This is a genomic window from Streptomyces sp. NPDC006365, from assembly GCF_042870755.1.
In the GTDB taxonomy this organism is placed as follows: domain Bacteria; phylum Actinomycetota; class Actinomycetes; order Streptomycetales; family Streptomycetaceae; genus Streptomyces; species Streptomyces xiangluensis.
This window is the reverse complement of the sequence record NZ_JBIAHS010000017.1, coordinates 114420-169909: the sequence shown is the minus strand read 5'-3', so window position 1 is coordinate 169909 and position 55490 is coordinate 114420. Positions and strand designations below refer to the sequence as shown.

General features: G+C 70.4%; 55 protein-coding genes (2 of these 55 cut by a window edge). 19 read left to right on the top strand and 36 right to left on the bottom strand.

Going from position 1 to position 55490, the window contains the following annotated elements; genetic code table 11:
- The 4 genes in view from ACFYO0_RS35085 to fabG are tightly spaced (at most 31 nt apart) and all read right to left on the bottom strand, a layout consistent with a single transcriptional unit that may run on beyond the window.
- A protein-coding gene (locus ACFYO0_RS35085; RefSeq protein ID WP_388684354.1) for an acetyl-CoA acetyltransferase crosses the window boundary here: on the bottom strand, positions 1-937 show its 5' portion. It extends 272 nt beyond the left edge of the window; the window shows 937 of its 1209 coding nt (coding positions 1-937); the start codon lies at positions 935-937; the stop codon falls past the left edge of the window.
- Positions 934-2388: an OB-fold domain-containing protein gene (locus ACFYO0_RS35080; protein ID WP_388684353.1), complete on the bottom strand. Its 1455-nt coding sequence runs from the start codon at positions 2386-2388 to the stop codon at positions 934-936. The genes ACFYO0_RS35085 and ACFYO0_RS35080 overlap by 4 nt, the downstream gene beginning before the upstream one ends.
- Positions 2388-3671: an acetyl-CoA C-acetyltransferase gene (locus tag ACFYO0_RS35075; protein WP_388684352.1), complete on the bottom strand. Its 1284-nt coding sequence runs from the start codon at positions 3669-3671 to the stop codon at positions 2388-2390. The genes ACFYO0_RS35080 and ACFYO0_RS35075 overlap by 1 nt, the downstream gene beginning before the upstream one ends.
- Positions 3672-3702: 31 nt before the next feature.
- Entirely contained in the window at positions 3703-4449 is a 747-nt protein-coding gene (gene fabG, locus ACFYO0_RS35070) for a 3-oxoacyl-ACP reductase FabG (protein ID WP_388684349.1), read from the bottom strand.
- Positions 4450-4563: 114 nt separating this feature from the next.
- On the opposite strand from fabG, the gene ACFYO0_RS35065 reads away from it, so the two are divergent.
- Complete coding sequence (locus tag ACFYO0_RS35065) at positions 4564-5781, top strand: acyl-CoA dehydrogenase family protein (protein WP_388684347.1); 1218 nt, start codon at positions 4564-4566, stop codon at positions 5779-5781.
- Here the strand turns inward: ACFYO0_RS35065 and ACFYO0_RS35060 are convergent.
- Both ACFYO0_RS35060 and ACFYO0_RS35055 read right to left on the bottom strand, forming a co-directional pair.
- Positions 5778-6356: a DUF2889 domain-containing protein gene (locus ACFYO0_RS35060; protein ID WP_388684345.1), complete on the bottom strand. Its 579-nt coding sequence runs from the start codon at positions 6354-6356 to the stop codon at positions 5778-5780. The genes ACFYO0_RS35065 and ACFYO0_RS35060 overlap by 4 nt on opposite strands.
- Entirely contained in the window at positions 6353-7180 is an 828-nt protein-coding gene (locus tag ACFYO0_RS35055; protein WP_388684342.1) for an enoyl-CoA hydratase-related protein, read from the bottom strand. Before ACFYO0_RS35055 ends, ACFYO0_RS35060 begins: the two co-directional genes overlap by 4 nt.
- A gap of 230 nt (positions 7181-7410) precedes the next feature.
- Between ACFYO0_RS35055 and ACFYO0_RS35050 the strand changes: the two genes are divergently transcribed.
- Both ACFYO0_RS35050 and ACFYO0_RS35045 read left to right on the top strand, forming a co-directional pair.
- The gene (locus ACFYO0_RS35050) at positions 7411-8214 is read left to right on the top strand and encodes a FadR/GntR family transcriptional regulator (RefSeq protein ID WP_388684339.1); all 804 of its coding nucleotides are present in this window, start codon (positions 7411-7413) and stop codon (positions 8212-8214) included.
- A gap of 116 nt (positions 8215-8330) precedes the next feature.
- A complete protein-coding gene (locus tag ACFYO0_RS35045; protein WP_388684336.1) occupies positions 8331-9512 on the top strand; it encodes an amidohydrolase family protein in 1182 nt (393 codons plus the stop codon).
- A 55-nt stretch (positions 9513-9567) separates the two neighbouring features.
- Here the strand turns inward: ACFYO0_RS35045 and ACFYO0_RS35040 are convergent, their stop codons facing one another.
- From ACFYO0_RS35040 to ACFYO0_RS35015, 6 genes are read right to left on the bottom strand one after another with little or no spacing between them, the layout of a single operon-like run.
- Complete coding sequence (locus ACFYO0_RS35040; protein ID WP_388684333.1) at positions 9568-10695, bottom strand: serine hydrolase domain-containing protein; 1128 nt, start codon at positions 10693-10695, stop codon at positions 9568-9570.
- Positions 10685-12130: a class I adenylate-forming enzyme family protein gene (locus ACFYO0_RS35035; RefSeq protein ID WP_388684331.1), complete on the bottom strand. Its 1446-nt coding sequence runs from the start codon at positions 12128-12130 to the stop codon at positions 10685-10687. Before ACFYO0_RS35035 ends, ACFYO0_RS35040 begins: the two co-directional genes overlap by 11 nt.
- A gap of 55 nt (positions 12131-12185) precedes the next feature.
- A complete protein-coding gene (locus tag ACFYO0_RS35030) occupies positions 12186-12611 on the bottom strand; it encodes a MaoC/PaaZ C-terminal domain-containing protein (RefSeq protein ID WP_388684328.1) in 426 nt (141 codons plus the stop codon).
- Positions 12608-13063 (bottom strand): MaoC family dehydratase N-terminal domain-containing protein, encoded by a 456-nt coding sequence (locus ACFYO0_RS35025; protein WP_388684325.1) that lies wholly within the window; start codon positions 13061-13063, stop codon positions 12608-12610. The genes ACFYO0_RS35030 and ACFYO0_RS35025 overlap by 4 nt, the downstream gene beginning before the upstream one ends.
- A 29-nt stretch (positions 13064-13092) precedes the next feature.
- Positions 13093-13947 carry an enoyl-CoA hydratase-related protein gene (locus tag ACFYO0_RS35020; protein WP_388684322.1) on the bottom strand — a complete coding sequence of 285 codons (855 nt, stop codon included), beginning with the start codon at positions 13945-13947 and terminating at the stop codon, positions 13093-13095.
- Positions 13948-13951: 4 nt separating this feature from the next.
- Complete coding sequence (locus tag ACFYO0_RS35015; RefSeq protein ID WP_388684320.1) at positions 13952-14470, bottom strand: PaaI family thioesterase; 519 nt, start codon at positions 14468-14470, stop codon at positions 13952-13954.
- A gap of 148 nt (positions 14471-14618) precedes the next feature.
- Between ACFYO0_RS35015 and ACFYO0_RS35010 the strand changes: the two genes are divergently transcribed.
- Positions 14619-15830 (top strand): CaiB/BaiF CoA transferase family protein, encoded by a 1212-nt coding sequence (locus ACFYO0_RS35010; RefSeq protein WP_388684316.1) that lies wholly within the window; start codon positions 14619-14621, stop codon positions 15828-15830.
- Between the two features lie 48 nt (positions 15831-15878).
- Here the strand turns inward: ACFYO0_RS35010 and ACFYO0_RS35005 are convergent, their stop codons facing one another.
- The 4 genes from ACFYO0_RS35005 to ACFYO0_RS34990 are packed head-to-tail and all read right to left on the bottom strand — an operon-like array spanning position 15879 to position 19528.
- On the bottom strand, positions 15879-16643 hold the full coding sequence (locus ACFYO0_RS35005; protein ID WP_388684313.1) for an SDR family NAD(P)-dependent oxidoreductase: 765 nt from the start codon (positions 16641-16643) through the stop codon (positions 15879-15881).
- Positions 16643-17182, bottom strand: a complete 540-nt coding sequence (locus ACFYO0_RS35000) for a nuclear transport factor 2 family protein (protein ID WP_388684310.1) — start codon at positions 17180-17182, stop codon at positions 16643-16645. The genes ACFYO0_RS35005 and ACFYO0_RS35000 overlap by 1 nt, the downstream gene beginning before the upstream one ends.
- Complete coding sequence (locus ACFYO0_RS34995; protein ID WP_388684308.1) at positions 17179-18357, bottom strand: acyl-CoA dehydrogenase family protein; 1179 nt, start codon at positions 18355-18357, stop codon at positions 17179-17181. The genes ACFYO0_RS35000 and ACFYO0_RS34995 overlap by 4 nt, the downstream gene beginning before the upstream one ends.
- 34 nt (positions 18358-18391) lie before the next feature.
- The gene (locus ACFYO0_RS34990) at positions 18392-19528 is read right to left on the bottom strand and encodes an acyl-CoA dehydrogenase family protein (RefSeq protein WP_388684305.1); all 1137 of its coding nucleotides are present in this window, start codon (positions 19526-19528) and stop codon (positions 18392-18394) included.
- Positions 19529-19596: 68 nt separating this feature from the next.
- Between ACFYO0_RS34990 and ACFYO0_RS34985 the strand changes: the two genes are divergently transcribed.
- Both ACFYO0_RS34985 and ACFYO0_RS34980 read left to right on the top strand, forming a co-directional pair.
- The gene (locus ACFYO0_RS34985; protein WP_388684303.1) at positions 19597-20418 is read left to right on the top strand and encodes an enoyl-CoA hydratase/isomerase family protein; all 822 of its coding nucleotides are present in this window, start codon (positions 19597-19599) and stop codon (positions 20416-20418) included.
- Positions 20419-20464: 46 nt separating this feature from the next.
- Positions 20465-20974: a MaoC/PaaZ C-terminal domain-containing protein gene (locus tag ACFYO0_RS34980; RefSeq protein ID WP_388684301.1), complete on the top strand. Its 510-nt coding sequence runs from the start codon at positions 20465-20467 to the stop codon at positions 20972-20974.
- A 32-nt stretch (positions 20975-21006) separates the two neighbouring features.
- Here ACFYO0_RS34980 and ACFYO0_RS34975 read toward each other — a convergent pair whose 3' ends face one another.
- From ACFYO0_RS34975 to ACFYO0_RS34965, 3 genes are all read right to left on the bottom strand, one after another.
- A complete protein-coding gene (locus ACFYO0_RS34975) occupies positions 21007-22416 on the bottom strand; it encodes a family 1 glycosylhydrolase (protein ID WP_388684299.1) in 1410 nt (469 codons plus the stop codon).
- A 161-nt stretch (positions 22417-22577) separates the two neighbouring features.
- Positions 22578-24179, bottom strand: coding sequence for a GMC family oxidoreductase (locus ACFYO0_RS34970; RefSeq protein WP_388684296.1), 1602 nt, complete (start codon positions 24177-24179; stop codon positions 22578-22580).
- A gap of 82 nt (positions 24180-24261) precedes the next feature.
- Positions 24262-25164: a crotonase/enoyl-CoA hydratase family protein gene (locus tag ACFYO0_RS34965; RefSeq protein ID WP_388684294.1), complete on the bottom strand. Its 903-nt coding sequence runs from the start codon at positions 25162-25164 to the stop codon at positions 24262-24264.
- An 81-nt stretch (positions 25165-25245) separates the two neighbouring features.
- Here ACFYO0_RS34965 and ACFYO0_RS34960 point away from each other — a divergent pair, with 81 nt between their 5' ends.
- Genes ACFYO0_RS34960 through ACFYO0_RS34950 form a run of 3 tightly spaced genes read left to right on the top strand, consistent with a single transcriptional unit; the run spans position 25246 to position 28244 of the window.
- The gene (locus ACFYO0_RS34960; protein ID WP_388684291.1) at positions 25246-26043 is read left to right on the top strand and encodes an enoyl-CoA hydratase/isomerase family protein; all 798 of its coding nucleotides are present in this window, start codon (positions 25246-25248) and stop codon (positions 26041-26043) included.
- Positions 26044-26085: 42 nt separating this feature from the next.
- Entirely contained in the window at positions 26086-27225 is a 1140-nt protein-coding gene (locus tag ACFYO0_RS34955) for an acyl-CoA dehydrogenase family protein (protein ID WP_388684288.1), read from the top strand.
- Entirely contained in the window at positions 27222-28244 is a 1023-nt protein-coding gene (locus tag ACFYO0_RS34950) for a TIGR03617 family F420-dependent LLM class oxidoreductase (protein WP_388684285.1), read from the top strand. The genes ACFYO0_RS34955 and ACFYO0_RS34950 overlap by 4 nt, the downstream gene beginning before the upstream one ends.
- Before the next feature lie 32 nt (positions 28245-28276).
- On the opposite strand, the gene ACFYO0_RS34945 is transcribed toward ACFYO0_RS34950, so the two are convergent.
- From ACFYO0_RS34945 to ACFYO0_RS34900, 10 genes are all read right to left on the bottom strand, one after another.
- The gene (locus ACFYO0_RS34945) at positions 28277-29062 is read right to left on the bottom strand and encodes a FadR/GntR family transcriptional regulator (protein WP_388684283.1); all 786 of its coding nucleotides are present in this window, start codon (positions 29060-29062) and stop codon (positions 28277-28279) included.
- An 85-nt stretch (positions 29063-29147) separates the two neighbouring features.
- Entirely contained in the window at positions 29148-29744 is a 597-nt protein-coding gene (locus ACFYO0_RS34940) for an ATP/GTP-binding protein (RefSeq protein WP_388684281.1), read from the bottom strand.
- The gene (locus ACFYO0_RS34935) at positions 29725-30096 is read right to left on the bottom strand and encodes a DUF742 domain-containing protein (protein ID WP_386338428.1); all 372 of its coding nucleotides are present in this window, start codon (positions 30094-30096) and stop codon (positions 29725-29727) included. Before ACFYO0_RS34935 ends, ACFYO0_RS34940 begins: the two co-directional genes overlap by 20 nt.
- 17 nt (positions 30097-30113) lie before the next feature.
- The gene (locus ACFYO0_RS34930) at positions 30114-30548 is read right to left on the bottom strand and encodes a roadblock/LC7 domain-containing protein (protein WP_388684279.1); all 435 of its coding nucleotides are present in this window, start codon (positions 30546-30548) and stop codon (positions 30114-30116) included.
- Between the two features lie 2 nt (positions 30549-30550).
- Positions 30551-33142 carry a nitrate- and nitrite sensing domain-containing protein gene (locus ACFYO0_RS34925; protein ID WP_388684276.1) on the bottom strand — a complete coding sequence of 864 codons (2592 nt, stop codon included), beginning with the start codon at positions 33140-33142 and terminating at the stop codon, positions 30551-30553.
- 127 nt (positions 33143-33269) lie between these two features.
- Positions 33270-33677: a Zn-ribbon domain-containing OB-fold protein gene (locus ACFYO0_RS34920; RefSeq protein WP_388684274.1), complete on the bottom strand. Its 408-nt coding sequence runs from the start codon at positions 33675-33677 to the stop codon at positions 33270-33272.
- Complete coding sequence (locus ACFYO0_RS34915) at positions 33674-34888, bottom strand: thiolase family protein (RefSeq protein WP_388684272.1); 1215 nt, start codon at positions 34886-34888, stop codon at positions 33674-33676. The genes ACFYO0_RS34920 and ACFYO0_RS34915 overlap by 4 nt, the downstream gene beginning before the upstream one ends.
- Positions 34845-36428: an AMP-binding protein gene (locus ACFYO0_RS34910; RefSeq protein WP_388684270.1), complete on the bottom strand. Its 1584-nt coding sequence runs from the start codon at positions 36426-36428 to the stop codon at positions 34845-34847. The genes ACFYO0_RS34915 and ACFYO0_RS34910 overlap by 44 nt, the downstream gene beginning before the upstream one ends.
- 35 nt (positions 36429-36463) lie before the next feature.
- The gene (locus ACFYO0_RS34905) at positions 36464-37954 is read right to left on the bottom strand and encodes an aldehyde dehydrogenase family protein (RefSeq protein ID WP_388684267.1); all 1491 of its coding nucleotides are present in this window, start codon (positions 37952-37954) and stop codon (positions 36464-36466) included.
- 116 nt (positions 37955-38070) lie between these two features.
- Positions 38071-39213 carry an acyl-CoA dehydrogenase family protein gene (locus ACFYO0_RS34900; RefSeq protein WP_388684266.1) on the bottom strand — a complete coding sequence of 381 codons (1143 nt, stop codon included), beginning with the start codon at positions 39211-39213 and terminating at the stop codon, positions 38071-38073.
- 129 nt (positions 39214-39342) lie between these two features.
- Between ACFYO0_RS34900 and ACFYO0_RS34895 the strand changes: the two genes are divergently transcribed.
- From ACFYO0_RS34895 to ACFYO0_RS34870, 6 genes are all read left to right on the top strand, one after another.
- On the top strand, positions 39343-40098 hold the full coding sequence (locus tag ACFYO0_RS34895) for an SDR family NAD(P)-dependent oxidoreductase (RefSeq protein WP_388684263.1): 756 nt from the start codon (positions 39343-39345) through the stop codon (positions 40096-40098).
- A gap of 11 nt (positions 40099-40109) precedes the next feature.
- Positions 40110-40889 (top strand): enoyl-CoA hydratase/isomerase family protein, encoded by a 780-nt coding sequence (locus ACFYO0_RS34890; protein WP_388684261.1) that lies wholly within the window; start codon positions 40110-40112, stop codon positions 40887-40889.
- A 104-nt stretch (positions 40890-40993) separates the two neighbouring features.
- Positions 40994-42148, top strand: coding sequence for a CaiB/BaiF CoA transferase family protein (locus ACFYO0_RS34885; protein ID WP_388684259.1), 1155 nt, complete (start codon positions 40994-40996; stop codon positions 42146-42148).
- Positions 42149-42209: 61 nt separating this feature from the next.
- Positions 42210-43121: an SDR family NAD(P)-dependent oxidoreductase gene (locus ACFYO0_RS34880; RefSeq protein WP_388684256.1), complete on the top strand. Its 912-nt coding sequence runs from the start codon at positions 42210-42212 to the stop codon at positions 43119-43121.
- Positions 43118-43648 (top strand): DoxX family protein, encoded by a 531-nt coding sequence (locus ACFYO0_RS34875; protein WP_388684254.1) that lies wholly within the window; start codon positions 43118-43120, stop codon positions 43646-43648. Before ACFYO0_RS34880 ends, ACFYO0_RS34875 begins: the two co-directional genes overlap by 4 nt.
- A gap of 29 nt (positions 43649-43677) precedes the next feature.
- On the top strand, positions 43678-44835 hold the full coding sequence (locus tag ACFYO0_RS34870) for an acyl-CoA dehydrogenase family protein (RefSeq protein ID WP_388684252.1): 1158 nt from the start codon (positions 43678-43680) through the stop codon (positions 44833-44835).
- Between the two features lie 66 nt (positions 44836-44901).
- On the opposite strand, the gene ACFYO0_RS34865 is transcribed toward ACFYO0_RS34870, so the two are convergent.
- The 7 genes from ACFYO0_RS34865 to ACFYO0_RS34835 are packed head-to-tail and all read right to left on the bottom strand — an operon-like array spanning position 44902 to position 51881.
- Positions 44902-46017, bottom strand: coding sequence for an acyl-CoA dehydrogenase family protein (locus ACFYO0_RS34865; protein WP_388684250.1), 1116 nt, complete (start codon positions 46015-46017; stop codon positions 44902-44904).
- Entirely contained in the window at positions 46014-47261 is a 1248-nt protein-coding gene (locus tag ACFYO0_RS34860; RefSeq protein ID WP_388684247.1) for an acyl-CoA dehydrogenase family protein, read from the bottom strand. The genes ACFYO0_RS34865 and ACFYO0_RS34860 overlap by 4 nt, the downstream gene beginning before the upstream one ends.
- 16 nt (positions 47262-47277) lie before the next feature.
- The gene (locus ACFYO0_RS34855) at positions 47278-48426 is read right to left on the bottom strand and encodes a thiolase family protein (RefSeq protein ID WP_388684245.1); all 1149 of its coding nucleotides are present in this window, start codon (positions 48424-48426) and stop codon (positions 47278-47280) included.
- Positions 48423-48881: a Zn-ribbon domain-containing OB-fold protein gene (locus ACFYO0_RS34850; protein ID WP_388684242.1), complete on the bottom strand. Its 459-nt coding sequence runs from the start codon at positions 48879-48881 to the stop codon at positions 48423-48425. Before ACFYO0_RS34850 ends, ACFYO0_RS34855 begins: the two co-directional genes overlap by 4 nt.
- A gap of 15 nt (positions 48882-48896) precedes the next feature.
- Positions 48897-49811, bottom strand: coding sequence for an SDR family oxidoreductase (locus tag ACFYO0_RS34845; protein ID WP_388684241.1), 915 nt, complete (start codon positions 49809-49811; stop codon positions 48897-48899).
- A gap of 22 nt (positions 49812-49833) precedes the next feature.
- Positions 49834-50544 (bottom strand): hypothetical protein, encoded by a 711-nt coding sequence (locus ACFYO0_RS34840; protein WP_388684238.1) that lies wholly within the window; start codon positions 50542-50544, stop codon positions 49834-49836.
- Positions 50544-51881, bottom strand: coding sequence for a phenylacetate--CoA ligase family protein (locus tag ACFYO0_RS34835; protein ID WP_388684235.1), 1338 nt, complete (start codon positions 51879-51881; stop codon positions 50544-50546). Before ACFYO0_RS34835 ends, ACFYO0_RS34840 begins: the two co-directional genes overlap by 1 nt.
- Before the next feature lie 195 nt (positions 51882-52076).
- Between ACFYO0_RS34835 and ACFYO0_RS34830 the strand changes: the two genes are divergently transcribed.
- The 4 genes from ACFYO0_RS34830 to ACFYO0_RS34815 form a co-directional block, all read left to right on the top strand.
- Entirely contained in the window at positions 52077-52823 is a 747-nt protein-coding gene (locus ACFYO0_RS34830; RefSeq protein ID WP_388684451.1) for an electron transfer flavoprotein subunit beta/FixA family protein, read from the top strand.
- A gap of 126 nt (positions 52824-52949) precedes the next feature.
- Positions 52950-53915: an electron transfer flavoprotein subunit alpha/FixB family protein gene (locus ACFYO0_RS34825; RefSeq protein WP_388684233.1), complete on the top strand. Its 966-nt coding sequence runs from the start codon at positions 52950-52952 to the stop codon at positions 53913-53915.
- Positions 53916-53991: 76 nt separating this feature from the next.
- Positions 53992-55071, top strand: coding sequence for an amidohydrolase family protein (locus ACFYO0_RS34820; RefSeq protein WP_388684231.1), 1080 nt, complete (start codon positions 53992-53994; stop codon positions 55069-55071).
- A 34-nt stretch (positions 55072-55105) separates the two neighbouring features.
- A protein-coding gene (locus ACFYO0_RS34815) for a GNAT family N-acetyltransferase (protein ID WP_388684228.1) crosses the window boundary here: on the top strand, positions 55106-55490 show its 5' end (the start). 2144 nt of this gene lie beyond the right edge of the window; 385 of the gene's 2529 nt are visible here — the first part of the coding sequence; its start codon is at positions 55106-55108; its stop codon lies beyond the right edge, outside the window.

Sequence of the window (55490 nt, the reverse complement as noted above, 5' to 3'; positions counted from 1 at the left end):
ACGCCTGGCCCCGGTCGGAGAAGCCCAGGTCCTCCATGAGGACCAGTTCGGTGGGTGTGAAGCAGTCGTGGACCTCGGCGAGCGCGATCTCGGTGCGCGGGTCGCTGATGCCCGCCTGCCGGTATGCCTCCTGCGCGCACGCCACCACCTCGGGGAACGTGGTGAAGTCGTACTCCGGGTCGAGGAGGCCGTCCGCCGGGCCGGCGACGAAGGACAGGGCCTTCACGAAGATCGGCTTGTCCGTGTACTTGTACGCGTCCTCGGCGCGCACAACGATCGCGGCCGCCGAACCGTCGGAGACGCCCGAGCAGTCGAAGACCCCCAGCATGCCCGCGACGATGGGCGCCGAGCGGATGCGCTCCAGCGGCACCTCCTTGCGGAACTGCGCCCGGGGGTTGCGGGCGCCGTTGACGTGGTTCTTCCAGGCGATCCGGGTGATGACGTCCTTCATCTCCTCGTCCGACAGACCGTACTTGGCGGCGTAGGCCGGGGCGAGCAGGGAGAAGTTCGCGGGGGCGGTGATCTCGCCCCGGCTGTCGTCGCCGGCGCCCGGGACGGCGGTTCCCGAAAGCCCCGACATGCCGGAGTCCTTGAGCTTCTCGACGCCGACCGCCATCGCGACGTCGTACGCGCCGGAGGCGACGGCGTAGCAGGCATTGCGCAGGGCCTCGGAGCCGGTCGCGCACATGTTCTCCACGCGGGTGACCGGCTTGCAGGGCAGGCGGAGGGCCCGGCTCAGGGCCAGCCCGGACACCCCGGACGCCTGCGTGCCGAACCAGAACGCGTCGATGTCGTCGAGCGCGATACCGGCCGAGGTGACCGCCGCGCCCACCGCGTCCACCAGCAGATCGTCCGCCGACTTGGTCCAGTGCTCGCCGAACGGCGTGCAGCCCATGCCGACGATCGCGACCCGGTCCCGAATTCCGTGCGAGCTCATCCGCGTGTCTCCTCAGCCTCGCCCGTGTCAGCCTCGCCCGTGCGCACAGGCCGGGCCTTCCAGAAGTAGTTGTGAATGCCGGACGCGGTGACCGTGCGCCGGAAGGTCATCTCGACGCGGGCGCCGATGACGGCGTCGGCCTCGGTGGCATCGGTGAGCTGGCAGCGGAACCGGCCGCCGCCGTCGTAGTCGACGACCACGACGAGCATCGGCGGGCTGGGGGTGTACGCCAGCCGGTCCACCGTGAAGGTGGCCACCGTGCCGCGCACGTGCTCCATCGGCTCGTCGGTCATGGTGTCGACGCTCCGGCACGACACGCACACCCGGTCCGGCGGCAGATGCCGCGTGCCGCACTTCTCGCAGCGGGAGGCGACGAAGCCGTACTTCCAGCTGGTGCGGCGGTGTGCGGGCGGGGCGTAGGGCGGCTCGGGGTCCGGGCGGCGGGGCGGTTCGCGGTCGAGCAGGCCGCGCCAGGAGAGATAGGTGGCGTACGGCATCGGGGCGCTGCCCGCGGCGATCTGCGCGGCGACCGGGCGGGCGCTGCGGTGTGCCGGCAGCGCGTCGGTCGCACGCAGCAGCACGACGCCGGCGCCGTCGCCGAGTACGACGAGAGCGATGGTCTCACCGGGCCGGGCCCGGTCGAGGACGTCGGCGAGGAGCAGGCCGGGCTGGGCGGTGCCGGCGTTGCCGATCGCCCCGGTGAGGTCCGGGGTCACCGCCTCCGGCCGTACACCGGACGCGCGCCGGACGGTCGCGCAGGCCCGCGCGTGCAGGCCGGAGACCACGAAGTGGTCGATCGCGCCCTTGTCCAGGCCCGCCTGGTCGAGCGCGGCGCTCAGCGCCTTGTCCGCGAGGGACACGTAGATCTCCTCGGCGAAGCGCTCCTCCCAGACCCGGGAGGCGGGAGCGCCCGGCAGCCGCCAGCGGTCGAGGATCTCGTCGCTGACCGTGTCGTGGGCGAGCAGTTCCGCGATGACGGGTGCCCCGTTGCGGTGTCCGCCGAAGACGAACGCCGCCGCGCCGTCGCCGCCCGCGAGCTCGTCGCTGCCGCCGGGCAGACCGGTGCGCAGATCGGAGAGGACGGTGAGGGTCGGCACCGGGGAGCGGGCGGCGGTCACCAGCGCACCGAGGCCGGAGCGCACGGAGCCTGCCATGTCGGCGGCGAGCACGTGACTGTCGAGGCCGAGCGCGGCGTGGACGGCGGCAGCGTTCGTCTTATCCAGGTAGGCGGGTGCGGCGGTGGCGAGGAACAGCTGTGTGACACGGGCGCGGAGTCCGTCGCGGGCCAGTGCGCCGCGGGCCGCCTCGACGGCCATGGACGTGGTGTCCTCGTCGTAGCCCGCGACCGCCCGGGTGCCCTTACCGGCACGGGTGCCCAGTGCGTCAGCGACATCCGTCCGCGCGAGGCGGTGGTACGGCACGTATGCGCCATATGCGATCAGTCCGGCCATCAGCGTTCTCCGTGGGCGTCGGTTGGGGTGGTTGCGTTGGTTGCGTCCGTCGGCCGCTCGCCTTGCGGCCTCTCGAAGACCGCGGCCAGGCCCTGGCCTCCGCCGAGACACATGGTCTCCAGGCCGTAGTGGGCCTGGCGGCGGTCGAGTTCGCGCAGCAGGGTGGCGAGGATGCGGCCGCCAGTTGCGCCGACGGGGTGGCCAAGCGAGATGCCGGAGCCGTTGACGTTGAACCGTTCGAAGTCGGTCTCGGTGAGGGCCCATTCACGGGTGCAGGCAAGGACCTGGGCGGCGAAGGCCTCGTTGAGCTCGATCAGGTCGATGTCGGCGAGCTTCAGTCCGGCTCGCTCCAAGGCCCTGGCCGTCGCGGGCACCGGTCCGATGCCCATCGTCTCCGGCGGCACGCCCACGACGGCCCAGGAGACCAGGCGGCCCAGCGGGCGCAGGCCCAGTTCGGCGGCGCGCGCCGAATGGGTCACGATGCAGAGCGCGGCGCCGTCGTTCTGCCCGCTGGCGTTGCCCGCCGTGACGGTCGCCTCCGGGTCCTGGCGGCCGAGCACGGGGCGCAGCTTGGCGAGTTTCTCCAACGACGAGTCGGGGCGGGGATGTTCGTCGGTGTCGACGACCGTCTCGCCCTTCCGGGTCCGTACGGTCACGGGCACGATCTCGTCGGCGAACCGGCCCTCCCGCTGCGCCGCGACGGCCTTCTCGTGCGAGCGCAGGGCGAGCTGGTCCTGCTCCTCGCGCGGGATGGCGTACTCGCGCCGCAGGTTCTCGGCGGTCTCCATCATGCCGCCGGGGACCGGATGGTTGGCGCCGCCCGAGGTGACCCGGCCGCGGGCCAGTCGGTCGTGCAGCGTGGTGCCCGCTCCGCGTACGCCCCAGCGCACATCGGTGGTGTAGAACTCGGCCTGGCTCATGGACTCCACGCCACCCGCCAGGACGAGGTCACTCGCGCCCGTCTGCACCTGCATCGCCGCGGTGATGATCGCCTGCAGTCCCGAGCCGCAGCGTCGGTCGATCTGCAGTCCCGGCACCTCCACGGGCAGACCGGCGTCCAGGGCGGCCACACGGCCGATGGCCGGGGCCTCGCCGTTGGGGTAGCACTGGCCCAGCAGAACGTCGTCCACGGCGGCGGCCGGTACACCGGTGCGCTCCAGCACGGCGCGTACGACCGTGGCCGCGAGCTCGGCCGCCGTCACGTCGCGGAAGACGCCGCCGTAGCCGCCGACAGGGGTACGCACGGGTTCGCAGATCACCGCGTCACGCAGGAAGGCGGGCATCGAGCAGGCCTTTCATCAAGGGGAAGGTTCGTCACATGTACCGGCCGCCGGTCACCTCGACCACGGCCCCGGTGATGTAGCTCGCCATGTCGCAGGCGAGGAAGAGGACTACCTGGGCGACCTCAGCGGGTTCTCCGGCACGTCCCATGGGGATCTCGGCGAGCTTCGCGTCCCAGGCGGATTGGGGCATCGCCTCGGTCATCGCGGTGCGGATCAGGCCGGGCTGCACGGCGTTGACGCGGATCCCGGCCCGGGCGAGCTCCTTGGCGGAGGCCTTGGTGAGACCGACGAGTCCGGCCTTGGCAGCGCTGTAGTTCGTCTGCCCGAAGTTGCCGACCTTGCCGGAGATGGAGGAGATGTTGACGATGCTGCCGCCCTGACCGTGCGCGCCCATCGCCTCGGCGGCGTGCCGGGTGCCGTTCCAGGCACCTGTGAGGTGGACGTCGACGACGGCGCGGAAGTCGGCGAGGGCCATCTTGCGCAGGCTCGCGTCCCGCGTGATCCCGGCGTTGTTGACCATGACGCCGATCGGCCCGAAGACGTCGGCGCAGTGAGCGACGAGGGCGGCGACCTCGTCCTCGTCGGTGACGTCGCAGCGCAGCGAGGTGGCGGCCACGCCGTTCTTGACCAGACTCTCGGCGGCTTCCGCCGCGGCGTCCTCGTTGATGTCGCCGATGACGACGGATGCGCCTGCGCCGCCGAGGACGCCGGCGATCTCGAAACCGATGCCCTGCGCGCCACCGGTGATCACCGCGTTCCGGCCGTCCAGCAGTCCCATGTCAGCCCGCCTCCGGCTCGACCACTATTCCGCTAAAATAGATAACCTATTACGCTGAAAGAATCAACACGGCGAGGGGTCGGCCGAGCGAGGCCGGGCGAGGAGACGACGCAGGTGGACATCAGCTATCCCCCGGAGACCGAGGCGTTCCGCACCGAGATCAAGGGCTTCCTCGCCGAGGCGCTGCCGACGGACTGGAAGGGCATCGGCGCCCTCGACGAGGAGGCCGCCTGGGCCTTCGCCCGCGACTGGCGCCGACGGCTGGCCGAACGCGGCCACCTCTCCCTGACCTGGCCCGAGCAGTACGGCGGCCGCGGCCTGTCCAAACTCCACCAGCTGGTCCTGATGGAGGAACTGGCCCTGGCCGGCGTGCCGTTCGGGCTACCCCAGGACACGTTCGGCGTGAAGATGCTGGCGAACACGCTGCTGCGCTGGGGCACGGAGGAGCAGAAGAGCCGCTTCCTCCCGCGCATCCTCAGCGGCGAGGACACCTGGTGCCAGGGCTACTCGGAGCCGGACGCGGGCTCGGACCTCGCCTCCCTCACGACGCGCGCCGTACGGGATGGCGACGAGTGGGTGATCGACGGCCAGAAGGTGTGGACCTCCGGCGCCCACCACAGCGACTGGATCTTCGTCCTGGCCCGTACGAACCGCGACGCCTCCAAGCACCGCGGCATCTCCTTCCTCCTCGTCCCGCTCGACCAGCCCGGCATCGAGGTGCGCCCCTTCCGCATGATGAGCGGCCAGCTGCACTTCAACGAGGTCTTCTTCAACGGTGCCCGCACCCGTGCCGATCTCGTCGTCGGCGGCGTCGACAACGGCTGGACGGTCGCCCAGAGCCTGCTCGGGGTGGAGCGCGGGGAAGAGGCGGCCACCAACCCCATCCTGTTCCGGGCCGAGGTGGAGCGCCTGGTCGAACTCGCGCGCCAGTACGGCAAGGACCAGGACCCGGTCATCAGGCAGCGGATCGCCTGGTGCTGGTCCAAGGTCGAGATCATGCGCTACCTCGGCTACCGCATCCTCACCGGCTGGCTCAAGGGCGCCGAGCCGGGCCCCGAGTCGTCGATCGCCAAGCTGTACTGGAGCGAGTACCACACGAAGGTCACCGACCTGGCGATGGACATCATGGGCCTGCACGGGCAGGTGCCGGAGGGACGGCCGCCCCTGCGTACGTACCGCACGGACGACCCCGGTGCCGCCAACTCCTCGGCGTCCTGGTCGACGACGTACCTGATCGCCCGTTCCGGCACGATCTACGCGGGGACGTCACAGGTGCAGCGGAACATCCTCGCGGAGAAGGTGCTGGGGCTGCCGCGGGAGCCCAGACCCTAGGATTCCGAACGGCTCCCGAACGTCCCGAGCTCCGGGACCGGGCGCGGGCCGGTGCCCGGTCGCCAGCCCGCGTCGAGTTTGCGCAGGCCCACTCCGTCCGGCGCCCAGATGTGGCAGCTGTTCAGCACTCCGGCAGTGGAGCGCGGGCCGACGGACGGCCCGCCGGCGTCACGACGGCGCGCGCCCGCCGAGATTGCCGCCTGCACGACTGCGGGGCCGAGCGCGCGGGCCAGCTCGTACAGGTGCGTGCAGCCCGACACACCACGGAACCGCTCCTGGATCGCCCGGTTGTAGCCGGCGGCGACACTGAGCCCGACCAGGCCGTCGAACACCGGGGAGATCAGCGGGCACTCGGCGTGCGGGAAGTCCCGCATGTCCGCGTGGGCGGCCACGATCACCATGTCCGCGAGGCGGATGCGCACCGCGAGCACCATGCGGTGGACGACGCCGGCCGACGGCTCCGCCCAGGCGCGCTCGTCGCACAGCTCCGCCTCGACCGAGATCTCGTCGCCGTCCTCCTCGTGGGCCGTGACGGTGATCGTGCGCTGGTGCAGCGGGAGTTCGGCACGCTTCACGACGTCGCCTCCGCAGACTCCGGTGTGGACTCGCCCAGGCCCGCGAACTCCGCCTGACGGCGTTCGATGAAGCTGCGGACGCCCTCGCGGTAGTCCGGGGCACGTTTTGCCGTGGCCAGCAGCGCGGCCGCATCGTCGCGGCTCTCGGTGAAGCTCCGCGCCTGGTCGTCGGCGAGCTGGCGCTTGATGAGGGACATCGCATACGGACTGGCCGAGCGCGCCAGTTCCGTCGCGTACGCCATCGCCGTCGGGAGCAGTTCCTCCGGCTCGACCAGGCGGTTGACCAGCCCCATGGCCAGCGCCTCCGTCCCGGTGATCCGTCGCGAGGACAGCAGCAGGTCGCTGGCGTTGCCGTATCCGACGAGCCGGGGCAGGATCCAGGACACCCCGTCCTCGGCCACCAGACCGCGTGCACTGAAGGCGGCGGCGAACTTGGCGTGGGGGACGGCGAACCGCACGTCGCACATCAGCGCCTGGTTGAACCCGATGCCCGCGCAGGCCCCGTTGACGGCTGCCACGACGGGCTTCGGGAAGGACATGGGCCGGGTGCGCGGCGGCAGTTGGCCGGTCGGCCACGGGCGGGCGCCGGACGACGCCCCGTCGAGCACGCTCATGTCCATTCCGGGGCAGAAACTGCGTCCGGCGCCGGTGAGCACCACGGCCCGCACCCGTGAATCCGCCTCTGCGCGGTCGAACAGCTCGTTGTAGAGCAGCTCCATCTCCAGGGTCCAGGCGTTGTGCCGCTCGGGCCGGTTCAGGGTGAGCAGCATGACCCCGTCGTCGGTCAGCTCCGTGAGGATCACCGGGGTCGAATTCTCGGTCATGGAGGTCATCGAGGTCACTCCCACGAGGCCCGTCGCTTATAGATAGATGAATCATCTATATACCAGGCGAACACCCGACACCAGACACACCGCAGCACGCCCTGCCACGCCACAACCGGAATCCGATCTTCCTCCCCTTGACCTGGTAGCCTCGATTGAACTAAGAAGATTCATTTTCCTATATCTCGTGAAACCCGGACAGGGCAGATCACCAGCGAGGAGAGTCCACCGTGGCTGAGCCAGCCCGCGCAGCAGAAACGCCGACCGTGCCCGTCCCGGCCCGCGGCCGTGTCGGACGCCAGGTGCGCGTACCGAAGACCGCCGAACTGGTCGCCGGACACCTGCGCCGTCAGATCGTACGGGGCGAGCTGAAGCCGGGTGACGCCCTGCCGCCCGAGTCGGGGCTGATGGAGCAGTTCGGCATCTCACGGCCGACTCTGCGTGAGGCGTTCCGCGTCCTGGAGTCCGAGTCCTTGATCATGGTGCGCCGCGGAGCGCACGGCGGCGCCCGGGTGAGCGCGCCCGACGCCGATGTCGCCGCCCGTTTCGCCGGCCTGATCCTGGAGTACCGCGGAGCCACGCTGGGCGACCTGTACCGCGCGGCGGCCCTCATCGAGCCGCCCTGCGTCCGCCAGCTCGCAACCAAGCACACGGCGGACGACATCAAGCGGCTGCGCGACGCGGTGGCCGCCGAGAAGGCCGTCCTGGACGACCCACTCTCCCTCGTCGACGCACAGGACGCCTTCCACGCCCTACTGCCGGAACTCACTGGCAACCAGACCCTGATCCTGCTGTGCGGCATGCTGCGCAACATCATCGACCGGGCCAACGCCTCGTACACCGCGGCCGCCACCGACCGCGCGGCCCAGAAGACGCAGGCCCTCAAGGGCCACCGGGCCCACGTGCGACTGGTCGGCCTGATCGAGTCCGGCAAGGCGGACGAGGCCGAAAAGCTGTGGCAGCGCCACATCAACGCCGCCGACGACGTCGTGAACGCGGCCGGGCCCAAGACGGTGCTGGAGCTCATCGACTGACCCCGGGACCAGCACCCGGCGAACCGTCCGGCCATCACCTCTTGCGCCCTTTAAACAGTTAGATAATTATAGGAGGCGTACTGAATAGATAGCTCAGGGGTCCGGAGGCGACGGCCATGGCCGAACAGCGCAAGCGCATCTTCGACTGCGACCAGCACATGTACGAGGAGCGGGACTCCTTCACCCGCTATCTGCCGAAGGAATTCCTCGGCCAGGCAGTGGCCCCGGTGACGCTGCCGGACGGCCGCGAGGTCATCCTCGCCGGAGACCGGATCGTCGTCTGTCTGGAGCCGGAGTTCGGGCAGGTGTACCGGCCCGGCTCACTCAAGGAGATGCTCAAGGCGATGGCCTCGGGCAACCCCGAGGAGACGTACCAGTTCGAGCCGATGCACGAGGCGTACCAGAACCGCGAGGCCCGACTGCGGATCATGGACGAGCAGGGCCTCGACCAGACGATCATGTATCCGGGCGGCTGGGCACTGGTCGCCGAGGAGTATGTGAGCGGCGTCGAGCCGCTCTACGCCAACTACCACTCGTTCAACCGCTATATGAACGAGGTGTGGGGCTTCAACCACCAGGGCCGTATCTACGCCCCCGCTCTGCTGTCCCTGCGCGACCTGGACCACGCGATCAAGGAGCTGGAGTACGTCCTCGAGCAGGGCGCCCGCTTCATCATGCTGCCGACCGGGCCGCAGTACGGCCGCTCACCGGGCGACCCGTACTTCGACCCGTTCTGGAAGCTGGTCAACGAGGCCAAGGCCAGCGTCTGCTTCCACATCAGCGAGTTCTACTACAACTCGCACGTCGCCCCGGCGTGGGGCCACGACCCGAGCCCGATCCACTTCCGGATGTCCGCCTGGCAGTGGATGAACAGCTACGGCCAGCGCCCGATCGAGGAGACGCTCTCCGCGCTGATCTTCGACAACCTCTTCGGACGTTTCCCCGACATCAACGTCCTGGTCTCCGAGTTCGGGGCCGAGTGGGTGCCGCACTTCGTCCGCCACATGGACAAGAGCCGCGGCATGGGCCGCAACGGGCCGTGGATCGGCGGGCAGTTGGACGAGCGGCCCAGCCAGGTCTTCCGCAAGCACATCCGCGTGGTGCCCTACCCCGAGGACGACATCGTCGGCCTGGTGAAGCGCCTCGGCTACCACGAGTCCCTGGTGATGGGCTCGGACTTCCCCCACGCGGAGGGCATCGCCAACCCGGCCGACTACCGCAAGCTCATCTCGGAGCTCGACGAGTCGGTGCAGGACGACATCATGTACAACAACGCTCAGCAGCTGATCAGCCGCTGAGCGACGGAGATTTGAGCAGCGGGCCCGGTCCCCACGGGGGTACCGGGCCCGCTTGTCAGTCGGTGAGATCGGCCGCCAGGTTGGCGAGGTTCGTCAGCAGCGCCGTGCCGCGCCGCGAGTGGTCGTAGCCCGCGAGCGGGTAGCCGTTGCTCAGACAGGCGAAGGACAGGCCGGTCTCCGGGTCCATGAAGCCGAGTTGGTACGCCGCTCCGGCACTGCCGAAGAGGGCGGGCGAGCCGGTGGACGGCAGGTTGCTGCCCGCGTCCGGGCCGGCCACCGTGACGAAGAGCCCCATGCTGCTCCGCCGGGTGCTGCCGCCCCCGTAGATCTGCTCCCCGTACGGACGGTCGGTCAGCCGAATTCGCCTTCCCTCTGCCACCGCTTCCGGCTTCCACAGGCCCGAGTGCTCCAGCGCCTGGAAGTACAGCGCGACGTCGGCGGCGGTGGCGACCAGCGCATGGCTGGGCTCCCCCGCGGCCAGGACGCGCGGGTCGGACAGATACCAGGGGCCCCAGGGATCGGCCTCCTGGTCGTCACTGGTGCGGTCGGTGGCGGTCATCGGGGCGATGGTGCCGGGCTGCCGGTCCGCCGGGACGCCGAGTTCGATCGAGGCGAGGCCCAGCGGCCGGGCGATCCGCTCGTGCAGGTAGTCGGCGAAGACCAGGCCCGTACGCCGCTCGACGATCTCGGCGACCAGCCAGGCCGCCGAGGTGAGGTGGAACTGGAAGCGGCTGCCCGGCGGGTAGTCGAGCCGCCAGCGGCCGAAGGCGGCGAGCCGTTGCTCGCGGTCCAGCATCTTCGGGTACCCGAGCGGTGCGAAGGGGAAGCCGGCGGTGTGCGTGAGCACCTGCTCGACCGTCACCATCTCCTTCCCATTCGGGGCGAACTCCGGGATGATCTCGGCGACTTGCTCGCTCACGTCCAGGAGCCCCTCACCGATCAGCTTCCAGACCACGCCCGCGACGATCGACCGTCCGACGGACTGCAGGACGTACCGTGTGTCGGTGCCTGCGTCGCCCCAGGTCTCGAAGGCCACCAGCCGGCCACCCCGGGCCACGGCCACCTGCGCCGAGGGCAGTGGACCGTGGTCGACCTCCAGGCGGATCCGGCGCAGGAGTACGTCCAGCCGATGCGGGTCGACGCCCACGGTCTTAGGGCCGACGACCGAGTGATCAAGCACCACTTGTTCCTCCTTGGCACGGCTCACGCAGACGCCGGCGTACGACCTTGCCATTCGCGTTGCGCGGCAGGTCGTCCACGAACCACCAGCGGACGGGGACCTTGAACCCGGACAGCCGGGTGCGGGCGTAGCTCCTGAGCTCCGCCGGCTGCGGCGGTGCGTCGGGGTCGGCGGGCACGACGAAGGCGACGACGGTCTGGCCGAGCCGTTCGTCCGGCGCGCCCGTGACCGCCACGTCCGCGACGCCGGGATGCGCGGCGAGAACCGTCTCCACCTCCAGCGGGTGGACGTTCTCGCCCCCGCGAATGATCATGTCGCTTCGCCGACCGGACAGATAGAGGTAGCCGTCCTCGGCCACCCGGCCCAGGTCCCCGCTGTGCAGCCAGCCGTCCGCGTCCACCCGGAACAGGTGGCCGGCGCGGGCGTGGATCTCGCCGATCCCTTCCGGACCGGGGTCGTGAACTCTGAGCTCGACGCCGGGGGCGGCCCGTCCCACGGATCGCAGCAGCTCGGTGCGCCCGGCGACCGCCTCACGATGGTCCTCGGGCGTGAGCACGCTGATCGGTGAACCTTCCGTCTGTCCGAACATGTTGAGCATCCGGACGCCGGGCATGGCCTCGTACGTCCGCCGCAGCGTGCCGGGGCGGATGGGGGCGCCGCCGTACTGGAGGACCCGCAGCGCTTCGTGACGTGCTTGTCCGGCCGCGAACAGCGTCTCCAGCATCGCCGGGACCATGCTGGTGTGCGTGGTGCCGAGGTCCCGCAGCACGGCCCAGCCCTCGACGGTGAAGCGGGGCAGTCCGGTGATCAGCGCGCCGGCGGCGAGGGCGACGGCGATGTTGCCGAGGCCCGCGATGTGGTGGAAGGGTGCGCTGCCGCCGTAGAAGCTCTCGGGGTCGAGCCCGCACAGCTCGCCGTTGACGCGGGCGCGGGCGGCCAGTCGCCGCTGCGTCATGGGGACGGGTTTGGGCAGGCCCGTGGTCCCGGAGGTGTGCAGAACGGACGCGAGGTCATCCGGCGCCCCCGCCCATGCCCTTGCGTTCGGCCTGAGTTCGGGTACGAGCACCGCGCGGCGTCCCGACAGCCGGGCCACTTGGTCACTCAGGTCGGCGAACTCCGGCTGTGCCAGGAGGACTTGGGAGCCCGTCGCCTGGACCACCGTGGCGATCTCGTACGGGGTCATCCGGACGCCGAGCGGGGCCAGCGGGTGGCCGGATCCGGCGCCGCCGATCACCAGGGCGAGCGCGTCGGCGGAGGTGGCGACCAGCGCGGGCACCGGTGCGCCGGGGGCGAGGCCGAGCGTGTCCAGCCAGTCGGCCGCGCCGCCCGCCCGGTCGAGGAGTTCGCGGCCGGTCCAGGTGAGGTCGCCGAAGCGGACGGCGGGGCGGGCATGATCGTAGGCACGGCTCACCATGGCGGTCCAGGTGGGTACCGTCACGGAGTCTTGCGCGACGGTGGGTGCGGTCACGGAGTCTTGCGCGCCGCCCACCGGCTCAGGACTCCAGGCGGGCCGCCGCGGTGCCGGTGACCACCTCGACGCCGTCCTGGTTGACGGTGCGCAGGGAGAAGTGGGCTACCGGGCCCGCCGGTGTGTCCTCGATCGACTCGACGGTGGCCGTGGCGGTCAGGGTGTCGCCAGGCCAGACCTGGGCCTTGAAGCGCACACCGAAGCGCAGCAACGCCTCGGGGCCGACCCAGTCGGTGAGGACCCGCCCGGTCATGCCCATCGTCAGCATGCCGTGCGCGAACACGCCGGGGTAACCGGCCGCCTCGACGGCGAACTTCTCGTCGGTGTGCAGGGGGTTGTAGTCGCCGGAGGCGCCCGCGTACTGCACGATCCGGGTGCGCTTGAGGTCGTCGACCAGCACGCTCTCGCGGGTCTCGCCGACCTTGACGTCGCCGACGCTCAGGCTGCTCATCGAGCGTCCTCCTTGCGGGTTGCGGGGCCCTCGGGCACAACCGCGACGGTCTTGGCGCTGACGACCGGTTCGCCGTCGGCGTCCCGGTACTCGGTGATGCGCTCGCTGAACAGCAGGCGGCCGGTACGGCCCTGCTTCTCCCAGCTGCGTCCGGGGACGGAGTGCGCGTACAGCGTCTCGCCGGCGCGCACCGGGCGGTGGTACTCGAAGTGCTGCTCGGCGTGCAGTCCTCCGGCGCCCTCGAGCATCACCCCGGGGCCGAGTCCGGACCCGAACCACTCCTCGTCCGGCTTGGGCCGCAGGTGGTAGTCGGGGTCGTACTGGGCGCCGGCCATGGTGAAGGTGGGCGGCGCGAGCGCGCTCTCACCGTGGTACGCCGGGTTCTCGTCGCCGATGGCGCGGGCGAACATCATGATGTGCCCGGCCTCGACGGGGAACGGCTGCCCTGTCATCGTCCAGTCTCCTCAGTCGGTACGGCAGATCAGTACGGCAGGAAAGCGTCGCGGGTGGCCTCGTCGGGGTCGAAGCCGGGCGGCAGGCCCTCGAACTTCGGCTCCCGCTTCTCCGTGAAGCTCGCCACCCCTTCACGGAAGTCCGGCGAGCCCGCGAAGAACTCCATGGCGGAGTAGGAACGGGCGAGGGCGTCGGTGAAGGTCCGGTCGAGGTCGCCGTACACCTGGTGGCGTACGACGGCCATGGCGCGCGGGGAGCAGTTGCGGGCGATGTCCCGGGCGTAGGCGCGTGCGGCGTCGAGCAGGTCCTCCGGTTCGACGACGCGGCTGACGAGGCCGAGGTCCTTCGCCTCGTCGGCGTCGAAGACCCGGCCGGACAGCAGCAGGTCGAGGGCGTTCTCCAGGCCGATGACGCGCGGCAGGACGTACGGCATGTTGTACTCGCCGGCCAGCCCGCGGCGGGTGAAGGCCGTGGTGAAGCGCGCCCCGCGGGCGGCGAAGCGGACGTCGCAGATAAGAGCCTGGACCAGGCCGATGCCCGCGCAGGCGCCGTTGACGGCGGCGATCATGGGCTTCGGCATGTTCCGCTTGCTGTACATGGGGACGCGGGCCTGGAGGTTGAGGGACTCGCCCGGCTGTGAGTTCTGCTCCAGCCGCTGCATGTCCATCCCGGGGCAGAAGGCCTTGCCGGCCCCGGTGATGACCACGACACGGACGGCCGGGTCGCTCGCGGCCTCGTCCAGGAGGGCGAAGAAGCGGCACTCCATGGGGAGGCTCCAGGCGTTCTTGCGCTCGGGCCGGTTGAGGGTGACGGTGGCGACGCCGTCCTCGTCGACCTCGTACAGCACCAGGTCCTGGGCCGCCTCCTGGGACTCCTCGGTCATCACGTCACTCCTCGGTCAGCGGTTGGATCGGGTCGGTGGGGTCGATCAAGTCGATGGGGTCGCCGACGCCCGGCCGCTCCCCGGAGATGGTCACCACCACCTGCCCCCGGGCGCAGATGCGTCCATCGGTCATCACGTCGACGTCGGCGAAGTGCACCCTGCGGCCCCGCCTGACGCAGCGTGCGTAGGCGACGGCCTCCCGGCCCCGGGCGGGCGCGAGGTACTGCACCGACATCGACACGGTGCTGAGCAGACTTCCCTTCGCGAAGTCGTGTCCGGCGATCACCGCTCCCGCGCCCGCGGTGTCGATGAGCGCCGAGATCACTCCGCCGTGGAAGACGCCTTCGTGGGCGGAGAGGGCCTCGGCGTACGGAAGCACCATTTCGACGCCGTCCGGGTCCCAGCGGACCACCCGCATACCGCTGCTGCGGTTGAACTTGACCCCGCGCTCCCATCGGGCCCGGAACCACTCGCGGCGTTCGCGCTGCTCCTGGTCGGTGAGGGTCCTCGCCGCGACGGTCATCCGCACGCCCTCCGCCTCTCGACCTGTCGGCCGATCGATATAGTTACATGATTTGGCTAGTTCAAGCAATCATACGACAGACCGAACGCGTATGTATTATTTATCTAACTCATTCATCGGCTTTGCTTGCGTAGAGGGAGGGCCTCAGATGCCGTCGACCGCCCTGGCCGGGATCCGCGTCCTCGATCTGTCCCGCATCCTCGCGGCACCCCTGGCCACCCAGATGCTGGCCGATCTGGGCGCCGAGGTGATCAAGATCGAGCGGCCCGGCACGGGCGACGACTCACGGACGTACGGCCCGCCCTTCGCCGACGGCCCCGAGGGCGCGAGGACCGACACCGCCGCCTTCTACCTCTCCTGCAACCGCAACAAGCAGTCGGTCACCGTCAACCACGCCACCGCGGAGGGCCAGGAGTTGATCCGCGCCCTCGCCGCCCGGTCGGACGTCCTGGTCGAGAACTTCCGCGCGGGGACGCTGGCGAAGTACGGGCTCGACCACGAGAGCCTGCGGGAGCTCAACCCTCGCCTGGTCTACCTCTCCGTGACGGGCTTCGGACAGTCCGGGCCCTATGCGCAGCGCCCCGGATACGACGGCATCTTCCAGGCCATGTCCGGGATGATGAGCGTCTCCGGACACCCCGACGAGCCGATGAAGGTCGGGGTCAGCATGGTCGACATCCTCACGGGTCTGTACGCCTCCACGGCCGTCCTCGCGGCCCTGCGGCACCGGGACGCCACCGGCGAGGGCCAGTTCATCGACCTGTCCCTGCTGGACTGCGGGCTGGCCTCGCTGTCGCACTTCGCGATGAACTACCTGATCTCCGGGGAAGTTCCGCAGCGGCGGGGCAACGGCGGTTACGGCGGGATCCCCTCTCAGGCCTTCATGTGCAGCGACAAGCCGCTCTTCCTCGTGGCGGGCAACGACAAGCAGTTCGCCGCGTTCTGCGCGGCGGCCGGCCGCACTGAACTGCTCCACGACCCGCGGTTCGCCACGACCTCCGCCCGGATCACCCACCGTGAGGAGATCCTGCCGGTGCTGGAGGCGATCCTGCGCACCCGCACCAGGGACGAATGGCTGGCTGTGCTCGACGCGTACGACGTCCCTGCCGGACCGTTCAACGAGATGCCCGAAGTCTTCGCCGACCCTCAGATCCAGCACCGCGAGATGCTGGTCGAGGTCGAGGACCCGGCGTCGGGCCGGCTGCCGTTGCTCGCCAATCCGATCCGGTTCGCGGCGACGCCGGTCGAGGGGTACGCCACGCCGCCTGCGCTGGGCGAGCATACGGCCGAAATTCTGGGCAGGCTGGCCGGGGTGACGGAGGACCAGCTCTTGGAACTGCGGGGGCGGGGCGTCGTGTGAGGTGAGTTGGTGGGTGCGCGTGGGAGGTCTTTCGCCCCCCTCACCGAGTCATCCGATCAGCGTCCGCCCACCCTCCAGCATCAGCGTCGCCCCGGTCAGGTAGGCCATGTCGTCGCTGACCAGCGCGGCCACCGCCCGGCCGATGTCAGCCTCCGGGTCCCCCATCCGCCCCAGCGGAATCCCGGCCAGCACGTGCTCGGCCTTCTCCGGATGGGCGGCGAAGTACGCCTCCGCGGCCGGGCTCAGTGCGGCCGGGCAGACGACGTTCACGCGAATCCCGTACGTGCCCCACTCCCGTGCGGCGACCCGCGTCAGCCCGCGGATGGCCTCCTTGGCCATCGCGTATGCCGCGAAGGTCGCCTCGCCCTGCACCGCGGCCGAGGAGCCGAGGTTCACGACGCTGCCGCGGCTCGCCTTCAGATGGGGCAGGGCGGCCTGCATCGCGTGGAACGTCGCCAACGGGCCGCTGCGGTAGGTGAGTTCGACGTCGTCGTACGACGTCTGCTCAAGCCGGCGCTGCACCGAGCTCTGCGCGTTGTTGACGAGGACGTCAAGGCTGCCGAACTCCCGTACCGTCTCGGCCACCATGCGGTCGACGTCGCCGCGCTCGCCCACGTCCCCGACCACGGTGTGCACCCGCCCGCCGCGCTCGGCGATCATGACGGCGGTGTCCTTCAGCTTGCCCTCGGTACGGCCGGTGATCACCACGGGCGCTCCCTCCGCAGCCAGCGCGAGCGCGATACCGCGGCCCACACCCTGACCGCCGCCGGTGACGAGAGCCGTCTTCCCGGCCAGCCGTGTGCCTCGCTCCATCACGTCTCCATCTCGTTCTTCCAGAAGGCCGCCCAGGTGGGAAAGGCGTCGGGCAGCGCCGGTTGTCCGGCTCCCTCCCAGCCTTCGAATCCCACCGCCTGGGGGCGCTCGGTCACATCGGCCGCGTACCAGTGCTGCTCGCGGCGCCGGGAGAAGTACCACTCGCCGTCCACGCGCGCGTAGTCGTCGAGGTAGCGGATGGCCATGACGATCCACCGCTCCCCCACCTCGTGCTCGGCACGGCAGTAGACGGAGCCGGTGGCGGTGTCGCGGCCGGTGAACTCGATCCGGTGACCGCAGATCTGGTGGATGGACCGGTGGAATCCGCGGACGAGGGGTTCGATGTACGACCGCAGCGCCTCCCGCCCCCGGCCGCGGCGGCCCATGTCCACATCGGGCCGGAAACAGCCGGCCCAGGCGTCGAGGTCGCGGGCGTCCACGGCCAGCGCGTACCGGATGGGGAGTTGCTGGATCGCCAGGTGCGACTCGATGCGGTCGAGGCGATCTTCAAGTGACGTCGGCGGCGTCAGCGGCGTCACGGGCGCGGCTCCCTGGGGAGACCGAGGACCTGCTCCCCGATGATGTTCCGCTGGATCTCGCTCGACCCGCCGTAGATCGTCTCCGCCAGGGAGAGCAGGAACGAGCGCTGGCGGGTGTCCAGGCCGTAGTCCTCACCGACGATTTGGCCGGCGGGTCCGGCCAGTTCCATGGCCAGGTGCCCGAGTTGCTGGTGACGTGTCGAGGCGTACAGCTTCGCGGTGGTGGCCTGCGCGCCGGGCGTGCGGCCCGCGGTCAGTTCGGCGATGGTGCGCAGGTTGGTGGTGCGCATGATGCGTACGGAGATCCAGGCGTCCACGATCCGGCAGCGCAGCATGGGGTCGTCGAGCGCGCCCCGTTCCCGGGCCAGGTCGATCAGCGCCTCCGCCTCCCGTTCGAAGGTGAGCTGCTGCGGCAGCAGCGTGGTGCCGCGCTCGATGCCGAGCGTCGCCATCGCCGTGCGCCAGCCCTGGCCGGCCTCGCCCACGACCATGTCCGCGCCCGTGCGCGCGTCGGTGAAGAAGACCTCGGCGAACTCGTCCTGGCCGGCGAGGTTGCGGATGGGCCGGATCTCCACGCCCGGTTGGTCGGCGGGCACGAGCAGCATCGTCAGTCCCTTGTGCCGCCGGGAGTCCGGGTCGGTGCGCGTCAGGACGTACAGCCAGTCGGCGTACATGCCGAAGGAAGTCCACACTTTCTGCCCGTTGACCACCCATTCGTCGCCATCGCGCTCGGCTCTGGTGCGTACGGAGGCCAGGTCGGAGCCGGCGCCGGGTTCGCTGAAGCCCTGGCCCCACAATTCCTCGACGGTCAGGATCGGCGGCAGGAAGCGCTTCCTCTGCTCCTCGCTGCCCATCTTGAGGATCATCGGTCCGAGCAGGTCGAGGGCGTTGGTGGTGGCCCGGTAAGGGGCGTTGGCACGCGCGTACTCGTACTCGAAGACGATCTCCTCGATGAGTCCGAGCCCCCTGCCCCCGTATTCCTTCGGCCAGCCGACGCCCAGCCAGTTCCCGGCCGACAGCTCACGGTCCCAGGCGAGACGCACCTCCCAGGCCGTCCCGTCGGTGGGGCCGCCCACGCCCCGGTGCTCGGCGAACTCCCCCACGAGGTGGTCCGCCAGCCAGTCCCGCAGCTCGTCGCGGAAGTCACGCACCGCGGGCCCGAAGTCCAGCTCCATTCCAGCTCCTTTGCCGATGGTCAGATGCCGGTGATCAGATGCCGAGCCGGGTGGCGAGCAGCTCCCGGTGGTACGACGGCGTGCCGAGCAGTACCTCGGAGCTCTTGGCCCGCTTCAGATAGAGGTGGGCAGGGTGCTCCCAGGTGAAGCCGATTCCGCCATGGACCTGGATGTTGTCCCCGGCGACCTTGGTGAACGCCTCCGAGCAGAAGGCCTGGGCCAGGGCCGCCGAGACGGCGATCTCCGTCTCGTCGCCTGCGTCCAGCGCCCACAGTCCGCCGTACGCGGCCGAGCGGGCGGACTCGATCTCGACCAGCATGTCGGCGCACTTGTGCTTGATGCCCTGGAACGAGCCGATGGGCCGCCCGTACTGCTCGCGAATCCCGGCGTACTCCACCGCTGCGTCCAGGGCTGCCGCGGCTCCGCCGACCTGTTCGGCGGCCAGTAGGACGGAGGCCGTGGCGAGGGTGCGTTCGAGGACCGGCCACGCCGCGCCCTCGGTGCCGAGCAGGCGGGCGGGGGTGTCCGTGAACTCCACGCGGGCCTGCTTGCGGGTCTCGTCGAGGGTGGGAAGGGGGGTGCGGGTGAGACCCGGTGCGCCGGGGTCGACCGCGAAGAGGCTGATGCCGGAGAGGGTGCGGGCGGCTACCAGGAACAGGTCGGCGACGTGTCCGTCGGGGACGTAGGTCTTCGCGCCGGTCAGCTGCCACCCGGCCCCACCTGCCGTCCCGCCCGCCGTCTCGCGTGCGGTGAGCCGGATGCCCTGCTCGTCCCAGCGGCCGCCGGCCTCGGTGAGCGCCAGCGTGGCCACACTCTCTCCCGACGCGATGCCCGGCAGCAGCTCACTTCGGGCCTGCTCGTCGGCGCAGCGCAGCAGCGCCTCGGCGGCCAGGGCGACGGTGGCGAAATACGGCGCGCACAGCAGCGCGCGGCCCGCCTCCTCGAAGACGACGCCGAGGTCGACGTAGCCGAAACCGGAACCGCCGTACTCCTCCGGTACGGCGAGTCCCTGCAGGCCGAGTTCCGCGCCCATCCGCCGCCACACGGCGCGGTCGTAGCCGCACGGATCGGCGGCCAGGCGGCGTACGTCCGCCTCGCCGGAGTATTTGGTGAGGAAGGACCGTACGACCTTGCGCAGTTCGTCCTGTTCCTCGCTGAAGGTGAGATCCATGTTGCCCGTCCTTCCGCGATACAGTTAGATAATTATAGTATCCGCACTGAATACACCAGGAGCGCGGCGTGACGGATCTCTACGACCAGTTCACGAGCCTGACCTTCGAGCGGCCGGCGCCCGGCGTGCTCCGTATCGTGCTCGACGCCCCGAACCTCAATGCCGTGGATCCTCGGATGCACGGTGAGCTGGCCGACATCTGGCCGGTCGTCGACCGGGACGAGCAGACCCGTGCCGTGCTGTTCCAGGGGGCGGGAAAGGCGTTCTCGGCCGGCGGGACCTTCGACTCGATCGAGGCCCTGATCGAGGACCACGGGGTGCGTGCCCGGGTGATGCGCGAGGCACGGGACATGGTGTACGGGGTGATCAACTGCTCCAAGCCGGTGGTCTCCGCTATCCACGGGCCGGCCGTCGGCGCGGGGCTGGTCATCGGCATGCTGGCGGACATCTCCATCGCCGCCCGCACCGCGAAGATCGTCGACGGCCACACCCGCCTCGGCGTCGCGGCCGGTGACCACGCCGCCATCTGCTGGCCCCTGCTGTGCGGTATGGCCAAGGCCAAGTACTACCTGCTGACCTGCGAGGTGCTCACCGGCGAGGAGGCGGAGCGGATCGGCCTTGTGTCGAAGTGCGTGGACGACGAGGACGTGCACGCCGAGGGTCTGCGGGTGGCGACGGCCCTCGCCGCCGGGCCCGCCAGTGCCATCAGCTGGACCAAGCGGTCCCTCAACCACTGGTACCGCACCGCCCAGCCGATCTTCGAGGCCTCGCTGGGCCTTGAGTTCTTCGGGTTCGCGGGACACGAGGTCGTCGAAGGGCTGGCCGCCCACCGCGAGAAGCGTGCCCCGGACTTCGAGGGCGTGGGCGACAAGCACCCGCTCGATCTCTGACAGCAGGTCCCTGGTTCCGCTGATTCCGTACGGAGAGGATTCCACCATGGCGTCGGAGCACACCACCACCGCCGAAGTCGCCCCGCTGGTGCAGGGGTTGACGTACGAGGACATGCCTGTGGGGCTGGTCTTCCGGACCGCCCGCCGCACCGTCACCGAGACCGATCTGGTCAACTTCATCACCTGGGGCGGCTTCACCGAGCCGCTGTTCTGGGACGCCTCGCACGCCGCGGAGGGCGGCTACACCGGCCGACTGGTCCCGGGAGGGCTGACCTACTGCCTCGCCGAAGGACTCGTCCTGCAGACGAACGTGCTGCACGGCACGGGCCTCGCCTTCCTGCACATGGACCTGACCGTGCGGGGACCGGTGTACGTCGGCGACACGGTCTATGCCGTTGTCGAGACCACGGGCTCCCGCCCGTCGAGCAAGCCCGGCCGGGGCGTGGTGACGAGCCGGATCACCGTGCGCAACCAGCGGGACGAGGACGTGCTCGTCTACAACCCGGTGCGGCTGATACGGGGCAAGGACTACGGCAAGGACGACAGCGAGGAGTAGGGCAGGGAGTGGGGCCAGAACCAGGGCCAGGACTACGGGGCTCCGAGCCGCTGATCCCTGGAAACGGCCGGCACCAGGGTCAGCCCGGGACCTCCGCCGGGTGCGGCGGCATCGGCGAACGCTCCGCCGTGCACCCAGTCGGACGGCATCGGGGGGCGCGGCGGGGGCTCGTGATCCGGGACGGCCATCGAGTACAGGCGGGTGTAGCGGAACTTCGCCTCCAGGTTGTCGAGGACCGACCAGTACTCGTAGCCGCACACGTCCACCCCGGCAGCAACGAGTCCCGCCAGCCAGGACAGCCTGGCGCGCAGCAGAGCCCGGCGCCGCGCGTCGTCACAGCGTCCCGTCCCGTCGACCAGGTCCAGATCACCCATGCCGTTGTCGACGACGGACAGCGGCGGCAGCCGGTCCCCGTACAGATAGTGGAGGCCGGCGACGGCATCGGCGAGGCCCTCGGGGAGGATGGGCCAGCCGTATGCCGTCGTCTCCACGTCGTCGAAGGGGACGATCGCGAAACCAAGGCCCACCAGCAGGCGATTCACCTCGTTTAGGGCGCTCAGGCACTTTGTGGTCGGCAGCACGCGAGGCAGGTTCTCCGGTGCCGTGACCCGGAAGGGCGTGTGCCAGGACAGGCCCAGCAGGTCCTGTGCGGTGGCGATGACGTCCAGGTCTCCGGGCCGGACGCAGCCGGTGGCCTCGACCGGTGAGATGTCCTCCTCGGTCACCATGTGCTCGCCGAGCAGCATCGGGTCGAGGAAGAGGCGGTTGGTCCAGCTCTCCAGGCGTTCCAGGGCGAGGCGGTCGAAGGGGTCGTCGGTGGCCGGGTAACCGCCGACGAGCGTGATCGTCGTGCCGATCCGGCCGCTCGCGCCGGCGGCCCTGAGTGCCTGGGCCGCGAGACCGTTGGCGAGCAGGATGTGGTGGACCGTGGGCAGTCCCGCCCGGCCGATGCCCCGGCCCGGGCCGTACATGCCGGCCACGTGGTCCGCGAGCGTGGGCCCGGCGAGATCGGTGGAGGTGATCCAGCGCTCCACCCGGTCGCCGAATCGGTGGCCCAGCTCGGCGGCGTACGCGGCGAAGTGCTCGGCGGTGTCGCGGGCGAGCCAGCCGCCGGCGGCGTCCAGCCAGGGGGGCAGCGACCTGTGGAGCAGGGTGAGGCCGGGCCGCAGGCCGCGCGCGACAAGGGAGTCGAGCGCGCGGTCGCAGCGGTCCAGGGCGTCCCGGTCCCAGGTGCCGGGGCCGTCGGGCTGGAGCTGCGGCCATCCGGCGACCATCCGGTGTGCGTCCACGGGGGCGCCGACCAGTTGCCGGATGTCCTCGGTCCACTGCCGGAAGTGCCCGCCCTGCTCCGGCGGGGGTGGCGGTGGGGCCGCGACGGTGTCAGCGGTGGCGACTCCCCAGTCGACACCGCGGAAGGATTCGTGCAGGGAACCATCGCTCATGGTGACCGTCCAGGCGATGAATGGTTAAGCGCATTCAGCTGAATGCACGCCGACGGACGCTAACACTTCGAGCAAACTACGACAATGTTTCGGCCAGATCTCTCCGGTTCGGCCGGATCATGCCGGTCCGAGGCCCGAGTCATGCCGGTCCGAGGCCCGCATCAGGCCTGTCCGAGGATGAGGTCGGATGCCCGCCAGGCCATGGCCATGATCGGCGCGTTCAGATTGCCGGACACCATCGTGGGCATGACCGAGCAGTCCACGACCCGCAGGCCTTCGACTCCGCGTACGCGCAGCTCAGGATCGACGACGTCCTCGTCAGCCGGCCCCATGGCGCAGGTGCCGACGGCGTGGTAGCCGCAGCGCCCGTGGTCCAGGCCCGCGTCGATGATCTCCCGGTCGGCCTGCACGGCGGGGCCCGGCAGCGTCTCGGCGGTGATCCGGCCGGCGATCGGCTCGGTCTCGAAGAGCTCCCGCATCCTGCGGAAGAGCGCGGTTCCCACCGTGCGGTCGTGGTCGGACCCGTAGTAGTTCGCCGTGATGGTCAGGGGGGCCTCGGGATCGGCCGAGGTGATGTGCAGACCGCCCTCGGCGGTGGGACGCAGGATGTAGCCGAGGCCCATCACGCCGGGCTCGCGTTCCACGCCGGTTTCCTTGCCCGGGACGTCAGGGAGCAGGGACACCGGTGCGATCAGCAACTGCGCGTCCGGGCGGATGAGTTCGGGGCGGGTCTTGAAGAAGGCGATGACGTCGAAGGCGGGGGCGGCCAGCGGTCCGCTGCGCGTCGCCATGTATCGCATCCCCGACAGGGCCTGCCGCAGCGGGGTGCTCAGTGCCTTGTTGTAGCCGAGGTTGTCCTTCAGCCGGTACTGGACGACGAAGCAGCGGTGCTCGCGCATCCTGCCGCCGACGTGCGGGCTGTCGACCAGGACGTCGACGCCCGCCGACTTCAGTGTCTCGGCCGGTCCGATACCCGACAGCTGAAGGATCTTCGGCGTGGCGATGCTGCCTGCGGAGAGGATCACCTCGCGCCCGGCCAGGACGTCGCTCTCCTGGCCCTTGCTGCGGGTGCGGACGCCCAGCGCCCTGCCGTTCTCCGTCAGGACCTTTGTCACGACGGTGTCGACCGTCACGGTCAGGTTCGGCCGGTGCGCGACCGGGTGCAGGAAGGCGCGGGCGGCGCTGAACCGCTGCCCGTCCTTGATGGTGGCCATGGCGTAGCCGATGCGTTCGTCGTCACTCGCGTTGAGGTCGTCGGCGCGGCTCCAGCCGAGTCCGGTCCCGGCGGCGATGGCCTCTTCGCACAGCGGCTCGGGCTTCGGCACGGTGGAGACGTGCAGCGGGCCGCCCGCGCCCCGGACCTCCGAGGCGCCCAGCGCGTTGTCCTCCATCTGCCGGAAGACCGGCAGCATCGTGTCCCAGCCCCAGCCGGGGTTGCCGAGCCGCTCCAGCTCGTCGTAGTCGGCGCGGTCCCCGCGGTTGTAGACCATGCCGTTGACGGAGCTCGATCCGCCGAGTGTGCGGCCCCGGACCCAGTGTTCGACCTTCCCGGTCGGACTCACCGGTTCCACCGGGTAGTGCCAGGCGAACCGGGGGTCCCCGAGCAGCTTGCCGAATCCCTTGGGCATCTTGATCAGCGGAGTCGTGTCCCGGCCGCCCGCCTCGATCAGCAGCACGGTCGTGCCGGGGTCCTCGGAGAGGCGGCCCGCGAGCACGCAGCCGGCCGAACCGGCGCCCACCACGATGTAGTCGAACGTCGTCATCGATCTCCCTCACTCGCCCGGGCCTGACTCACCCGTGCCCTGACTCACCTCTGCCTGAGTCACCGGTGCTCAATGCCCGTGCTCACTCGCCGAAGGGGCGGAACTCCTCGTCCTGCCACCAGGGGTAGACGGGGGGCATGTCCTTGCTGACCCGGCCCGGGAACTCCGGGGATCGCTTGGCCAGGAACGACTCGACGCCCTCCGTCGGGTCCGGGCCGCCGCCGATCTGGCTCATGATCCGTGAGTCGAGCCGGTGCGCCGTCATCGGGTGGGGCTCACCGAGCATCCGCCACATCATCTGCCGCGACAGCGCTACCGAGATGGCCGAAGTGTTGTCGGCGATCTCCCGGGCCAGTTCGTAGGCCGCCGGCAGCAGCTCCTCCGGCGGGTGGACGGATCGGACAAGACCGGCCGCCAGCGCCTCGTCGGGGCCGAAGACGCGGCCGGTCGCCACCCATTCCATGGCCCGCTGCATCCCCACGGCCCGCGGCAGGAACCAGCTGGCGGCGGACTCAGGCACGATGCCGCGGCGGGCGAAGACGAAGCCGAACTTCGCAGAGGTCGACGCCAGCCGGATGTCCATGGGCAGGGTCATGCTGGCCCCGACGCCCGCCGCAGGGCCGTTGATCGCCGCGATGACCGGCTTGGTGCAGGAGAAGATCCGCAGCGCGACCCGGCCGCCGGTGTCCCTGTGCCAGGCTCCGGCCGTACGGTGGTCGAAGGTCGAGCGTCCGCTGCTGACGTCGGCGCCCGCGCAGAATCCGCGCCCGGCACCGGTCACCACGACCACACGTATGCCGTCATCGGCGTCGGCCGCGTCCAAGGCGTCGAGCAGGTCGTGCATCATCTGCGGGCCGAAGGCGTTCAGCTTCTCGGGCCGGTTGAGGGTGACGGTGAGGATCCCGTCCGCCGCCTCGGCCCGCACGGTCTCGTACGCCCGCTCATACTTCTGCCCGTACTCGCGCTCGTAGTCCTGCTCCGGCATCCGCGTCCTTCCTCCGTCACCCCGCGAGCTGGTTCTCAGAAAGCTAAATTAGTTATACCATTCAACTCTACCGACTCACCCATGCTTACGGCGGTGGAGATGAAGGATCTGATGACGGATCTGGTGGTGATGGCCGTCGGGCCGGTCCGGCTGGTCGAGCTGAACCGGCCGGAGCAGCTCAACGCGATGAGCGAGGAGCTGCATTCGGGCCTCGCGTCGGTGTGGGACGACCTGGCTGCCGACCCGGAGGCACGGGTGGTCGTGCTCACCGGGCGCGGCCGGGCGTTCAGCGCCGGCGGCAACCTCGACACCATGACCCGGGTCCAGCGCGACGCCGCCTTCCGGGAGCAGCAGGTCGACGAGGCCCGCCGGATCATCACCGGCATGGTCCGCTGCCCGCTCCCTGTGATCGCGGCGGTCAACGGTCCCGCCGTGGGCCTCGGCTGCAGCCTGGCCCTGCTGAGCGACCTGGTGCTGATCGCCGACGATGCCTATGTCGCCGATCCGCACGTCCAGGTCGGGCTCGTCGCGGGCGACGGCGGCGCCTACGTCCTGCCGCTGCTCGTCGGTATGACCCGGGCGAAGGAACTGCTGTTCCTGGGCGACCGGGTGAGCGCCGAGGACGCGGTCCGCCTGGGCATCGCCAACCGTGCCGTACCCAAGGACAAGCTCATGGACGAGGCCATGGACCTGGCCGGACGGCTGGCCGCCCAGCCCGCGCAGGCGCTGCACGAGACCAAACGGGCGGTGAACCGGCACTTGGAGCAGGCCCTCGACACCGTGATGGAACCGGCCCTGCTCGCCGAGCGGGACACCATGCACGGACCGGACCACATCGCCGCCGTGGAGCGGATCATCGCCTCGCGCGGCCGTCGCTGAGCGGGAGAGCCCGAGAGGAGTTCAGGAGAGGAGTACAGGGGAATGGACTTCGCGTTCAGCGACGAGCAGGAGGAACTGCGGCGCACGGTACGGGCGTTCCTCGCCGACACCTCGCCGAAGCCCGAGGTACGGCGCCTGATGGAGACCCCGGAGGGCTTCGACCGGGCGCTGTGGCGCCGGATGGGCACGGAACTCGGTCTGCAGGGGCTGGCCGTCCCAGAGGAGTACGGCGGCGCCGGGTGCGGACCGGTCGAAGTGGGCGCGGTCATGGAGGAGATGGGCCGCGCTCTGCTGTGCGCACCGTTCCTCGCCTCGGCGGTGCTGGCGACGACCACTCTGCTGCGCAGCGACGACGAGGAAGCCCGTAAGAAGCTGCTCCCGGGGCTGGCCTCCGGCGAGCTGGTCGCGACGTTGGCCCTGACCGAGGACTCCGCCCGCTGGGACGCCGAGGGAGTGCAGCTCACCGCCCGTGAATCCGCGGGAAGCTGGCTGCTGAACGGGCGTAAGACGTTCGTACTCGACGGCGCCTGTGCCGATGTCGTCCTGACGGTGGCCCGTACCGGCGACGACGGCATCGGCGTCTTCTGGGTGGAGGGCGACGCGAGCGGGCTGACCCGTGAGCCGTTGCCCACGATGGACCCGACCCGCCGGCAGGCGCGGCTCGACTACGACGACGTACCGGCGACCCGGCTGCGCACCCTCGGCGACGGCTGGGACCTGGTGGCTCAGGTGCTCGACCATGCCGCGGTGGCGCTGGCCGCCGAGCAGGTGGGGGTGGCCTCGCGAGCGCTGGAGACGGCGGTGGAGTACGCCAAGGTACGGCACCAGTTCGGGCGGCCCATCGGATCCTTCCAGGCCGTCAAGCACCTGCTGGCCGACGTCCTCCTCGAGGTGGAGTCCGCGCGTGCCGCCGCGCACTACGGGCTGCTCGCGGCCCAGAACGACGACCCGGAGCTGCCCGCGGCGGCAAGCCTGGCCAAGGCGTTCTGCTCCGACGCCTGTCTGCAGGCGACGGAGCAGAACATCCAGGTGCACGGAGGCATCGGCTTCACCTGGGAACACCCGGCCCACCTCTACCTGAAGCGGGCGAAGACCTCACAACTGCTGTTCGGCGATCCGGCCCACCACCGGGAACTGCTCGTACAGCGCATCGGTATGGAAGCAGTCGGAGGAACGACATGAAGGTCGACGGCAAGCTCAATGTGTGGGGCACCGCAGCGGTGGTCGAGGAGGCCCGGCACCACGAGAAGGCGGGCTACGACGGTCTTTGGGCCTCGGAATCCAAGCATGATCCCTTCCTGCCGCTGCTGCTCGCGGCCGAGCACACCGACCGCCTCGAGGTCGGTACGGCCATCGCGGTGGCCTTCGCCCGCTCCCCCATGCAGCTCGCGTACACAGCGCACGACCTGCAGACCTACTCCGGCGGACGCTTCTCGCTCGGCCTCGGCAGCCAGATCAAACCGCACATCGAGCGGCGGTTCGCCATGCCATGGAGCCGGCCCGCCGCTCGTATGCGGGAGTACGTGAGCGCGCTGCGCGCCATCTGGGCCGCCTGGAACGAGGGGGAAAAGCTCGACTTCCGCGGCGACTTCTACACGCACACGCTCATGTCCCCCTTCTTCTCTCCCCCACCTGCCCCCGGCGGCGCGCCGAAGGTCTTCGTGGCCGCCGTCGGGGAGGCGATGACCCGGGTGGCGGGCGAGGTGGCGGACGGCCTGCTCGCGCACGGCTTCACCACCGAGCGGTATCTCCGGGAGGTCACCCTGCCGACCGTCGAGACCGGGCTCGCGGGCTCCGGCCGCACGCGCGCCGACTTCTCCGTGTCCCATCTGCTGCTGACCGCGACCGGCCGGACCGAGGAGGAGATGGCCCGCGCGGTGGACGGCACCCGGCGCCAGATCGCCTTCTACGGCAGCACTCCCGCCTACCGCGGCGTCCTGGAGCTGCACGGCTGGGGCGAACTCGGCGACGAGCTCAACGCGTTGTCGAAGTCCGCCCGCGAGGACAAGTGGGAGGCGATGGGCCGGCTCGTCGACGACGACGTGCTGAACGCCTTCGCGGTGGTGGCGGAGCCGGAGCGGGTGGCGGCGGAGATCAGCCGCCGGTACGGGTCGCTGGTCGACCGGGTGTCCTTCTACACCGCGTACGAGATCGCTGCCGAGGTGTGGGAGCCCGTCGTCCAGGAGCTGCACGGCAGTTGACCACGGCAGTTGGTGACGGCAGTTGGTGACGGTCAGCCGAGCAGGTCCAGGACGGTCGTCATGGACCTGTTCTGCAGCAGATAGTCCTCGGCCTCCTGGAGGTGGAGCCGCCACAGCTCCTCGGCGGCCTCACCCCGGCGGGCGGCCACCAGGTCGACCAGCGCGACATGGGCGCGGAAGCCCCTGCGGTTGGCCCGCACGTTCTCGGGGCTGCCCGCGTCGAGGTCGACGTGGGACCAGTTCGCCTGGTCGATGATGTGCCGGACCATGCCGTTGAGAACGGTGAGCGTCTGGTTGCCCGCCAGTTCGACGACCAGGGCGTGGAACTCCATGTGGGCGCGGATGAAGGCCGACGGGTCGTCCATGAGCCGCTCGGCCTCGGCGACGGCGGCCCGCAGCCGCTCCAGTTCCTCGTCCGTGCGCCGCTCGGCCAGCAGGCCCGCGCACGGCGCCTCGATGACGGTACGCGCGTCGTAGACGTCCTTGAGGGTCGTGCCCCGGTACTCGAGGACCACCCCGGCGTAACGGGCGGCCACCGTGCCTTCCGGGACCTGCACCCGCGCTCCGCCGCGGGCGCCCCGGCGCACGCTGATCAGCGACTCCGACTCCAGCACCCGGAACGCCTCGCGCAGGGTCGGCCGGGATACGGCGAACTCCTCCATGAGCGCCGTCTCGGACGGCAGCGCCTCGCCCTCCGTCAGTTCGCCGCGCACGATCATCCGGCGCAACCGTGCCGCCACCAGCTCGGCCATCTTGGGCACGCGTACCTGGGCGCCGCCGAGCCCGCCACCGCCCCTTCTCCCCGTCGCACTCGTCACAGGGCCCACCTCCGTCCGACCCGCGGGCGCGGAACACAGCCGAACCCCTGGGTGGACTCACTGTACAACTAGATAACTCTTTTAACTAGGTCATCGAGTTTGTCACAATGAGGTGCTCGGCCAGGGACAGAAGCAGGGCGCGGCCGACCGACCGCTCGCGCATGTCCCCCATCAGCAACGGGACTTCGGGGTCGAGGTCCAGCGCCTCACGGACCTCGTGCTCGTCCCGGTCCCTGCGGCCGTAGAAGCAGTTGACGCCTACCACAAAGGGGATGCGGCGGCTCTCGAAGAAGTCGATCGACGCGAAGCTGGTCTCCAGTCGTCGGGTGTCGGCGAGGACGACCGCGCCGAGGGCGCCCTGCACGAGATCGTTCCACATGAACCAGAAGCGCTCCTGGCCTGGCGTCCCGAAGAGGTAGATCACCAGCTGGGGGTTCACCATGATGCGGCCGAAATCCATGGCCACCGTGGTGGTGGACTTCCGCTCGACGCCTTCGACGTCGTCGACGCCCACGCTCGCGACCGTGAGGTACTCCTCCGTACGCAGGGGCGCCACCTCGCTCACTGCCCCGACGAGGGTCGTCTTGCCCACGCCGAAGCCGCCGGCCACGAGGATCTTGACCGCTGCGGGGGCCGTGCCGACAGCGGTGCGTTGGATGAGGTCAAAGTCTGCGGAGGCCATCCCTCACCGCCCGAAGTAGGTTCATGTCCATCGTGCTTCCTGCCGCGACAGCGAGCGGCGGACGGGTGGTCGCCCTGCCCAGGGCGACCAGGTCGTCTATCAGGATTTTCGCGACCGAAATGGGCAGGTCCAGCCCGGCGGCGATCTCGGCCACCGCCGCGGGCGCGCGGCACTGCCGGAGGATTGCGCGGTGCTCGGGTTGCAGGCCGCGGGAGGCGGCTCGCCCCGGGGGCTCCGGTTCGACGGTCGTGACGAGGGTGATCAGGGTGAGGTCGTCACGTGCCGGCGCGGTCCGGCCCTGGGTGATCGTATAAGGCCGTACGGACTGCGCGTCCGCGTCGTCCGGCTCCATGCTGTCCGCCCAGTGGTTCACTCACGTACACCGCCCTCGACGGCGGGCGCCGCGACGCGGGCCTCGCTTCCCAGGCGCTGGCCCACCTGCTGCATGAGCGTGTGCATGGCCACCGCCATCAGTTCGGCGTCCACTTCCTGGGACGCCACGACGGCCAGATGCGTGCCCCGGCCCGCGGCGGTGATGAACAACCACAGGTCGGCCAGCTCGACGATCACCTGGTGCACGGGACCGCCGTTGAACAGCGCGCCGACGCCGCGGGCCAGACTCTGCTGGCCCGTGGCCACGGCGGCGAGGCGCTCGGCGTCGCCGCGGGCGATGGTGCTGGACTGGCTCACCACCAGACCGTCGTCGGACAACACGATGGCGTGCCGGGTGCCCGGGACCTGTTCGACCAGACCGTCCAGCAGCCAGTCGAGATCCTGATGAGTGGCGGTCGTTCGCAGTGTCATGGTCAGTCTTCCGTCGGGATGCTTCTACGGGGCGGCACGACGCCGGCGGAGCCGTGGTCTGCCGTGGTGCTCGTACTCCTGACCAGCCGGGACTGGCGTTGGAAGGCGCCGATCGTGGCGCCGGAGCGGGCCGGGGTGGGCCGTGATGGCGTCGTTCGCTCGTCGTCCGGGCGTGCGTGCACGGCCGTGTCCGGATTACGCAGCTCGTCGACGAGGCTCGCCTGCCGTACCCGCTTGGGCAGCGGCTTCACGACGACCGGCGCGGCGCTCGTGGGCAGTGCCGCGACGAGGCCCGACCCGAGGTTCCCAGGCGGCTGGCCGAGCGTCTCGCGCCCGGCTTTCGCGTAAGGTGCGTCGGCCGTCTCCGGCATGGCGCTCATGTACGGTGCGACGGCCGTCTCCGGCCCGGCGTCCGCGCCTCGCCCGCCGACCACCTGCGGCACGCCGTAGGGGCGCGGCCCGAACCACTCCGCGCCCAGCGGGTCGTCGGTCCCGGGCGGGCCGCCGACGGGGACCGGGTGGCCGGCGCCCGGGTCGGCCTCGTGCCCGGTGTCGGGTCCGGCGTGCGTGGCGGCATCCGGCGCCGGCGGCCAGGAAGCGACGGCCTCCTCCGGCCCCGTCTCCGAATGTTCGGAGGCTGCGACGACCTGTTCGGCGGCCGCGACGACGACAAGCTCGTTGGGGATGAGCACGACCACGCGGGTCCCGCCGAACGCGGAGGGGCGCAACTCCACATGGACGCCGAGTCCCTGTGCCAGCCGGGCGACGACGTACAGCCCGAGCCGGACATCGTCGGCCCGTGACATCACGTCCATGCGGGGCGGATCGGCCATCAGCCGGTTGATCGCCTCGTACTGATCGTCGTCCATGCCCACACCGCGGTCCTCGATCTCCACCGCGAGCCCGCGCCCCACCCGGGCGGCGTACACCTCCACCGGGGTGGGCGGCCTGGAGAACCCCACCGCGTTCTCCATGAGTTCGGCCAGGATGTGGATCACCAGGCCGACCGCGCGCTCGGACAGCCAGAGGCGGCCCTCCACTTCGATCTGGATCCGCCGGTAGTCCTGTACCTCGCTCTGGGCGGAGCGGAGCACGTCCAGCAACAGCACCGGCTTGCGCCAGCGGCGCTGGGGCTGGCCGCCGCCCAGGATCACCAGGTTCTCCTCGTAGCGGCGCAGCCGGGCGGTCAGATGGTCGAGGTCGAACAGGTCCTCCAGGACCTCCGGGTCCTCGTGCTTGCGCTCCAGTTCGCTGAGTTTCTTCATCTGCAGGCCGATGAGGAGCTGGGTGCGCCGGGCGATGCGCTGGAGCAGTTTCTCGAAACCGTGGAACTGGCCGACCTGGGCCACCGTGGTGTCGAGGGCGGTGTGACGCGCAAGGTTGAGCGCTTGGCCGAGCTGGCCGAGTTCGTCGCCGCCGTGCCGGATCGCCGGGAGTTCGGCGTCCGGGTCGACGGACTCTCCCCTGCGCATGCGCTCCACCACGTCCGGCAGCCGGGTCTGCAGGTCCAGGGCGGCCGTGCGCAGCGCGCGGATCCGGCGGCGCAGCATGCGGGTGAACAGCACGGTGACCCACGCGACGAGGACCACGGCCACCGCGTTCGTCACGCTGGTGACGATCAGCCGGTTCTCCATCGCCTGAAGCTTGTCGTCGGTGGCGGCCGTCAGGGTCTTGGAGTAGGCGGCGTTGCGCTCCTGGAGTCCGGCGGTGACCTGTTGAACGCTGGAACGCCAGGTCTTGCCGAGTGCGGTGGAGAACTTGTCGGTGCCGGTACCGCCGAGCACGGCCTGTTCGACGCCGGTCTTCTCCTTCCACGCGCTTCCCGCCATCAGCTTGCGGAAGGCGGCCGCCTCGTCGTCCGGGAGCAGCGGCACGACCTTGTTGTCGTAGATGAGCCGCTGGGAGCCGATCCAGCCGGCCAGCTGCGCGCGGTCGCCGGCGGAGAGCCGGCCGGTGACCGAGGCGCGGGTGAGGAGCGCGTCCTCACGCGAGATCATCTCCACGCCCCAGTTCTCGTCGATGGCCGGCCGTGCGAGATGGTCGATGCCGGGCAGACCCACGTTGCTCAGCGTGTTGAACACTTCCAGGTGCCGCGCGATCAGGCCCGTATAGCGGTCGAACGTCTGCTGCTGCGAGGCGCCCCGGGCGTCCACCGCTGTTCGGTAGCCGTCCAGTTTCAGCAGCTCGCTGCCCAACGCTGCGACGTCGCGGCGGATGTCGTCCGGAGCGTTCCAACCGCTGCCGGACAGTGCCTCGACGCCCTTGACTGCCGCGTCGGTTCGGGCGCGCCGTTCGCGCAGCTGCTTCTGGTACGCGGCGGGGTCCGCCAACGCCGCACCGCTGAGCCGGCGTTCCTCCTGAAGACTGAAGAAGGTGCCCATGACCGGGCGAGCGGCCTGAGTGGACACCTCGTTGCGTTCCACCTGCCGCCGCCAGTCAACGTAGAGCTGCGTGGAGCTGGTCGCCCACAGGGCTGTGAGGGTGACGATGGGCACCAGCGCCAGGATGAGCAGGACCGTGCGCAGCGACGGCTGCCGCCCGCCTTCCGGCTCCGGTTGGCCCTGTTTCTTCGACGCACGCGCATGCACTGCCACTGAGGTCCCCAGCGATGCTCCATGGGCGAGCCGCTCCGACGGGGCCCGCGCGATGCGGAGATGCTAGCGCCTAATACCGCTAACTAAATACACTCAGAGCAATTGGTGCTTTACATTTAGCGAGCTGTTATCCCGCCGGGTTCTCCGGCACGAAGTAGGGCAGCGTGATCCGGTTGGTGAAGGGCCGGAAGTCCACGCGCACGCGCAGGCCGATGACGACGTCGTCCGGATCGGCCGCGTCGACGTGGGTCAGCAACGTGCCCCCGTCGTCGAGGTCGACGACGGCCAGTGCGAAGGGTGAGTCGAAGCCGGGGCCGGGTGCGCGATGCACCACGGTCACCGAGTAGACGGCCCCCCGGCCCGCACTCGCCTCGTACCGCCAGTCGCCGGACATGCAGCCCGGGCACGCCGGTTCGGGAACGAAGAAGCGCAGGCCGCAGGCGGGGCAGTGCGGGATGACGAGTTCACCGCGCCGGGCCGCTTCCCAGAACGGCTCCGAGAGCGGGGTGGGTTGGGGCACAGGCCTGCCGGTCATCGGATCCTCCCCAGCACGCTCATCTCGTAGTGCTGCGCACCCGACCCGGCATTGCCGACGACTGCGAGTTCGGCGTCCGCGATCTGGTGCACTGAGGTGCCGCGCAACTGCCGTACGGCCTCGACGACTTTGAGCGTCATCTGCTGCGTGCCGTTCCAGGCGTACGACAGACAGCCGCCGTCCGGGTTGACGGGATGCTTGCCGCCCACGGCGATGGAGCCGTCGGCGGCCAGCGGTCCGCCCTCTCCCTCGCCGCACAGCCCGAGGATCTCCAACTGCCGGATTATCTCGAAGGAGTTGGGGTCATAGAGGGAGAAAACGTCCACGTCGTGCGCGCCGATCCCCGCCATCGCGTACGCACGAGCCGCGGCGTCCCGTCCGAGCTGGCCGACCTCGCGGTGGAGCGCCGGATTGGCGTACGCGGCCTGGTGGTACTCCATCGCGCCGCCGAGCACCGCGATGGGCGGGTGGGGCAGGTCCCGGGCCCGTTCGGCGGTCGTCACCACGAGCGCGGCGCCGCCCTCGCCGACGATGCAGCAGTCGAGGAGATGGAAGGGGGTGGCGACCAAGCGGGAGGCGAGCACGTCGTCCGCGGTGTACGGGCCGCGCCCGTACATCATCGCCTCCGGGTTGGTGGTGCCGTTGTTGCGGATGGTGGCGGCGACCTCCGCGAGCTGGCGGGAGGTCGTGCCGTACTCGTGCATGTGCCGTGCCGCCACGAGCGCGAACTGGGCGACGACATAGCTGCCCCAGACGTCGGCGAACTCCAACGGCACCCCGGCCCCGACGGGACCCGCACCGCGCGAGACCAGTTTGCAGCCGCCGACCACGACGGTGTCCGCGTATCCCGCCTGTATCGCGGCGGCGGCCTTCAACAGCCCCCGGGAGCCCGCGTTGTCCAGCATCGAGTCGCTGGTCCAGCGCAGGTCGCGGCCGAGTGCCCGCGCCCAGGAGCTGCCCTCGCCGGGCACGCCGCCGGGCCCCGGCCAGTCGACCTGGGCGCCGTCGATGTCGGCGGGCGTGAGCCCGGCGTCCGCGATCGCGCCGCTCACCGCTTCGAGGGCGAGGTCCATGGCGTCGCGGTGCGGAAGGGACAGCGCCTGCTCGGTGGCGTGCACACCGACGACGACGGGCCGGCGTCCGTTCACCGGCTCACCGTTCACGGCCTCACCGTCCCGCGCCGAGCTGGTCGCCGCCGGGGTAGCCGCCACCGCCGAAACGCTCGTCGAGCGCCTCGTAGTCCTTGGCGAAGTCCTTGGTGCGCGGCAGCGCGTCGACGAACTCCACCGTCTTCGGCTTCTTGTACGAGGCGATACGCGCCCGGCAGTGCTCGACGACGTCCTCGGCCGTGACCGACTCGGCGTTCGCCTGGAGCACGACGACGGCCTTGACGTCCTGTGCCCAGCGCTCGTTGGGGACGCCGATCACGGCGGCCTCCTTGACGGCCGGGTGCGACTCGATGCAGTTCTCCACCTCGGCGGGGAAGATGTTCTCGGCCGCCGACTTGAGCATGCGGGTCGTCGTCCCGAGGAAGCTGATCGTGCCGTCCGTCTCGCGCCGCCCCAGGTCGGTGGTGTGCCACCAGCCGAAGCGGAAGCGCTGCTCGTTGATCTCCGGGCGGTTCCAGTAGCCGAGGTGGACGAGGTCGCCGCGGACGCAGATCTCACCGGCCTCGCCGACCTCGCACTCCTTGCCGATGCTGTCAAGGATGCGTACGGCGGTGAAGGGGCCTGGCCGTCCCGCGTTGCCGGCGCCCGAACCGCCGTAGGCGCCGGTCACGGCGAAGCCGGTCACCTCGGTCTGCCCGTAGCCGCGGCCTTCGCCGCCGCCGTTGCGCGTGAACCGGCTCCGGTCGGTGGGCACGGTGCCCTGCCACAGGGGGGCCGCGACGCTCGCCCGCAGGTGGGAAAGGTCGTGGCCCGCCTCTCGGTTCAGCGCGACCAGTTCGGCGATGGTCGGCGGCATCAGATACGCGTGTGTGCACTGCTCCTCTGCCAGCAACGGCAGCAGTTCCTCGGCGACCACACGGCGGACGACGACGTTCTTGCCGCCGTGGACGAAGGCCGGGACGCCCCAGAACTGGTAGTTGCCGATGTGGAACATGGGTCCGGCGCCGAGGAAGGCGGTCTCCTGCCCGATGTCCCCCATCCAGGCGGTGCTCGCGCCCATCGCGAGCAGGTTGCGGTGCGAGAGCATCGAGCCGGACTGCCGTCCGCTGATCGCCGCGGTGTAGATGACCAGGAGCGCGGAGTCGGGGTCGACGTCGGCGGCGGGGTCGTCGGGTGAGCCGGAGGCCAGGAACGACTCGTACGACTCCGGGCCCGCAGCGCCTTCCAGGTCGTGCCGCAGCCACAACGCCTGGTGGTCGCTGCCGAGTTCGGCGCGCGCCTTGCTGACCGTGTCGCCGATCTCCTCGTCCTGCCAGACGACGACACGGGGGTCGAAGTCCTCGACGGCGAACGCCATTTCGGGGGCGGCCCAGCGCCAGTAGCCGGGGCAGAGCATGGCCCCGACCTTCGCGGCGGCGCCCAGCAGCTCCCAGATGCGGAAGGAGTTCTGCCCCAGCCACAGGATCCGGTCGCCCGGCCTGACGCCCGCGTCCGCCAGGGCGTGGGCGAGCCGGTTGGTGCGCTCGTCCAGCTGCGGCCAGGTCAGCCGGACGTCGCCGTCGACGAGGGCGACGCCGTCGGGGTAGGACCGTCGGTGCTCACGGATGATGTCGCCGAACGTCAGGCGGCGGGCTGGATTCATGCTCTTCGGCTCCAGGAGGTGAGAGGTCGAGGTCGTCAGGCGCGGCTGATGCCGACGCCTTTGACGTTGATGAACTCGTCGAGCCCCGCCTTTCCGCCCTCCCGGCCGAAGCCGCTGATGCCGACACCGCCGAACGGTGTGGCGGGCGAGGTGATCGGGTTCGGGCCGGGGTTGACGTACACCGTCCCGGCCTTCAGGCGCGGCACCAGCCGGTTGACGCGCCCGATGTCACGAGACTGGATGTAGGCGGACAGCCCGTACTCGGTGTCATTGGCCAGAGCGACCGCCTCGTCCTCGGTGTCGAAGGGCGCGATGGCCAGGACGGGGCCGAAGATCTCCTGCTGGGCGAGGTCGCTGCGGTTGTCGACGTCGGCGAAGACGGTCGGGGTGACGAAGTACCCGTCGGACGCGATGCGTTCACCGCCGTGCACGAGCCGGCCGGTGCCGCCCTCGACGGCCTTGTCGATCACGCCCTGGACACGGTCGCGGGCGGCGGTGTTGACGAGCGGTCCGATGTACGTCGTCGGGTCGAGCGGGTCGCCGATGGGCAGGTGCGCCACGACCCCGGCCACCCGCTGGACGACCTCCTCATAGATCGGCCGCTCGACCAGCAGCCGCGTCGGCAGCGCACAGCCCTGACCCGTGTTGCTCATCGCGAAGGCCGCGCAGTACGGCACGACGCTGTCGAGGTCTGTGTCGGCGAAGAGCAGGTTGGCGGACTTGCCGCCCAGCTCGAACACGACGGGCTTGAGGCTCTGGGCGGCTGTCGTCATGATGCGGCGCGCGGTGACGGGCCCGCCGGTGAAGGAGATCTTGTCGACTCCGGGGTGGGAGACCAGTGCCTCGCCCGCGTCACCGAGTCCGGTGACGACGTTGATGACGCCCTCGGGGATGCCCGCCTCGCGGGCCAGGTCGGCGAAGAGCAGTGCGGAGAACGGCGTGGACTCGGCCGGCTTGATGACCACGGTGTTCCCGGCAGCGAGCGACGGCGGGACCTTCATCGCCAGGGACAGCGCGGGCGAGTTCCAGGTGATGATGTGGCCGATGACGCCGTACGGCTCGGCGATGGTGTACTCGACGTTCTCGTGCGGGCTGTAGGCCGCCCCGACCATGCCCTCAATCTTGTCGGCCCAGCCGGCGTAGTACTCGGTCCACTCGGCGACGTGCGGCCCGACGTTCTCCGCCCAGCCGCCGATGCAGACGCCGTTCTCCAGCGGGCAGATCGCCGCGAAGTCGGGGATGTGGTCGCGGAGCAGCTGGGCGAAGCGGGTGAGCAGCCGGCGGCGCTCGGCGGGGCGCATGGTGCCCCACGCCTCGAAGGCCTGCCGCGCGGCGGCCACGGCCCGGTCCACCTCGGCTGGGCCCGCGAGCGGGATCTGCGCCTGGACCAGACCGGTCGCCGGGTTGCGGTGCTCGTAGAGCCCGCCGCTCGCGTCGGTGATGTCCTTACCGCCGATGACCAGCCGTGGCTGCGGCAGGTCATGCTCGGCTCTTTCCTGGTGCAGCTTCACATCGACCGTGACCACGGATGCCTCCTCGAACCCGGCCCCACATATCGATTAAATAGCTAACCTATTTATCGAAGGCAGTCAATGATTCGGGTGCATTCGGCACCCCACGGGTGCTCGCCGCACGGCCACGGCTACAGCCCCAGCGACCGCCCGACGATCTCCTGCATGATCTCCGAGGTCCCGCCGAAGACCCGCTGCACCCGGCTGTCCCGCCAGATGCGCGCGATCTCGTACTCGTTGACATAGCCATAGCCGCCGTAAAGCTGCATGCAGCGATCGATGGCCTCCCAGCAGGTCTCCGTGGTCCAGTACTTGGCTGCGGCGGCCTCCTCGGCGGTCAGCTCGCCCTGGAAGAGGGCCATGATGCAGCCGTCGAGGTAGACCCGGGCGACACCGAGCCTGGCCTTGATGTCGGCGAGGGCGAACCGGTTGGCCTGGAACTGGCCGATCGGCCGGCCGAAGGCGGTGCGGTCCTTGGCGTAGTCCAGCGCGAGCGCGAAGGCCCGTTCGGCCGACGCCAGCGAGGAGACGGCGATGGCGATCCGTTCGGTCGGGAGGTTGCCCATCATGTGGTAGAAGCCGCGCCCCTCCTGCCCGATCAGATTCTCGGCGGGGACGCGGACCTCGCGGAAGAAGAGTTCGGCGGTGTCCTGGGCCTTCATCCCGACCTTGTCGAGCTTGCGGCCCCGCTCGAAGCCCTCGGTGCCGCGTTCGACGACGAGCAGGCTGATGCCCTTGTGCCCCGCTTCGGGGTCGGTCTTGCAGGCGACAATGACCAGGTCGGCGAGGATGCCGTTGGTGATGAAGGTCTTGGATCCGTCGATCACCCACTCGTCGCCGTCCCTGTGGGCGGTGGTGCGGATGCCCTTGAGGTCGGATCCGGCGGCCGGCTCCGACAGCGCGAGCGCACAGATGATCTCGCCGCTGATCACTCCGGGGAGCCAGCGGGCCTTCTGTTCCGGGGTGGTCAGGTGCATCAGGTACGGCGGGATGACGTCGTTCTGCAACCCGAGTCCGATGCCGACCGAGCTGGTGGCGGCCATCTCCTCCGCCATGATGGCGTTGTAGCGGAAGTCCCAGATGCCCTGGCCGCCGTACTCCTCCGGGAACTGCCAGCCGATCAGCCCAGCCTTGCCCGCGGCCGCCCACGCCGCCCTGCTCACCTGGCCGTCGCGCTCCCACTGCTCGGCGTACGGGGCGCATTCGCGCAGGTAGAACGTGCGGGCGGTGTCCCGGAACAGTTCGTGTTCCGCGGTGAAGATCGTACGGCGCATGCTCGTCCCCAGTCCGTCGGCGGCTGTCGGTTCATCGTTCAGCGATCTCGCTCATTCAGCTGAAGTAGTTATATGATAGAGCTGAAATCCCGGACGGTCGACGGGGCGGTCTCGAGAACGGGAGGGCACGTGAGCGTACGGGACAGGGTGGCACTCGTCACCGGAGCGGGCCGCGGCATCGGCGAGGCGATCGCGGATGCACTGGCCTCGGCCGGAGCCTCGGTCGCCGTCTGCGACATGGACGCGGAGGCCGCCGGAAAGGTCGCGGCCCGGCTTGCGGAGCAGTATGCGGTGCGTGCGACGGGAGTCGGCGCGGACATATCCGACGGCGGGGCCGTGCGCGCCGCCGTGGAGCAGGTGACCGCCGAGCTCGGCCCGGTGGACGTCCTGGTCAACAACGCGGCCGTCGACGTCATCGGCCGCTTCGTCGACAGTACCGAGGAGACCTGGGACCGGATCATCGACGTCAATCTGCGCGGCACCATCACGATGACCCGGGCCGTCCTCGACTCGATGATCGAGCGCGGCGGCGGCCGCATCGTCCACATCGCCTCGGACGCCGGCCGGGTCGGCTCCTCCGGCGAGGTGGTGTACTCCGCGACGAAGGGCGGCGTCATCGCCTTCGGCAAGGCGCTGGCCCGCGAGGTCGCCCGGCACGGCATCACCGTCAACAGCGTGTGCCCGGGGCCTACCGACACCGCGCTGCTCGGCCAGGTCGCCGAGTACAGCCAGAAGATGTACGACGCGACCGTGCGGGCGATCCCGCTGCGCCGCGTCGCCCAGCCGGCGGAGATCGCCGGCGTGGTGGCCTTCCTCGCGTCCGACGACGCCGCCTACATGACCGGGCAGACGCTCTCGGTCAGCGGCGGCCTCACGATGGTCTGAGGTGATCGGACATGGGAAGCGTGCTGCGCGTCGAACTCCGCGACAGGATCGCCGTGTTGACCCTGGACCGGCCAGAGCGGCTGAATGCCGTCGGCACGGACACCGTCGAGCAACTGAAGCAGACGCTGGGGGACGTGCGCGGCGACGACGACGTACGGGCCCTGGTGCTGGCCGGAGCGGGCCGGGCCTTCTCGGCCGGTGCCGATCTCGGGGAGATCGAGTCGTTCACGAGGCCCGGTCAGTTCCGGGACTTCGTGGGGCGGCTGACGGAGGCGTACGCGCTCCTGGAGGACTTCCCCAAGCCCTCGGTGGCGGCCGTCCACGGCTTCGCCTTCGGCGGGGGCCTGGAGCTCGCACTGGCCTGCGATCTGCGGGTGGCTGAGCGCGGCGCCCGGCTCGGCCTGCCCGAGATGAAGCTCGGCGTCCTGCCGGGCGCGGGCGGTACGCAACGGCTGCCACGTCTGCTGCCGCCGGCGGTCGCCAAGCAGATGATCCTCACCGGCGAACCGATCGACGCGGAACGGGCCTGGCAGCTCGGGCTCGTCAACGAGCTCGCCGAGCCCGGCGATGCGCTCGCCGCCGCCGAGGCGCTGGCCGCCCGGTTGGCGGCCGGTGCCCCGCTGGCGCTCGCCGCGGGCAAGCGGCTGATCGACTACGGGCTCGGCATGGACCTGGAAGCGGCGATCGCGTACGAGCGTGAAACCGTCGCCGTGCTGTTCTGCACCGAGGACCGGGCCGAGGGGCTGAAGGCCTTCCGTGAGCGCCGCCCGGGAGAGTTCCGCGGCAGGTAGCGAGCGTCCCGAGCATCCCGTGATCCCGGGCGACCTTGCGACAGACGTACAGCGAGCGTCCCGGACAGATTCCGAACCCGAACGAACCGGCGTGGAGGTGGGCCGTGCGGCCACTTGAGGGCTATTCCGTCGTCGAGCTGGGCATGTGGGTGGCGGCACCGGCCGCGGCCACCATGCTCGCCGACTGGGGCGCGGACGTGGTGAAGGTGGAGGCGCCGACCGGCGACCCCAACCGGTACACGCTCAAGCACGTCGGCCAGGACATCGACAGCGAGCCGCCGTTCGAGTCCGACAACCGCGGCAAGCGCGGCATCGTCCTCGACCTGCGCTCCGAGGAGGGCAAGGACGTACTGGAACGGCTGCTGGAGCGCGCCGACGCGTTCGTCACCAATCTCCGTCCCGGCGCACTGGAGCGGCTGGGGCTGGCCCCGGACGAGCTGCGGGCCCGCCACCCGCGCCTGGTCGTCGGCACGCTGACGGGTTACGGCTGGGCGGGCGCCGAGCGCGACCGGGCCGGATACGACGTCTCCGCCTTCTGGGCCCGGCCCGGCATCGCCGCCATGCTCAACCCGGCGGGGGAGCCGCCGCCCGGCATCCGCCCCGGGCTCGGCGACCGCATGGCCGCGTCCAACCTGGTGGCGGGCGTGCTGGCCGCGTTGCTGCTGCGGGAGCGCACCGGCGAGGGCGGCGTGGTCGACGTATCGCTGCTGCGTTCCGGGACGTACGCCAACGGAACCGACCTCGCCCTGCAGAACTTCTTCGGCAAGCGCGGCCGTACGCGCCCGCGCACCGAGCACGAGTCCCCGCTCTACAACTCCTACCGGACCGCCGACGACCGCTGGTTCTGGCTGGTCGGTCTGGAGGGCAACCGGCACTGGCCCGGGATCCTCAAGGCGCTCGGCCGCGAGGACCTCGCGGAGGACGAGCGGTTCGCGACCGGCAAGGCCCGGCGCGGCCATGTACGCGAGCTCATTGCCACCTTCGACGAGGAGTTCGCGAAGCTGCCGCTGGCCGAGTGGGCGCAGCGCTTCGACGCCGAGGGTGTGTGGTGGGCGCCCGTGCAGACCCTGGCGGAGGTGGCGGCCGATCCGCAGGCGGAAGCCGTGGGGGCCTTCGTCGAACAGCCCGGCATGGGCGACGCGCCGCCGCTTCGGACGGTGGCGACGCCGGTCAGCTTCTGGGGCGTCGACGACAAGCCGCGCAGCGGCGCGCCGACGCTCGGCGAGCACACCGACGACGTACTCCGCGAACTCGGCTGACCCGGCCCACAGAACTCAACTGACCCGACAAACAAACCCATCAACAGATCAGGAGGCAGGCGTGGGCATCCTCGACGACAAGGTCGCCATCGTCACCGGTGGCGGCAGAGGGCTGGGCCGGGCGCACTGCCTGGCGCTCGCCGAAGCCGGTGCGACCGTGGTGGTGAACGATCTCGGCTCGGGCGTACACGGCGAGCGGACGGGCGATTCCCCCGCCGACGAAGTGGTCGCCGAAATCACCAAGCTCGGCGGCCGCGCGGTCGCCAACCATGCGTCGGTCACCGACTGGGCGGCCACCGAGGCGATGGTCGCGGACACGGTCGCGGAGTTCGGACGGCTCGACATCATCGTGAACAACGCGGGGATCGTACGCGACCGCATGCTCTTCTCGATGAGCGAGGCCGAGTTCGACTCCGTGATCGCCGTGCATCTGAAAGGGACCTTCGCTCTCACCCGGCACGCGTGCGCGTACTGGCGGGAGGCGTCGAAGCGGGGGGAGCGCGTCGCCGGCCGCGTGATCAACACGACGTCCGGGACGGGCCTGTTCGGCAACCAGGGCCAGTCCAACTACGGCGCCGCGAAGGCCGGGACGGCGGGGCTCACCGTACTGACCGCACTTGAAATGCGCCGATATGGCGTCACCGCGAACGCCATCTCGCCGATCGCGGCGACACGGATGACGGAGGGGCTGGAAGTCGGCGCCGCACTGCAGGCCGCCGAGGACTTCGACCCGCGCGATCCCGCCAACGCCTCCCCTGTCGTCGTCTACCTGGCTTCCGACGCCTCGGCATGGCTGACCGGCCAGGTGCTGCGCATCGAGGGCAACCGGCTGAACCGGCTGCAGGGCTGGACGGTCGCCGCTGTCCACCCCAGCGCGTCCGGCAAGGCACTCACGTACGAGGAACTCATCGAGGCGGTACCGCAGTTGTACGGTGTCGCCCCCGCGGGCCGGGCCACAGGGGTGGGTCAGTGACGGTGCACGGCCTCGACATCGCGGCGCTGCTGCTGCGCGCGACGCTCGGCCCGATGCTCTTCGCGCACGGCTGGAACAAGGTCGCAGGACCGGGCGGGCTGAAGGGCACCACGGGCTGGTTCGAAGCACTCGGGCTCAGGCCCGCCGCGGTGCACGCCCGGATGGCGGCGGGCACCGAGCTGGCCGCGGGCGTAGGCCTCGCGCTGGGCGTCGCGGGCCCGCTCCCCGCGGCCGCGACCGTCGGCCTGATGGCCGTGGCGGCCCTGACCGACCATCGCGGCAAGGGCTTCTTCGTCTTCAAGGGCGGCTGGGAGTACGTCGGTGTCGTGGGCGGTGCGGCGGTGGCGCTGGCCGCGCTGGGCAATGGCAGGTACTCGGTCGACGGGCTGCTGGGCTGGGAATGGACGGGCGGCGGACCCGCGCTGCTGGCAGCCGGGCTGGGTGCGGGGAGCGCGGTCGCGTTGCTGGCGGCGTGCTACCGGCCGGCGGAGAAGCCGGACGAGATCCCGGACGAGATCAGTGACTGACAGAAACTTGCCCATTCGAGGGAGGCGACATGGACGCGATTGACTTCGCAGCGGTGCTGTCCGAAGTCCGGCGCTTCGTCCGGGAACGCGTCGTGCCGCTGGAAGCGGAGATCGACGAGAAGGACGAGATGCCGGCGGACATCCGCGAGGCGGCGAAGAAAATGGGGCTGTACGGCTTCGCGCTGCCGGAGGAATACGGCGGGCTCGGGCTGTCGATGTACGAAGAGGCCCAGCTGATGTTCGAGCTCGGCTACACGACCCCGTCCCTGCGCTCGATGTTCGGGACGAACAACGGCATCGCCGGACACGTCCTGATGGTCGGCGGCACCGAGGAACAGAAGGCCGAATGGCTGCCGAAGATCGCCTCCGGTGACGTACTGGCGTCGTTCGCGCTGACCGAACCCGAGGCCGGCTCGGACCCCTCGACGCTGACGACCCGCGCCCACCTGGAGGGCGACGAGTGGGTCATCAACGGCGCCAAGCGGTACATCACCAACGCCCCGCTCGCCGACATGTTCATGGTCTTCGCGCGCACCGACCCCGACGCCCGGCGCACCCGCGGCATCTCCACCTTCCTGGTGCCCGCCGGCACTCCGGGCCTCACCGTGGCTCCCAAGGACCACAAGATGGGCCAGTTCGGCGCCTGGACGGCGGACGTGTACTTCGACGACGTACGCGTACCGGCCGCCGCCCTCGTCGGCGGCGAGGTCGGCCTGAACCGAGGCTTCTCCACGGCGATGGGCTGCATCGCGCACGGGCGGGTGCACATCTCGGCACTGATGGTCGGCATGGCCGAGCGCCTGGTCGACGAGTCGGTCGAATACGCCCGCACCCGCCGCCAGTCCGGCAAGCCCATCGGCTCCTACCAGCTGGTCCAGGGCCTGATAGCCGACTCGATGACCGACTACTATGCCGGACGCGCCACGGTCCTGGATGCCGCCCGGCGCTTCGACTCGGGCGAGGACACGAAGATCGGCCCGTCCTGCACGAAGTACTTCGCCAGCGAGATGGTGTGGCGGGTGGCGGACCGAGCGGTGCAGGTCCACGGCGGCGCAGGCTATATGCGCGGGGTCGCCGTCGAGCGCTTCTACCGCGACGCCCGGCTGTTCCGCATCTACGAGGGCACCAGCCAGATCCAGCAGGTCATCATCGCGAAGGCGCTGCTGGGTGAGGTGGCGCGCGGCTGAGCGGCACAAAGGCCAGGGCCCGGGGGTACCCCCGGGCCCTGGCCTTTGCTCGGTCGTCAGATGTCGTCAGATACCGAGCCGGTCCAGCAGCCGCTCGTGATACACCGCCGGGCCGCCGAACAGCAGTTGCGAGGACTTGGCGCGGCGGAAGTACAGGTGGGCGGAGTGCTCCCAGGTGAAGCCGATGCCGCCGTGGACCTGGATGTTCTCCATGGCCGCGGCCATGTACGCCCGTGAGCAGCACGCGTGCGCCACCGCCGAGGCGACCGCGAAGTCCGCGGAGCCCTCGGCGGCCAGCCGCGCCGCTTCCCGGGCGGAGGCCTCGGCCAGTTCCACCTGGACGAGCATGTCCGCGCACTTGTGCTTGACCGCCTGGAAGGAGCCGATGGGCCGGCCGAACTGGTGACGTTCCTTCGCGTACTCCGTGCTCATCTCCAGGCACCGGCGCGCCCCGCCCGCCTGCTCGGCGGCCAGCCCGACCGAGGCGACGTCCAGGACCCGGGCCATGATGCGCCCGCCCTGCCCGTCCGCGCCGACGAGCGTCGCGGGCACGGCGTCGAACGTCAGCCGGGCCATCGCCCGGGTGGCGTCCAGGGTCTCCAACGGGTCGGCCGTCAGCCCGGTCGCCCGCCGGTCGACGGCGAAGAGCGACGGGCCGGCGACGGTACGGGCGACGACGAGGAGCAGATCGGCCGTCGTACCGTCGATGACGAAGCACTTGCGGCCGTTCAGCTTCCAACCGCCGTCCCCGTCGGGCTTGGCGCGTGCGGAGATCAGCGCGGGGTCCCAGGAGCCGCTGTCCTCGGCGACGGCGAGGGTGGCCGTGGTCCGCCCGGCCGCGATGCCGGGCAGGTGGCGTGCGCAGGCATCCTTGTCGCTCGAGGCCAGCAGGGCCTGGGCGGCCAGGACGACGGTGGCGAAGTACGGCGCGCACAGCAGGGCGCGGCCCATCTCCTCCAGCACGACGCCGAGTTCGACGAGACCGAAGCCGTCGCCGCCGTACTCCTCGGGGAGGGCCAGGCCCGGCAGCCGCAGCTGGTCGGCCGCCTGCGCCCACACCTCCGCGTCGAAGCGCGGATCGCTGTCCATCAGCTTCCGCACGGCTTCCTCGGGTGACTTGGCTTCCAGGAACTCACGTACAGAAGCGCGGAGTTCCCGCAGCTCGCTCTCGTCGGCGGTCACGGACGCACCTCCTTGGCGGCGGTGGCCACCGGTTCCTTGGGCAGGCCGAGGACGCGTTCCGCGAGGATGTTCTTCATGATCTCCTCGGTACCGCCGAGGATGCGCAGGGCCGGGGTGGCCAGGAGCAGTTCGGACCAGGCGTACGTGCCCCACTGGCCGGTGTCGGCGATGAGCCGCGGGCCGAGCACATCGGACACGAAGTGCGCGGCGGCGGTGAGGTTTTGACCGTACATCAGTTTCGAGACGGACATCTCGGGGCCCGGTGCGGTTCCGGCGCGGAGCCTGCGCAGGGCACGTGCGTTGAGGTGTTCGGTAGCCATGGCGTCGACCAGGAGTTCGGCGAGGCGGGTGCGCAGGGCGCGGTCGTCCCAGGTCCAGGTGGCGCGCATCAGCGCCGAGAGCCGGTCCGGGGACAGGGCTGCGGCCACCGGGCCCGCGCCCTCGCTGCCGACCGTGGCGCGCTCGTTCATCAGGGTGGTCAGGGCGACGGTCCAGCCGCCGTCGACCTCGCCGAGGCGATGGTCGTCGGGGATGCGTACGTCGGTGAGGAAGACCTCGTTGAAGTCGGCGCCGCCGGTCATCTGCCGGAGCGGTCTGACCTCCACGCCAGGTGTGTCCATGGGGATCAGGAAGGCCGTGATACCGCGGTGCTTGGGCGCGTCCGAGTTCGTACGGGTCAGCGCGAGGCCGATCTGGCTGTGCTGGGCGACCGAGGTCCATACCTTCTGCCCGTCGATCACCCAGTCGTCGCCGTCGCGTACGGCACGAGTGGCCACGCTCGCCAGGTCGGACCCGGCGCCGGGCTCGCTGAACAGCTGGCAGGCGATGGCGTCCCCGCGGTACATCGCGGGCAGCCAGCGGTTCTTGATGTGCTGCTGGGCGTGGGCAAGGATCGTCGGGCCGATCATGCCGAGACCGACCACGCCGAGCACGCCGGTGTCGGCGACGTCGTACTCGGACTCGATGGAGTCGTAGAGCAGGTCGTGGACGGGAGTCAGGCCACGGCCACCGTACTCGGGCGGGCCGGTGATCCAGCCGAAGCCGTTCTCGTGGCGGATCCGCTGCCATTCCCGTGCCCGCTGCACGTGCTCCTGTTCCTCCTCGGGCGGGAGGCTGCTGAAGTACGCCATCGTGTCGTCGCCCTCGCCCCAGGTGAGGGCGGTGCGGTCGGGGGCCTTCGCCACGTGCGCGTCGAGGAAGCGGCGCGCCTCGGCGGCGAAGTCCTGCATGTCGTCGGATTCCATCGCGTTCGCTCCGCTGTCAGGTCGAGAGGATCGTCACCGCCGACGCGCCCGGCGCGCCGTACAGGTGGGTGAGGCCGACGCGAGGCGTGCCGGGGACCTGCCGGTCCCCCGCCGTGCCGCGCAGCTGGAGCACGATCTCGTGGATCTGGCGCAGTCCGGACGCGCCGATCGGCTCGCCGTTGCCGAGCAGTCCGCCGTCGGTGTTGACCGGGAGCCGGCCGCCGATCCTGGTGGCGCCCTCGGCGACGAGGCGTTCCTGCTCGCCGTCCTTGCACAGGCCGGTCTCGGCCATGTGGATGATCTCCGACCCGGCGTCGGTGTCCTGGAGCTGGGCGACGTCGACGTCCTCGGGGCCGATGCCCGCAAGTTCGTACGCCGCCCGGGAGGCGTCCACCGTCGGGCTCTCCACCGGCTCCCCCACCGGGAACGACGGGCTCTGCACCTCGAAGGCGCCGAGCCTGCGGCTGCGCAGGGCGGTGGCCCGCACGCGCACGGGGGTGGAGGTGTACTTGTGGGCCTGGTCGGCGCGGCACATCACGACGGCCGCGGCGCCCTCGTTCGGGCCGCAGTACATGAACTGGCGCAGGGGGTAGTTGAGGACCGGCGAGGCCAGGATCTCCTCGGGCGTGAGCGGGGTGCGGCGCCAGGCCTTGTCGTTGCCTGCGGCGTTGCCGAAGTTCTTCGACGCCACGCGCGCGAGCGTCTCGTGCGAGATGCCGTGGTCGTGCATATAGCGGTTGATCTTCATGCCGAAGAAGTGGGTGGTCAGGAAGAGCCCGGTCTGCCCGTACCAGGAGGGGATGCCGGCCACGGACGGGTCGGCGGCGAACGCGCCGCGCGGGTGCTTGTCCAGGCCGATCGCGATGGTCAGGTCGTGCTCGCCGGTCTCGATCGCGCGGGCGGCGAGCGCCACCGCCGTACCGGCCGTGGCGCAGCCGTTGAACACCCCGCGCAACGGCACTCCGGTCAGGCCGAGCCGTCCGACGATCGCGTCGGGGTTGGCGACCTCGTAGCTGCCGATGTAGCCGCCCTGGACCTGAGGCCAGGTCACGCCCGCGTCGGCGAGCGCCAGCCGTACCGCGTCCGCGCCCATGTCCATCGCCGGCTTCCCGGAAAACCGGCCGAACGGGTGGAGCCCCACCCCGATGATGACGGCCTCGGTCACTGTGCCTCCTCCTCGGCCGCGTCGTCCTCCGCCGGGGCGAACGCGAACGTCATGACTTCGGTGCCGTCGTCCTGCACGGTGTAGGGCACGAGCGTGAGCCGCATGGGCTGCCCGATCCTGAGCTTCTCCGGGTCGGGTTCGGTGAGGCGGCCCTCGACCAGCAGCTCGCCGGGGAGTTCGACATATCCGACCGTGTACTCCTCGAAGGCCTCGGGGCCGTCGTACGGCGGGGACGGCGGGCGGAAGTTCTGGGTGGTGTACGTCCACAGCGTTCCGCGGTCCGACAGGAGCCGTTCCTTCGACTCCGTGCCCGCGCACTGTACGCAGTGCGTGGCGGTGGGGAAGCTCACCAGTCCGCAGGCCGTGCACTCGGAGCCGATGAGCCGCGGTGGTGCGTCCGCCGAGGGCGGCCAGGTGAACAGGCCCTCTGCGACCGGCCGTTGCGTCGTCGTCATGTGCTGCTGCCCCCTTCAGGCCGTCGTGCTGCGGTTGCCCATGGCGTCGGCGTTCGGAGCCGCCTTGGCCACCAGGTTCGGGACGACGGAGGACAGCTCTTCCGGTGTCCATCGGGACTCGGCGCCCGTCGCCGGGCCGTTGACCCAGCCCTCCAGGACCGTGATCCGGTTGCCGACGACGCCGAACACCCGGCCGGTGACCTCGCGGGAGGCGGCCGAGCCGAGCCACACCACGAGCGGCGAGATGGCCTCGGGGGTCAGGTCCTGGCTCTCGGCGGCCTGCTGCATCATCTCGATGTCCTCGGTCAGCCGGGTCAGCGCGGTCGGCGCGATGGCGTTCACCGTCACGCCGTAGCGGGCGAGTTCGGCCGCGGCGATGAGAGTGAGGCTGCCGATTCCGGCCTTGGCCGAGCCGTAGTTCGACTGGCCGGGGTTGCCGAAGATGCCGGACGGAGAGGTCGTGTTGATCACCCGGGCGTCGTTGCCCTGGCCGGACTTGGAGCGCTCGCGCCAGTACGCGGCGGCGTGGTGCAGGGTGGCGAAGCTGCCCTTGAGGTGGACGGCGATCACGCTGTCCCAGTCCCGTTCGGTCATCGACACGATCATCCGGTCGCGCAGGATGCCGGCGTTGTTGACCAGGACGTCCAGGCCGCCGTAGGTGTCCACGGCCTGCCGTACGAGGCTGCCGGCGCCGTCCCAGCTGGAGATGTCGTCCGTGTTGGCCACCGCCTGGCCGCCGGCCGCGACGATCTCGTCCACCACGGCCTGGGCGGGCCCGGCCGAGGCACCGCCTCCGTCGCGCGCACCGCCCAGGTCGTTGACCACGACTTTCGCCCCGTGCGCGGCGAACGCCAGGGCGTGCGCCCTGCCGATGCCGTTACCGGCGCCGGTGACGACCACGACTCGGCCGTCGACCACTCCTTCGGACATCTTCAACTCCTTGATGCGATGGCTAGTTGGCCTCGGCGAGCAGAACGCGCGGGTCCTCGCTGCCGCAGCCGCACCGGCCGGTGACGACGCGGCCCGCAATGCCGAGCGGCGTCTCGGGCAGCGCCGATGTGCGCTGCTCCCCCGCCGCCAGGAACAGCTGCCCGTCCCGCTCGTCGACCCGCCATTCGGCGACGTTGACGTGCGCGCCGGTTCGCTCGGGGCACTCCAGGGCGAGGGCCGGTCCCACGGCCGCGATCAGGCACGCGGGCACACCCACACCGCGCAGCACCGGTACGGCGGCCGGCCGGGCCAGTACGACGGACACCGAGCGGAACATCTCGCCGATGTCGGCGCTGCCGGCGAGTCCCTCCAGGGTCTCCGCCGACAGGCCGATCACCACCTGTGGGTCAAGCTCCCGGTGGAAGACCGCGGTGCGGCGGTGGTCCCAGCCCATCGCCTCGGCGATGCCGTACGTCACCTTCAGCGTGCGCAGGGCTCCGATCACCGCCTGGCCCCAGAAACCCTCGAATCCGGAGGTGGTCAGCACCGCACGCTGCCCGGCGGCCAGGCCGTGCCCGCGCAGCCGTTCGGTGGCCCAGGCCGTGTCGCGGGCGAGTTCCGCCCAGGTCAGCTCCATGTCCTTGACGCCGTCGGCGGTGGGAAAGCGCATGAGATAAGCGAGTTCGGGCCGGTCGAGTTCCCGGGCCCGGGCAAGGGTGTCGGCGCGTGCCATCAGCTCTTCACCACCCGGGGGAACTTGGCGACGCTGGTCATGGTCTTCAACAGGTCCTCCTCGGTGCGCATGTCGAGCACTGGCCTGACGCCGGTCCGCTCCCGTACGGCCTCGCTCAGCCGCCCGGCCAGGGAGCCGACGTCGCCGGTGAGCGCGGGGTCGTAGCCGACGCGCAGCCGCAGTTCGTCGACCTCGCGGCGCTCCCGGACGATCTGGAACACTCCGGCCACCGTCTCCGGCTGGTCCTCCACGGCCTGCCAGACGTCCCGCAGTACGACGGAACGCCCCTGAACCACGGTCTCGTCGCCGCGCCGTCCGGCCACCCACATACGGGCGTGGGTGCGCCCGCAGCCGCAGCGGTCGCCCGACAGGCGGACCAGGTCCTCGCTGCGGTAACGGATGAGCGGTGCGGCGCGGTTGTCCAGGTCGGTGGCGACCAATTCGCCGAGGTCCGCCTCCGGAACGTCGCGCCATCCGCCCTGCTCGTCGACCTCGACGCACTCGGCGAAGACGGTGTCCTCCCAGAGGTGGAAGCCGTCGTGTTCGCGGCACTCCCAGGCGGTGCCGGTGTCGGCGGCACTGGTGTACTCGTAGATGTCGATGCCCCAGTCGTCGCGGATCCGCTCGCGCATCTTCCGGCTGAGGGGCTGCCCGGCGCAGGAGGCGCCCTTCAGGGAGGAGAACGCCTCCTTCAGGTCCACCTTCTCGGCCAGGTGCTCCAGCTCCACCATCTGCGGATACATCATCTGCAGGTAGGCCGGGCGGTAGGTGCGCAGGGCCTCGACGACCTCGTGCATCTTGCCCAGCCAGGTGTCCACCTCGATCACGACCGCGCCCAGCGCCTGGTAGCCGGGGTCCATGAGGTTGCGGAAGGTGCCGGGCGGGCTGAGCACCCGGTCTCCCGGCCTCAGGCCGAGCTCCCACAGGTCACGCACCTGCGCGGTCACCAGGGGTGGCGCGTCCTGCCATATCTCGGCGAAGAACTCCGGGTCGCCGGTGGTGCCCGAGCTGGAGGAGACGGACGTCAGCTCTTCCATCGGGACGCACAGCAGACCGCCGAAGGGATCGCCGGTGCGGGCCCGGTAGGCGCGCACCATGTCCTTGGTGATGAACGGGACGCGGGCCCGGAAGTCGTCCAGGGTGCGGATGTCGCGTGGATGCACCCCGTGCTCGTCCCAGAGCTCGCGGTAGAAGGCGGAGTTGCCGTAGGCGTGCTCGACGAGCTCCAGGACTCGTTCCTCCTGCAGCGCCCGCAGCTGTTCGCGAGCCATGGTCTCCACCTGTGGCTCGAAGTACCTGTCCTCGTACCTGTCCTCGTCGGACCTGTCACCGACCATGGCGCCTCCTTGCGCGCTGAAGCTGCCCAGATCTTCCAGCTATCAGCGCAATCAGTCAACCAATTCGACGGATTCAAGGCCAGACCTCGCGCCACGCCGATCGATATAGTTAACTATTAGCACTCATTAGACCTACGGGAGCTTCGGGAGTGCGCCGTGAAGATCGTTGTCTGTGTGAAGCACGTGCCCGATGCCATGGGGGACCGCACCTTCACCGAGGAGGGCGTCACCGACCGGGCGTCGGTCGACTCCCTGCTGTCCGAACTCGACGAGTACGCGGTCGAGCAGGCCCTGCGGATCGCCGAATCCGGCGTCGACGCCGAGATCAGCTACCTCACCGTCGGACCCGACGACGCCAAGGACGCGCTGCGCAAGGCGCTGGCCATGGGCGGCGACTCGGCGATCCACGTGAGCGACGACGACATCGAGGGCAGCGACGCGTTCGGCACCTCGCTGGTCCTGGCCAGGGCGATCGAACGGCACGGCTTCGACCTCGTCCTGTGCGGGATGGCCTCGACGGACGGCACCATGGGCGTCGTACCCGCCATGCTGGCCGAACGGCTCGGCGTCCCGGCCGTCACCCACGTCGACGAACCGGCGGTCCAGGCCGAGGACGGCACGGTGACCGGCCGCCGCGAGGGCGACGGTGCGAGCGTACGCATCCAGGGCACCCTGCCGGCCGTCGTGTCGGTGACCGACCGCTCCGGTGATGCCCGCTACCCCTCGTTCAAGGGGATCATGGCCGCGAAGAAGAAGCCGCTGGAAACCCTCGACCTCGACGACCTCGGGATCGAACCCGAGCAGGTCGGCCGGAGCGGCGCGCGGTCGGCCGTGGACACCGCGACCAGGCGCCCGCCGCGCAGCAAGGGAGAGATCGTCAGCGACGAGGGTGCGGGCGGCGTGGGACTGGCCGATTTCCTCACCACAAGGAAGTTCGCCTGACCGGACCGAACCGGAGCGGACCGGACGGGACCGGACGGGACACCGACACCGCGGACCACCCAACATCCGCGCCCGAGACCGACCACACCCACACCCACACCCACACGACTCAAGGAGTGCATCACCGTGGCCGAGATCCTCGTATTCGTCGACCACGCCGATGGCGTCGTCCGCAAGCCGACACTCGAACTGCTCACCCTGGCACGCCGCCTCGGTGAACCGTCGGCCGTCTTCCTGGGACTGGGCGGCGCGGACACCGCGACCGAGGTCCTCGGCCGCTACGGCGCCCACAAGGTCTACGTCGTGGACGCCCCCGAGGTGGAGGAGTACCTCGTCACCCCGGCCGTCGACGCCCTGACGCAGATCGCCGAGCGCACCGGCCCGGCTGCGATCCTGCTGCCGGCCGGCCCGGACGGCAAGGAGACCGCCGCGCGGGTGGCGCTCCGCCTGGACTCGGGGCTCATCACCGACGCCGTCGACATCACCGCCGGGGAGGACGGCCCGGTCACCGAGCAGTCCGTGTTCGCGGCGACGCACCAGGTGACGGCACACGTCACCCGGGGCATACCGGTCATCACCGTCAAGCCCAACGCCACCGCCCCCGAGCCGGCCCCCGTTGCACCCGCCGTCGAGAAGTGGGACGTCACCTTCGGCCCGGCCTCCGCCGCCGTCAAGGTCCTTTCCCGCACACCGCGGGAGCGCGGCGACCGTCCCGAGCTGACCGAGGCCGACATCGTGGTCTCCGGTGGCCGCGGCGTGAACGGTGCCGAGAACTTCACGGTCATCGAGCGCGTCGCCGACACCCTGGGGGCGGCCGTCGGGGCGTCCCGCGCCGCGGTGGACGCGGGCTGGTACCCGCACAGCCACCAGGTCGGCCAGACCGGAACCCAGGTCTCCCCGCAGCTCTACCTCGCCGCCGGCATCTCCGGCGCGATCCAGCACCGGGCGGGCATGCAGACGTCCAAGACCATCGTCGCCGTCAACAAGGACGCGGACGCGCCCATCTTCGAACTCGCCGACTACGGCGTCGTAGGGGATCTCTTCCAGGTGCTGCCGCAGCTGGTGCAGGAGATCGAACGGCGTCGGAGCTGATCTTCCGCCCTTCCATCCAGCCCCTGAAACTCCTAATCTGTTTAACTGATTGCATCTATTGCCCCGAAGGAGCGCCATGACGAAGATCTGGGTCAACTCTGGGGATTCCCACGTGATGGAACCGGACGACCTGTGGACCGAGGCGCTGCCGCCGCGCCTGGCCGACCGGGCGCCGCGCAGTGAGCGCGGCGAGAAGTACGAGGTGCTCTACATCGACGGCGAGCGCATCGACCGCCAGCTCAACGACTTCATGGACGCCATGCGACCGCCGGGCTCCCGGGACCTCGACGTCCGGCTGAAGGACCTGGACCAAGAGGGTGTCTGGGGCCAACTAGCCTTCCCCTCCATGGGGTTCTGGCTGGTGTCGATCACCGAGCGGGAGCTCGCCCGGGAGACGGTGAAGGCCTGGAACAACTGGGCGCACACCGACATCCTGAGCAAGAACAAGCGGGTCATCACCCCCGCCTGCGTTTCGACGGCGAACATCGAGGATGCGGTCGCCGAGGTCGAGCGCGTGGCCGAGCTGGGCTTTCAGTCGGTCTTCCTGCCCTGCTCGACACGGCCCGGCGAGGAGTACGCCCTCGACCGCTGGGAGCCGCTGTGGACCGCCGTCGAGCGGGCCGGTCTCGTGCTCGGCTTCCATATCGGAACCGGCGGCGAGAACGTCGTCTTCCGCGGGCCCGGCGGCGCCATCGTCAACTACATGGAGACGACCTACCCGGGCATGCGCGTGATCTCCCACATGGTCGCGGGCGGTGCCCTGGACCGCCACCCCGACCTGAAGCTCCTCATCGCCGAGGGCGGTGCGGGCTGGGTCCCGGCCATCGGCGACCGCATGGACGAGGCGTACCGTCAGCACGGCATGTTCGTCCGGCCGAAGCTGAGCCGGCTGCCCAGCGAGATCATCAGGCAGCAGGTGTACGCCTCCTTCCAGCACGACAAGAGCTCGGTGGAGATCGTCGAGTCGACCGGCTACCGCAACGTGATGTGGGGCGACGACTACCCTCACCTGGAAGGGACGTACGGCCACACCCAGTCCACGCTCCGCGAGCTGTTCGACGGCGTGCCGGACGACATCCGCGAGCGCGTCACGCGCGGCACCTTCAACGAGCTCTTCCGCCTGCCGGAGCAGACTCCTCAGGAGGCGGCCGTCTGAGCGGCACAGGCCCGGCACAGGCGGAGAGACACCCGTGACCACTCCCCCGTATCACGAGGACTCGGAACGGCGGCAGCCCGAACCCCAGGAGGGACCGTATCCCGAGCAACTGGAACGGTCCTACCCCGAGGACCTCGAACGGCCCGGACTCGTCAGAACTGGGCGGTCGACCTTCGTCCGGCCCATCCGGCCGGAGGACGCCGACCGCCTGGTGGCGTTCGTCGGCACTCTGTCGCGGGCGACCCTGGCCTACCGGTCCCTCGGCCCGGTGGTCCGCGTGCGCGACGACCTCATCCGGCGCGGCGCGCACGTCGACTACCTCAACGAGCTGGCGCTGATCGCCCTGGCCGGCGAGGAGATCGCAGGCCTGGTGCGCTACGTCCGCGACCCCGAGGAACCGGAGCACGCCGAGGTCACGT

Coding starts and splice junctions, on each gene's coding strand:
- ACFYO0_RS35080 (WP_388684353.1), bottom strand. CDS start 2,388: ATGGCCGGACTGATCGCATATGGCGCATACGTGCCGTACCACCGCCTC.
- ACFYO0_RS35075 (WP_388684352.1), bottom strand. CDS start 3,671: ATGCCCGCCTTCCTGCGTGACGCGGTGATCTGCGAACCCGTGCGTACC.
- fabG (WP_388684349.1), bottom strand. CDS start 4,449: ATGGGACTGCTGGACGGCCGGAACGCGGTGATCACCGGTGGCGCGCAG.
- ACFYO0_RS35055 (WP_388684342.1), bottom strand. CDS start 7,180: ATGACCGAGAATTCGACCCCGGTGATCCTCACGGAGCTGACCGACGAC.
- ACFYO0_RS35045 (WP_388684336.1), top strand. CDS start 8,331: ATGGCCGAACAGCGCAAGCGCATCTTCGACTGCGACCAGCACATGTAC.
- ACFYO0_RS35030 (WP_388684328.1), bottom strand. CDS start 12,611: ATGAGCAGCCTGAGCGTCGGCGACGTCAAGGTCGGCGAGACCCGCGAG.
- ACFYO0_RS35025 (WP_388684325.1), bottom strand. CDS start 13,063: ATGACAGGGCAGCCGTTCCCCGTCGAGGCCGGGCACATCATGATGTTC.
- ACFYO0_RS35020 (WP_388684322.1), bottom strand. CDS start 13,947: ATGACCGAGGAGTCCCAGGAGGCGGCCCAGGACCTGGTGCTGTACGAG.
- ACFYO0_RS35015 (WP_388684320.1), bottom strand. CDS start 14,470: ATGACCGTCGCGGCGAGGACCCTCACCGACCAGGAGCAGCGCGAACGC.
- ACFYO0_RS35010 (WP_388684316.1), top strand. CDS start 14,619: ATGCCGTCGACCGCCCTGGCCGGGATCCGCGTCCTCGATCTGTCCCGC.
- ACFYO0_RS35005 (WP_388684313.1), bottom strand. CDS start 16,643: ATGGAGCGAGGCACACGGCTGGCCGGGAAGACGGCTCTCGTCACCGGC.
- ACFYO0_RS34995 (WP_388684308.1), bottom strand. CDS start 18,357: ATGGAGCTGGACTTCGGGCCCGCGGTGCGTGACTTCCGCGACGAGCTG.
- ACFYO0_RS34990 (WP_388684305.1), bottom strand. CDS start 19,528: ATGGATCTCACCTTCAGCGAGGAACAGGACGAACTGCGCAAGGTCGTA.
- ACFYO0_RS34980 (WP_388684301.1), top strand. CDS start 20,465: ATGGCGTCGGAGCACACCACCACCGCCGAAGTCGCCCCGCTGGTGCAG.
- ACFYO0_RS34975 (WP_388684299.1), bottom strand. CDS start 22,416: ATGAGCGATGGTTCCCTGCACGAATCCTTCCGCGGTGTCGACTGGGGA.
- ACFYO0_RS34970 (WP_388684296.1), bottom strand. CDS start 24,179: ATGACGACGTTCGACTACATCGTGGTGGGCGCCGGTTCGGCCGGCTGC.
- ACFYO0_RS34965 (WP_388684294.1), bottom strand. CDS start 25,164: ATGCCGGAGCAGGACTACGAGCGCGAGTACGGGCAGAAGTATGAGCGG.
- ACFYO0_RS34960 (WP_388684291.1), top strand. CDS start 25,246: ATGCTTACGGCGGTGGAGATGAAGGATCTGATGACGGATCTGGTGGTG.
- ACFYO0_RS34955 (WP_388684288.1), top strand. CDS start 26,086: ATGGACTTCGCGTTCAGCGACGAGCAGGAGGAACTGCGGCGCACGGTA.
- ACFYO0_RS34950 (WP_388684285.1), top strand. CDS start 27,222: ATGAAGGTCGACGGCAAGCTCAATGTGTGGGGCACCGCAGCGGTGGTC.
- ACFYO0_RS34940 (WP_388684281.1), bottom strand. CDS start 29,744: ATGGCCTCCGCAGACTTTGACCTCATCCAACGCACCGCTGTCGGCACG.
- ACFYO0_RS34935 (WP_386338428.1), bottom strand. CDS start 30,096: ATGGAGCCGGACGACGCGGACGCGCAGTCCGTACGGCCTTATACGATC.
- ACFYO0_RS34930 (WP_388684279.1), bottom strand. CDS start 30,548: ATGACACTGCGAACGACCGCCACTCATCAGGATCTCGACTGGCTGCTG.
- ACFYO0_RS34920 (WP_388684274.1), bottom strand. CDS start 33,677: ATGACCGGCAGGCCTGTGCCCCAACCCACCCCGCTCTCGGAGCCGTTC.
- ACFYO0_RS34910 (WP_388684270.1), bottom strand. CDS start 36,428: ATGAATCCAGCCCGCCGCCTGACGTTCGGCGACATCATCCGTGAGCAC.
- ACFYO0_RS34900 (WP_388684266.1), bottom strand. CDS start 39,213: ATGCGCCGTACGATCTTCACCGCGGAACACGAACTGTTCCGGGACACC.
- ACFYO0_RS34890 (WP_388684261.1), top strand. CDS start 40,110: ATGGGAAGCGTGCTGCGCGTCGAACTCCGCGACAGGATCGCCGTGTTG.
- ACFYO0_RS34870 (WP_388684252.1), top strand. CDS start 43,678: ATGGACGCGATTGACTTCGCAGCGGTGCTGTCCGAAGTCCGGCGCTTC.
- ACFYO0_RS34860 (WP_388684247.1), bottom strand. CDS start 47,261: ATGGAATCCGACGACATGCAGGACTTCGCCGCCGAGGCGCGCCGCTTC.
- ACFYO0_RS34850 (WP_388684242.1), bottom strand. CDS start 48,881: ATGACGACGACGCAACGGCCGGTCGCAGAGGGCCTGTTCACCTGGCCG.
- ACFYO0_RS34845 (WP_388684241.1), bottom strand. CDS start 49,811: ATGTCCGAAGGAGTGGTCGACGGCCGAGTCGTGGTCGTCACCGGCGCC.
- ACFYO0_RS34840 (WP_388684238.1), bottom strand. CDS start 50,544: ATGGCACGCGCCGACACCCTTGCCCGGGCCCGGGAACTCGACCGGCCC.
- ACFYO0_RS34835 (WP_388684235.1), bottom strand. CDS start 51,881: ATGGTCGGTGACAGGTCCGACGAGGACAGGTACGAGGACAGGTACTTC.
- ACFYO0_RS34830 (WP_388684451.1), top strand. CDS start 52,077: ATGGGGGACCGCACCTTCACCGAGGAGGGCGTCACCGACCGGGCGTCG.
- ACFYO0_RS34820 (WP_388684231.1), top strand. CDS start 53,992: ATGACGAAGATCTGGGTCAACTCTGGGGATTCCCACGTGATGGAACCG.